The sequence below is a fragment of the Mycobacterium sp. IDUB_21 genome (assembly GCF_055419425.1).
This window is the reverse complement of sequence record NZ_JBVAXQ010000001.1, coordinates 113,507-165,933: the sequence shown is the minus strand read 5'-3', so window position 1 is coordinate 165,933 and position 52,427 is coordinate 113,507. Positions and strand designations below refer to the sequence as shown.

The following is a 52,427-nucleotide window of genomic DNA, read 5'->3' as shown; positions in this document are numbered from 1 at the left end:
CGCCCACACCACCAGCGCCACCACTGCCGGCATCACCCGAGACCGAGCCACCAGCACCGCCGGCACCACCGGCACCACCAGAACCACCGGCCTGACCGACTCCACCGACCTCACCACCAGCACCCGCGGTAACACCGTTGCTACCCACACCACCACCGACACCGGCCTTGCCATCACCACCGGCACCACCATTACCACCGTTGCCGTAGCTGCCACCGTTACCGGCCGCCCCACCATTGCCACCGTTCTGCCCGGCATTCACCGCGTCATGACCGGCACCACCGTTACCACCGTTGCCGCCGGTACCGAAGGCACCGGTGGCGCCGTCGGCCGCCTCCGTGATTCCGGTGCCGCCAGCGCCACCCTGGCCACCAGCGCCCACATCGCCGCCATTGCCGCCCGCACCGCCGTCGAGATGGGTGGCATCCCCGGCACCACCGAGGCCACCATCGCTGGCGTCGCCGCCGCGGCCGCCGGCACCGCCCTGGCCGCCGACACCCTCATCGCCGTTCGCACCCAGGAAGCTGGAGCCCTTACCGCCCGCACCGGCGTTTCCGCCAGCACCACCAACCGCCCCCAGACCCCCGCTACCGCCGTCACCGCCGGTGTCACCCGGAGTCGTCGCGTCCTCCCCGGCAGCGCCGGCACCACCGTTGCCGCCATTCCCCCCGACACCGCCGCCGCCGCCGTTGCCACCGATCCCGAGGATCGACGAGCCGTCGCCACCAAGACCGCCGTTACCCGCGCGACCGCCGACCACACCATTGCCGCCGTCGGCCCCGGGGACGCTGCCCGCACCACCATTGGTGCCGGTCCAACCCGCGCCACCGACGCCGCCGTTACCGCCGTTGCCCCATGCGCCCATCCCGAAGAAGTCCTGGGCTTGACCAGACGAGCCGCCATTACCACCGTTACCGGCGGCCAGCTGCGCGGTCCCGACGCCACCCGCGCCGCCATCCCCGCCGTTGCCCCACATCTCGCCGCCATGGCCGCCGTCACCACCGTCGGCGCCCAAGCCACCGGCACCACCGTCGCCGCCATTGCCGATCCCGCCGGCGAGGCCGCCGTTACCGCCAGCGACACCCACCTGATCTGAGCTCCAGCCGTTGCCGCCGTCACCGAACCACAGCCCACCGGTTTGGCCATCGGGGTCAAGCTCGGTGCCGTCGACACCGTTACAGATCACACCGCACGCACCCTGGGTCAGCGGCTCGAACATCTGGTTGATGAACCCGTCGACCTGTTGACCGAACGCGCTATTGATCCAAACCTGCATGCCGTCATGCAGCGGCATGTAGGAGCTGTCCTGCCACATCTGAGCAAAGTCGGCACCTGCAGCAGAGCCCAAGGCGCCCCCTGGGGAGAGTTCGAACAGTTCGACCCCCGGTGTCGCGTCATCGCCGACCGGAATCCCGAACAGGGGATTGATCAGGTCCATCACCCAGTCGAAGTCGTCGGCCTGCGCGACTGGCGCACTGGCCAAAGGCGCCATCCCGAACGCCAGGAACGCCCCGACCGACGCTGCGGCCCCGATCGCTCGGTCACGACGCGCCCCCGAACCGTTCTTGCGCCCCAGCTGCCCGCGGTTGCTCCGACGACTCATTAACTGCCCCCCATTTCTCATGACCAGACCTTGGTCGATTCCCCCGAACCTGAACTTTCCCGAAGTTAACGCCCAACGACTGCCTAGGGAAGGATTTCACCGGGATTAATACGAGGTCGCGTTGTACTTTGTTAAGTTGGGCAGATGAGGGTGGGGTAGTGGGCTGGTGTCGACCCAATGAACAAGTGCGCGTTGGAGTTCGCGTAGGGCGCCGTAGCGGCTCAGTCCTGCACACCCGCTTCGGGTTTTGTCAGCCGCAGGGTGGTGAGGAACAGGTGGGCGGCGGAGACCAGGGTGGCGTGGTGGTGCCAGCCGATCCAGGACCGGCCCTCGAAATGGTCGAGGCCCAGGCCGGCTTTCAGTTGCCGGCGGTCATGTTCGATACGCCAGTGGATCTTGGCCAGACGCACGAGGTCTTTGAGCGACGTACCGGAGTGAAGGGTGGAGATCCAGTAGTCGGTGGGCTCATCGGTACCGGCGGGCAATTCACTGAGCAACCAGGCTTCGGGGAGGTGACCGTCGTGTGCTGGGGCCACGTCGGGGTTGGCCGGGCGGATCCGCAGCGCGAGGAATCTGGAGTGCATCACCCCGACGGGGTTGTCGGGGTCGGACTTGTCGCCGTGGAGCCAGGTCACTGTTTGCAGCGCGGTGCGCCCGGCGGACATCGCCAGGTCCCTGCAGGACTGGAGCGGGGTGCGGTAGCGCGGTACCGAGGAGCGCCCACGCCCTGCGGAAGGTACGGTTTCGGCTACCGCGTCAGCCCGATAAGCGGTGGTGGCACCTCTGACGGCGACGACGTAGCCGATCTTACGGTCGGCCAGGCTTTGGCGGAATGCGGTGGTGTCACCGTATCCTGCGTCGGCGACCACGACCGGTGGGGTGCGTCCCCATGCGATCAATTCGTCGATCATCTCCAGCGCCATCTGCCATTTGGGCCGATGGCGCTCGCCATCGGGGATCGCGCACCGCTTGCGGCGGGTCGCGGCCGCAGCCACACCAGCGGGATCACCGGCGAACCGGGTGTCCCAGCGTTGCGGCAGAAACAGTCGCCAATCCAGTGGGGCGGACGCCGCGTCGGAGGCGGCGTGCACGCTGACGGCGATCTGGCAGTTGCCGACCTTACCCAGGTTGCCCGAGTACTGGCGGGCCACGCATGCCGAAGCGTCGCCATCCTTGGTGAACCCGGTGTCGTCGATCACCCACGCATCCGGTTCGATCAGAGTGCACGCTTTGCCGGACAACGTGTTACGGACCGGCTCCACATCCCACGGCGAACTGGTTACGAACTGCTGCAACCGCTGGTGATCCACCCGCAACCTCGCCGCCATCGGCTGCATCGACTTGCGCTGGCCGTCCAGCAGCAGTCCCCGTACATACAGCCCCGCCGTCGCCCGCCGATCCTTGCGTGTCAGCGCCGAGAAAACCTCACCGACAAAGGAATCCAACTGACTACCGACACGTCTAATACTGGCCGCATCCACTTGCCGAACCTTACAGAGGAATTACGAAATCCGTTGTAACACAACGGAATAAAGAATTATCACGATCCCGGGCGGGCATCCGAAACTCTTGACGACCCTCGCAGACCCCCGTAGTCAGCGACGTTGGGTTCTCCGTATTGCGGACGCCGCCGACGTGTTTGACGATGCGGCTACAGCGCTCGGCGCTGGCGTTCGATAGGACCGTCGAGTGCACCCGCCAAGGACGGCTCGGGTCGCTTGACCGGAGTGCCGGTGACGAACCGGTTCCAACCGCTGTTCGGTCGGCGGCCCGGTTTTTCGCGAGGCGGCGTGGGAGCTGGGATCGGGTCAGCCCTATGTGCGACGAGGTAGGCCGCCGGATCGCTGCCTGTGGCAGTGCAGCAACGAGCTGACCGGGGACCTGTCAGTGGTGGCCGCCGCCCCGGCTGTGCACATCCACAAGCCGGATTCGACCCGGCGCTGTACCAACGAATTTCGACAACCTGGAGATTCCCCCAGATTCAGTCGCTCGGATTACCCCCGCGCTTGCCCAGCGCCGCTTCGACGTTGGCCTTCTTATCCTCGGCCTTGCCCGCGGCGGCGGCCTTATTGCGCTTGGCGATCACCTTCTCCACCACAGCGTTCAGCCCGGAACCCCGCGGGAAGCCGACATAGTGGGTGATGAAGATGGCCATCTCGCGCAGCTCGTCCTCGGTCAGCTCCCCGTTGTGCAGCGCGGCGTTGACCTGGATCTCGGCCAGATCCTTCTCCCCCACCGCGGTGACCACCGTCAGCGTCATCAGCCGCTTGTCGCGCATGGAAAGCCCGGGGCGGCTCCAGATCCGGCCGAACAGGTGATCGGCGGTGAGCGCGAAGTACTCGCCCGGCATGTCGGGCATGTCCCACGCGTAGACCTCGTTCATCTTGGCCAGGCCGGTCCGGCGCAGTTCGTCCATCAGATTCTCCTAGTCGGTGGTGGAATGCGGCACGCCCAGACCGGCGGCCAGTTCGGCCAGCGCAACCTGGGCGAGCGGCAGGTCCGTTCCGGTGGCCTGGCCCAATCCCAGTGCGAGGCGCAGGTCCTTCTCCCCGAGCCCGCGGGTGTGCGTGAAGGCGTCCCGCAGGAAGTGGTCGGCGGCCAGTGGCGCCGTCGAGTCGAGCAGCATGATTGCCCCCGGGCCGCCGGTGAGCGCATCGGTGTGCCGCACCACCCGGCCCAGCGCCTGCAGATCCAGCCCGGCGGCCTCGGCCAATTTCATCGCCTCTCCGGCCGCGGCGTAGGCGGTGAACGTCAACATGTTGCGCGCCAGCTTCATTCGGGTGCCGGCACCGGGTTCGCCGGCATGGATGACCAGCGATGCCCACAGCTTGAATGCCGGCTTGATCTGTTCGTAGATCGCGCGTTCGGCGCCGACCATGGTGGCCAGCTGGCCCTTCTCGGCGGCACCGGCGCCACCGCTGACGGGTGCGTCGATGACGTGAATGCCCTGCGGTTTCAGCTCCTCGGCCAGCTCGGCGGCCGTGGTGTCGGCGATGGTCGAGTGGATCGCGATGACGGTGCCGGGCTTCGCGGTGGTAACCAGTTCGGCGACCACCTGGCGGACCTGGGCGTCGTCGAGCACCGTGATGCTGATGATGTCGGCGTTGGCGCCGACATCGGCGACGCTGTCGGCGATGCTGGCCCCGGCCTCGGCCAAGGGCGTCATCGCCTCGGTGCGCAGGTCGAATATCGTCACGCCGCCGGGCCATTCGACCAGTCGCTTGGCCATCGGTGCGCCCATGTTGCCCAGCCCGATGTAGCCCAGGCGGGGAGTTTCCTCGGTCGTCATGAGCGGATGATCTGTCCGCCGTCGACGTTGAAGATCTGTCCGGTGATCCACGACGCCTGGTCCGACAGCAGGAACAGACACATCGGCACCAGATCCTCGGGCGTGCCCATCCGGGCCAGCGGCAGCTGCTGCACCATCTGCTTCACGATGGCCTGCGGGGTGGTGACCCGATTGGCCTCGGTGTCGATCGGGCCGGGCGCGATCGCATTGATCCGGATGTTGCGCCAGCCCAGCTCGCGGGAGAGCTGCTGGGTCAGGCCGTTGATGCCGACCTTGGCCAGACCGTAGAAGTTCGCGTAAACCCATGCAGCGGTGGAAGACTGATTGACGATCGCACCGCCGCCCCGCTTGGCCATGTGCTCGTAGACCGCCCGGGTGCAGATCAGTGCACCGTCCAGATTCACCCGCATGAACTTCTCGTAGTAGTCCCACGGCACGGTCAGCAGGCCGTCGAGCTTCATGCCACCGAAAATCGCGGCATTGTTCACCAAGTAATCGATCCCGCCGAACTCCGCCACCGTCGCGTCTGCCATGGCCTGCGCCGACTCCGGGTCGGAGACGTCGACCCGCACCGCGATGGCCTTGCCCCCGTCGGCGACGATCTGCTTGGCCACGTTCTGCGCACCGTCGATGTTGATGTCGGCGACCACCACCGCGGCTCCGCCGGCTGCCAGCGCCGCTGCGTACGCCTGGCCGATCCCACCGCCGGAACCGGTGACGATGGCCACCTTGTCGTCGAATTGTCCCATCTGCTCCATCTCCTTGCTTGTCAGTTCGCCGCTGTCGCAATGGCTTTGGTTTCCAGGTACTCCTCGAACCCGGCAACACCCATCTCCCGGCCGTTGCCGGACTGCTTGTACCCGCCGAACGGCACATCCGCGGAGTACCAGACCCCGCCGTTGACGTTGACGGTCCCGGCCCGCATCTGGGCCGCCACCGCGGCCGCCCGCTGCGCGTCGGCGCCGTAGACGGTCGCGGACAGCCCGTAGGGCGAGTCGTTGGCGATGCGCACCGCATCGTCGTCGCCGTCGTGGGCGATCACGGTGAGCACGGGCCCGAAGATCTCCTCGCGGGCCACCCGCGCGGAGTTGGTCAGCCCGGCGATCACCGTGGGTTCGATGAAGAAGCCGGCGGGTTGATCGGCGGGCCGACCACCCCCGCAGGCGAACTCGCCGCCCTCGGTGAGCGCCAGATCCAGGTAGCTCTGCACCCGGTCGCGCTGGCGCGCCGAGATCAGCGGGCCGCAGATGGTGCCGGGCTTGGTGGGGTCGCCGGGCTTGATCGAGCCCATGGTGCCGGCCGCGATGGCGACCGCCTCGTCGTAGCGGGCCCGGGGCACCACCAGTCGGGTGGTGATCGCACAGCCCTGTCCGGCGTGGATGCAGACGGAGAACCCCGCCACCGAGCAGGCCGCCGCCAGGTCGGCGTCGTCGAGCACCACGAAGGCGGACTTGCCGCCCAGCTCCAGGAAGACCTTCTTGATGGTGGCGGCCGCGTCGACCATCACGCTGCGACCGGTGGCCGTCGATCCGGTGAACGAGACCATGTCCACCCGAGGATCTTTCGCGAGCATGGCGCCCAGCGCGTGGTCGGTGGAGGTGACGATGTTGACCACGCCCGGCGGAATGTCGGTGTGCTCGGCGATCAGCTCCCCGAGCACCGCGGCAACCCACGGGGTGTCGGGTGCGGGTTTGAGCACGATGGTGTTGCCGGCGGCCAGCGCCGGGCCCAGCTTGGCCAGGTTGATCTGGTGCGGGAAGTTCCACGGGGTGATCGCGCCGACGACGCCGACGGCCTCCCGCACCACCGAGCGCCGAGTGGGAATGCCCAGTGGGGAGGCCTGCCCGAGATCCTGCGTCCATTCGTAGCTTTCGGCGGTGTCCGCGGCGAACCCGAGGTCGGTGATCGGACCCTCCAGCTGGGCAGCGGCGGTGAGCATCCGCGGCGCCCCCACGTCGGCGATGGTCAGCTCGCGAAGCTCCTCGACGTGCTCGCGCATGGCGTCGCGAAGCTGGCGCACACAACGCACCCGCAGCTCGGTGTTGGTCGACCAGTCGGTCTCGTCGAACGCCCGCCGCGCCGCATCGATGGCGCGATCCATGTCGGCCGCGTCGGCGTTGGCCGCCTCACCGAGCACCTCCTCGGTGGCCGGGTTGACGGTGGCGAAGCCACCGGCTGCGCCGGAGGTCAGCTTTCCGTCGATGAGCAGGCGGCTCACGCCGTCGGCCAGTAGCGCCATCAGTCACTCCCACTGCTTTCGGGTGCCCCACCTGAAATTGGACACTTGTCCGTTATCGCTCGATCGAACCCTAGCGGCAGAATCGCGGGTCCCGCAACCCGGTAGGTGAAAAACCGCCGTGTCCCAGCGGACTTGCCTTACCAAACTGCCTTCGGCTACGTTGGACAGGTGTCCAGTGAATCGGTGGTAGCAGTCACATCGACGAACGGCGCTCCCGCGGTGGCCGCAGCATCTCCGGCGTCCCCGGCCACCCGCAACCGGCGCCAGGAGGAGACCTTCCGCAAGGTGCTGGCCGCCGGTGTCGAGATGTTGCGCGAAACGTCCTACGCGGACCTCACCGTGCGCGCGGTCGCCGCACGGGCCAAGGTCGCCCCGGCGACCGCCTACACCTACTTCTCGTCGAAGAACCACCTGATTGCCGAGGTTTACCTGGACCTGGTCCGTCAGGTCCCGTACTTCACCGACGTCAACGAGCCGATGCCGAGCCGGGTCAACAAGGCGCTGCGGCACCTGGCGCTGGTGTTGGCCGACGAGCCCGAGGTCGCGGCGGCCTCCACCGCGGCGTTGCTCAGTGGCAGCGGCGATCCGGCGGTCCGCTCGGTGCGCGACCGGATCGGCGGCGAGATCCACCGCCGCATCACCTCGGCGATCGGGCCCGGGGCGGATGCCCAGAAGGTTTCGGCTTTGGAGATGACGTTCTTCGGCGCCCTGGTCAACGCCGGCAGCGGCGCCTCTACCTATCACCAGATCACCGATCGGCTGGCCTATGTCGTCAGCCTGATCCTCGAATCAGGAGCACCGCGATGAGCCTGCAGACCGTTTCTTCCGCGACCTCCGGCCGCCCCGTCCTCAACCCGTACGACTACGACTTCCACGAGGACCCGTTCCCGTACTACCAGCGGCTGCGCGACGAAGCCCCGGTGTATCACAACGAGGAGCTGAACTTCTGGGCGATCTCGCGCCACCAGGACGTCCTGCACGGCTTCCGCAACAGCGACGCACTGTCCAACCGTGACGGTGTCTCACTGGACCCTGTCTCCCGCGGCCCGCATGCCCAGCTGGTGATGTCCTTCCTGGCGATGGACGATCCGCAGCACCTGCGGCTTCGCACCCTGGTGTCCAAGGGCTTCACCCCGCGCCGGATCCGAGAGCTCGAATCGCAGGTGGTGCGGTTGGCGCGTCAGCATCTGGATGCCGCGATCCAACCCGGCTCGGACGGCACCTGTTCGTTCGACTTCATCAACGACTTCGCCGGCAAACTGCCGATGGACGTCATCTCCGAGCTGATGGGTGTCCCCGAGGCCGACCGCACGCGGATCCGAGAGCTGGCCGACGGGGTGTTGCACCGCGAGGACGGGGTGACCGATGTCCCGCAGTCGGCGATCCAGGCATCGATGGATCTGATGACCTACTACAACGAAATGATCGCCGGCTTCAAGAAGAACCCGGCCGACAACCTGACCTCGGCACTGCTGGAGACCGAGGTCGACGGAGACCGGCTCGGTGACCAGGAGATCCTGGCGTTCCTGTTCCTGATGGTGATCGCCGGCAACGAGACCACCACCAAGCTGCTGGGTAGCTCGCTGTACTGGGGGCACCGCAACCGCGACGAGCTGACGTCGGTCTTCGCTGACCACTCCCGAATCCCGCTGTGGGTGGAGGAGACACTGCGCTACGACACGCCCAGCCAGATTCTGGCGCGCACCGCCGCGCAGGATTACACCCTGCACGACACCACCATCCCGGCCGATGCGGTGGTGCTGCTGCTGCCCGGCTCCGGAAACCGCGACGAGCGGGTCTTCGATGACCCCGACTCGTTCCGGATCGGCCGTGACATCGGTTCCAAGCTGCTCAGTTTCGGCAGCGGCGCCCACTTCTGCCTCGGCGCGCACCTGGCCCGGATGGAAGCCCGGGTGGCGCTCGACGAATTGTTCAACCGGATCAGCGACTACCAGGTCGACGAAGCCAACGCCGTACGGGTGCATTCATCCAACGTGCGCGGCTTCGCCGAGCTCCCGATCACCGTCAAGGAGGCGTAAGTGCCACGTTTCGACCCATCCCCGGCTCGCCGGCCCGCCATCGTCGCCGGCGCGTCCTCAGGCATCGGTGCCGCCACGGCAGAAGAGCTGGCGCGCCGCGGCTTTCCGGTAGCCTTGGGCGCGCGGCGCACCGACAAACTCACCGAGCTGGTCGGCAAGATTCGCGGCGACGGCGGTGAGGCGGTCGCGTTTCCGCTGGACGTCACCGACGTCGACTCGGTGAAATCCTTTGTGGCATCCAGTATTGATGCGCTCGGCGAGATCGAGCTGCTGGTCTCCGGCGCGGGTGACATGTTCCCGGGGCGCATCCACGAGATGAGCACCGAGGCATTCAACGACCAGATCCAGGTGCACCTGATCGGCGCCAACCGGCTGGCCACCGCGGTGGTTCCGGACATGGTTGCCCGCCGGCGCGGGGACGTCATCTTCATCGGCTCCGACGTCGCGCTGCAGCAGCGCCCGCACATGGGCGCCTACGGTGCCGCGAAAGCCGCGCTGGTCGCGATGGTGAGTAACATGCGAATGGAGTTGGAGGGCACCGGAGTTCGGGCCTCTATCGTGCATCCTGGACCGACCATGACCGAGATGGGCTGGGGGCTCACCGCCGAGCAGGTGGGTCCGATGCTCCAGGACTGGGCCAAGTGGGGCCAGGCCCGGCACAGCTACTTCCTGCGGCCGGCCGATCTTGCTCGCGCCATCGCATTCGTCGCCGAGACGCCGCGCGGGGCGCACATCGTCAACCTGGAGGTGCAACCCGAGGCGCCACTGCACGACACCGCCTCCGACCGTCAGAACCTGCAATTGGGCGAGGAAGGAATGCCGACATGACCGTCAGTACTGAGGTTCCCCGGGTCTCAGGAGGGGAGGTCGAGCACGGCCATCTCGAAGAGTTCCGCACCGACCCGATCGGGTTGATGCAACGGGTGCGCGACGAATGCGGGGATGTCGGCTGGTTCGACCTGGCTGGGCGCAAGGTGGTGCTGCTGACCGGCCCCGAGGCCAACGAGTTCTTCTTCCGGTCCACCGACGACGAACTCGACCAGGCCGCCGCCTACCCGTTCATGACCCCGATCTTCGGCAATGGCGTGGTGTTCGATGCACCGCCGGAGCGGCGCGCGGAGATGCTGCACAACACCGCGCTTCGCGGCGATCACATGAAGCGGCACGCCAGCACCATCGAACACGAGGTGCGCCAGATGATCACGGGGTGGGGCGAGAGCGGTGAAATTGATCTATTGGAGTTCTTCGCCGAGCTGACCATCTACACCTCGACAGCCTGCCTGATCGGCCGCAAGTTCCGCGAGGAACTCGACGGCCGGTTCGCCGAGCTGTACTACGAACTGGAGAACGGCACCGACCCGCTGTGCTACGTCGACCCCTACCTGCCGATCGAGAGCTTCCGCCGACGTGACGAAGCCCGGGTGAAGCTGGTCGAGCTGGTGCAGGGGATCATGAACGGCCGAATCGCCAATCCGGAGACCGACAAGCGGCGCCGGGACATGATCGACGTCATGGTCTCGATCCCCGACGAGAACGGCAATCCGCGGTTCAGTGCCGACGAGATCACCGGGATCATCATCTCGATCATGTTCGCCGGGCACCACACCAGCTCTGGAACCAGTGCGTGGACGTTGATCGAGATGCTGCGCCACCCGGACGCGTTGAGCGCCGTCATCAACGAGCTTGATCAGCTGTACGCCGACGGCAGCGAGGTGAGTTTCCATGCGCTGCGCCAGATCCCGAACCTGGAGAACGTGCTCAAGGAGACCCTGCGGCTGCACCCCCCGCTGATCATCCTGATGCGGGTGGCCAAGGATGAGTTCGAGGTCTGCGGCTACCCGATCCACGAGGGCGACATGGTGGCGGCTTCGCCGGCGGTCTCCAACCGGATACCGGAGTCCTTCCCCGATCCGAACGAGTTCGTGCCGGAGCGCTACAACGAGCCGCGGGAGGAAGACGTCATCCACCGGTGGACCTGGATTCCCTTCGGAGCCGGCCGGCACCGTTGCGTGGGGGCGGCATTCGCCGCCATGCAGATCAAGGCGATCTTCTCAGTGCTGCTGCGCGAGTACGAGTTCGAGATGTCGCAGCCGCCGGAGACCTACCGCAACGACCACTCCAAGATGGTGGTGCAGCTGGCCCGCCCGGCCAAGGTGCGCTACCGCCGGCGCAGCAGCTAGGAGGTGCCGCGATGGGTCACTACACGGTGAAGGTGGACCTGGACCTGTGCCAGGGCCACGCCATGTGCGAACTCGAGGCACCCGACTACTTCCGGGTGCCCAAACACGGCAAGGTCGAGATCCTAGATGCCGAACCTCCCGACGAAGACCGTCGCCAGATCGAAGAAGCCGTACGGGCCTGTCCCACTAGAGCTTTGTCCATCGAAGAGATAAAGGATTAGAACCATGCCCTCATTCCCCCGCGAACAACTCGACGAATGGGTCGAGCGCTGGCTGCAGGCCAATCGCGACGCCGAAGCGGCCGGCGACTGGACCAATCTGGCCGCCTTCTACACCGATGACGCCACCTACGGCTGGAACATCGGCCCCAAGGAGGACGTCATGTGCGTCGGGATCGACGAGATTCGCGACATCGCACTGGGTCTGGAGATGGCGGGCCTGGACAACTGGCAGTACCCGTACCAGAAGGTTCTCATCGACGAGAAGCAGGGCGAGATCGTCGGATTCTGGAAGCAGGTCGCCACAGACGCCGACGGCGCCGAGTCGGAGATCTACGGAATCGGCGGCAGCTGGTTTCGGCTCACCGAAAAAGACGGGCGGCCGCTCATCGAGTGGCAGCGTGACTTCTTCGACTTCGGTCACGTCCAGAAGCTCTACATGGATCTGATGACCGCCGGCAAACTCTCGAGTGGAATGCAGAAACGCATCGAGCGCAGCCTGGCCGGCGAGAAGCTCCCCGGCTACTACCCGCTGGGTACCTCGCCGGTTCCGCTCTGGTAGCCCACAACTCACGCGCAGGAGAACACGTGGCCATACGCGTCGCCCTGATCGGCACCGGCAACGCCGGGCGCATCGCCCTGCGGGGGCTGATCAGCAATCCCGCCTACGAGCTCACCGGGGTGTGGGTCTCAACGGCTGCCAAAGTGGGCCGAGACGCCGGTGAGCTGGCCGGCCTCGACATCCACACCGGTATCGCCGCCACCGATGACTTCGATGCGATCATCGGCGCCAAGCCCGACGCCGCGGTCTACTGCGCCATGGGCGACACCCGGCTGCCGGGCGCGCTGCGTGACGTCTGCCGGCTGCTCGAGGCGGGGATCAACGTCATCGGGACGGCCCCCGGGGTGCTGCAGTACCCATGGGGCGTCATCCCGGACAAGTTCATCGCACCCATCGAAGAGGCTGCCCGGCAGGGTAATTCGAGTGTCTACGTCAACGGCGTCGATCCCGGTTTCATCAACGACCTGGTGCCGTTGACCTTCGCCAGCACGTGCCAACACGTCGAGCAGATCCGCTGCCTGGAGATCGCCGACTACGCGACGTACGACGGCGCCGAGGTGATGTTCGACGTGATGGGCTTCGGCAGCTCGCTCGACGAGGTGCCGATGCTGCTGCAGCCCGGCATCTTGAGCATCGCGTGGGGCGCGGCGATCCGCGAACTGGCCGCCGGGCTGGGGGTGACCTTGGACGCCATCACCGACGCCAGCGAACGCGAACCCGCGCCGGAAGCCTTCGACATCGCGGCTGGGCACATCCCCAAAGGCGGTGTCGCCGCGCTCAAGTTCGAGATCCGCGGCATCGTCAACGGACATCCGCTGATCGTGGTGGAGCACGTCACCCGACTGCGCGCCGACCTGCGGCCGGACTGGGCGCAGCCCGCGCAACCGGGTGGCTCCTACCGGGTGGAGATCATCGGCGAACCGTCGTACACCGTCGACATCCGCCCGACCAGTAGCCACGGCGACCACAACTATGCGGCGATCGCCGCCGGCGTGGGCCGGGTGGTCAATGCCGTGCCCGCCGTCGTCGCGGCACCGCCCGGCATCGTCACCACGCTGGACCTGCCGCTGATCACCGGCGGCGCACAGATAATCACCGAACCAGCGAAAGGCTGAGGACAACTATGGGGCGTGTCGACGGGAAAGTAGCTCTGATCAGCGGGGGTGCGCGCGGCATGGGCGCGGCAGACGCCCGGATGTTGGTCGACGAGGGCGCCAAGGTGGTCATCAGCGACGTGCTGGACACCGAAGGCGCGGCGCTCGCAGCGGAACTCGGCGACGCCGCGCTGTACGTGCATCTCGACGTCCGGGACCCGGAGCAGTGGGCTGCCGCGGTGAAGGCCGCGGTCGAGACGTTCGGGAAGCTGAACGTGTTGGTCAACAATGCCGGGACCGTCGCACTGGGGTCGCTGCGCAAGTTCGATCTGGACCAGTGGCACAACGTCATCGATGTGAACCTCAACGGCACATTCCTGGGCATGCGCGCCTCCATCGATTCGATGATCGCCGCCGGCGGCGGGTCCATCATCAATGTGTCTTCGATCGAAGGCCTTCGCGGCGCACCGATGGTGCACCCCTACGTGGCCTCGAAGTGGGCGGTTCGCGGGCTGTCCAAATCGGCCGCTCTGGAACTCGCGCGCCACAACATTCGGGTCAATTCGCTGCATCCCGGGTTCATCCGCACCCCGATGACCGAGCACCTGCCGGAGGACATGGTGACAATCCCGCTGGGCCGGCCCGGCACAGCCGAGGAAGTCGCCTCCTTCGTGGTGTTCCTGGCCAGTGACGAATCGTCTTACGCCACTGGTTCGGAGTTCGTCATGGACGGCGGTCTGGTCACCGACGTTCCGCACAAGACCGGTTGACAGCAGGTCATACACATGATCAGGATGTGTATGTTCGACGCCGGCCCGGCTCCCCGCGACAACCAGAGGTGTTCGTCTTGACATCAATGCAATCAGCGTGTCCGTTCGGTCCCGGTTTCGACTTCACCGATCCGGACGTCCTACTGCACGGCATGCCGATCACCGAGTTCGCCGAACTGCGCAAGACTGCTCCGGTCTGGTGGAACGAACAGCCCGCACACAGCAACATCTTCGATGACGGCGGTTACTGGGTAGTCAGCAAACACCAACACATCAAAGAGATCTCGCGTGACAACGACGTGTGGTCGACCAACGCCAAGGGTGCGGTGATGCGACTGCCCGAGGGCATCACCGCCGACCAGTTGGAGCTGACCAAGGCGCTGCTGATCAACCACGACCCGCCCGAGCACACCCGGCTGCGCAAGCTGGTCTCCCGACTGTTCACCCCGCGCTCCGTCGGCGCGCTGGAGGAGAAGCTCGCGCAATCGGCCCGCGAGATCGTCGCGGCCGCCGCGGAGAAGAACAGCGGCAACTTCGTCGACGACATCGCAATGAAGCTGCCGCTGTTGGCGATCGCCGATCTGATCGGGGTTCCCGAGGCCGACCGGGAGAAGCTGTTTGCCTGGACCAACTCGATCATGAACACCGACGACCCGGATTTCGACTCCGATCCGGCCATGGCCAACGCCGAGTTGATGGGCTACGCCTACACCATGGCCGAGGAACGGCGACGCTGTCCGGCTGATGACATCGTCACGCGGCTGGTCCAGGCCGACATGGACGGCGAATCGCTCGGCGAAACCGAGTTCGCGTTCTTCGTGATCTTGTTGGCGGTGGCCGGCAACGAGACAACCCGCAATGCCATGACGCACGGCATCAACGCCTTTGTGGAGAACCCCGATCAGTGGGAGCTCTACAAGCGCGAGCGCCCCGAGACCGCCGTCGACGAGATCGTCCGCTGGGCCACCCCGGTGCACTGTTTCCAGCGCACCGCCAAGATCGACACCGAGCTCGGCGGGGTGGCAATCGGGCAGGGGCAGCGGGTCGGCCTGTTCTACAGTTCGGCCAACTACGACGAAGAGGTCTTCGAGCGGCCGTTCAGCTTCGACATCCTGCGTGATCCCAACCCGCATCTGGCGTTCGGCGGGCAGGGCACGCACTACTGCATCGGCGCCAACCTGGCCCGCATGGAGATTCGGCTGATGTTCGACGAAATCGCCAACCAGCTGCCCGATATCGCCAAACTGGCCGAGCCGCAACGACTGCGCTCGGGCTGGATCAACGGCGTCAAAGAACTGCAAGTCTCCTATCACTAGGGCGCCCCTGAATGTTGCAGTCAATCACCCGGTTGGTTGGGGAGGCCCTTCCCCCGGGCTGTGGCGGGCTATAGGCTGCCACGAAGGGGCTGCCCGGAGCCCCGGGCCAGGCCCGGGGCCGTTCTCTGGCCGGATATTCGAGATGAAAGCAGGTACGCGGTGAAGACAAAGGGTGCGTTGCTCTGGGAGTTCAACAAGCCGTGGTCGGTCGAGGAGATCGAGATCGGTGACCCCCAGAAAGACGAGGTCAAGATCCAGCTCGAAGCGGCCGGTATGTGCCACTCCGACCACCACCTGATGACCGGCGGCATCCCCATGGCCGGCTTCCCCGTCCTGGGCGGCCACGAGGGCGCCGGCATCATCACCGAGGTCGGCCCCGGCGTGGAAGGCCTGGAGCCGGGCGACCACGTGGTGCTGTCCTTCATTCCGTCCTGCGGCAGCTGTCCGACCTGTCAGGCCGGGATGCGCAACCTGTGCGACCTGGGCGCCGGCCTGCTCAACGGTGTGGCGGTCAGCGACGGCACCTTCCGGGTGCAGGCCCGCGGCCAGGGTGTCTACCCGATGACACTGCTGGGCACTTTCTCCCCGTGGATGGTGGTGCACAAGACCTCGGTGGTGAAGATCGACCCGTCGATCCCGTTCGAGGTGGCCTGCCTGGTGGGCTGCGGCGTCACCACCGGTTACGGCTCGGCGGTGCGCACCGCCAACATCCGCCCGGGCGAGGATGTCGCGATCGTCGGCGTCGGCGGGGTGGGCATGTCGGCCCTGCAGGGCGCGGTCGGTGCCGGCGCCCGCAATATCTTCGTCATCGACCCGGTGGATTGGAAGCGCGACCAGGCACTGAAGTTCGGTGCCACCCATGTCTATCCGGACATCTTCGCCGCGATGGGCGGCATGATGGAGGTCACCGCCGGGCTGATGGCCAAGAAGGTGATCGTCACCGTCGGCGAGGTGCACGGCGCCGACATCGACAACTACATGGTTCTGACGTCCAAGGGTGGCACTTGCGTGCTCACCGCGATGGGCAGCATGCTCGACAACCAGGTCACGCTGAACCTGGCGATGCTGACGCTGCTGCAGAAGAACCTGCAGGGCACCATCTTCGGCGGCGGTAACCCGCAGTACGACATCCCGCAACTGCTGTCGATGTACAAGGCGGGCAAGCTGAACCTCGACGACATGGTGACCCGCCAGTACAAGCTGGAGCAGATCAACGACGGCTACCAGGACATGCTGGACGGGAAGAACATTCGCGGCATCATCCGCTACACCGACGCGGATCGCTAGCGCGGCGGAGCCCTCTAACCGTTGACTCTGCGCTCACCAGGCAACCTACTCGCACTTTTGCCTGGTAGGCGCAGAGTCAACCTGCCGGAGCTACGCCTTTCGGAACACCAGGTTGGCCTTCAGCTTGGTCTTGTTGCCGACCATGCCCAGGAAGTTGCCCTCCACGGCGAACTGCTTGCGGGTGACGGTCGTCTCGGTGGTCAGCCGCACGCCCCCGTCACCGAGCGGGGTCACGTCGACCTTGAGCGGCAACGGTCCGGTGATGCCCTTGACGGTCAGTTCGGCGTTGAGCCGGGCGGCGTCACCGCCGGCCGGTTCCCCACTGCTGACCACGACGGTGATGTCGGGGTAGTGGTCGGTGTCGAAGAAGTTCGATCGTCGCAGGTCATGGTCGCGGGTGCCCAGGCCGGTGTCGACCGAGGCGGCGTTGATGTCGAGGCGGCCGGACACGGTCTTGGCGTCCTTGATCTCGCCGCTGCCAGAAAAATCGGTGAAAGCGCCACGCACCTTCAGAGCGCCCCACATCGTGCCGTTCTCAAACCGGATGCTCGACTGCCCGGTATCGAGGTTCCAAACACCGACCGCCTCGGGGCTGCTGAGAAATGTTGTGACAGCTGACATCTCATCTCCTCTACCTGTGGCGTGACCAACCCGCGCCAGTGGCACCGGCTTGTCCTCGATAATACGCAGCACCGCCCGCTAAATCCGGTACTCGGCGCATATGCTGAAGCTCATGAGCAGCGTCTTCACCAAGATCATCAACCGCGAATTGCCGGGCCGGTTCGTTTACGAAGACGACGACGTCGTCGGTTTCCTGACCATCGAGCCGATGACGCAGGGTCACACGCTGGTGGTGCCCCGCGCCGAGATCGACCAGTGGCAGGACGTCGACGGCGCTGTGTTCGCCGGCGTGATGGCCGTGGCGCAGCGAATCGGCAAGGCGGTATGCCGGGCGTTCGACACCGAGCGCGCCGGAATGATCATCGCCGGCCTGGAGGTCCCGCACCTGCACGTCCACGTCTTTCCCACCCGCAGCTTGTCCGACTTCGGCTTCGCCGGCGTGGACCGCAATCCCTCACCGGAGTCCCTGGACGAGGCGCAAGCCAAGATCAAGGCTGCGCTGGCTGAAATACACTGAGACTCAGTGAATTTCGGCAGACAACCCGGCCGGTTCGGCCGACGTGTCGGCAAGACGTGGTACCGCGACCCGAAAAGTACAGCCCTGACCGGGTGGGGAGCTCACGGTGACGGTGCCGTGATGCGCCCGGATCAGCGAGTCGACGATCGAGAGTCCCAGTCCCGTGCCCCCGCTGGTACGCGCCCGCGACGAGTCGGTGCGGAAGAAACGCTCGAAGGCCCGCTGCACGTCCTGTTCGCTCATCCCGGGCCCCTGGTCGACGACCTCGAGGATCGCGTCGTCGCCGTCGGTGCCGATCCGCACGGTGATCGCGGCCCCTTCCGGGGTGTGCTGTAACGCGTTGGACACCAGATTGCTCAGCACTTGACGCAACCGGGCCTCGTCACCGAGCACCTCGGGGGTGCCCGGGCCGTCGAAGACCTCCAGTTCGATGGTGCGATTCGGTGCGGTCGCCCGGGCGTCGTGCACCGCGTCGGTGGCCAGTACCAACAAGTCGACCCAGTGCCGTTCCAGGGGCCGCTGGGCGTCCATCCGGGCCAGGAGCAGCAAGTCCTCGACCAGCAGGCCCATCCGGCGCGCCTCGCTTTCGATGCGCGACATCAGCAACTCGACATCACGGGCCGCGCCCTGCCGGTAGAGCTCCGCGAAGCCACGGATCGTGGTCAGCGGTGTGCGTAGCTCGTGGCTGGCATCGGTGATGAACCGACGCATCCGCTCCTCCGAGACGCGCGCGTTGTCCGCCGAGGCCACCGAGGACGCCACCGCCTGCTGGATCTGCGCCAGCATGCCGTTGAGTGCCAGCGAGAGCCGTCCGACCTCGGTGCGCGGATCACGCTCGGGCACACGGCGATCCAACTGACCGGCGGCGATCGCCGCGGCGGTCCGTTCGACTTCGGTCAGCGGGCGCAGACTGCGGTTGACCACCAGATAGCCGACGGCACCGAGCACCAGCAGCACCCCGACGCCGATCGCCACCCGCGACCAGGCCAGATAGAGCAGCGTGGCCCGGGGATCGGACAGATCCCTCGCGACGGTGATCAGCCTGCCGTTCTCAGCGTGCACCGACAGGGCTCGCCACTGCACGCCCGACCCGTCGACCGAGCCGATCGTGATCGGTACTGATCCCACATCGTTGTCCGGCGGCAGGAGCGGCTCGGCGTTCTGGTCGTTGACGACGGTCCAGACGCTGCCATCCGGGTCGACGTCGCGGACGTAGAAGCTCGTGGGCGGCCGGCCGGGATTCGGGTCCTCGTCATGCCGCGATGGCGGCAGCCCACGCTGTTGCAGCGCCCAACCGTGGGCCCCGTCGATGAGCGTGGCATCGATCCTGCTGATCAGCCGGTGCCGCAGGATGGTGGTGACGGCGTATCCCTGGGCCAGCAATCCGATGGCCACCATGGCCAGGGTCGCGGCCACCAGGCTGACCCGCAATGGCAGGATGCCGCGCGGGGGTTTGACCATCCCCATATCCTTGTTCCTATACCCCGCGCCCGGCCATCACTGGCGACATCGGTTTACCGCGGCTCGCGCAGCACATAGCCCACCCCGCGCAACGTGTGCAGCAGGCGCTTCTCGCCGGTGTCGATCTTGCGGCGCAGATAGGAGACGTAGGACTCCACCACATTGACGTCGCCACCGAAGTCATAGCGCCAGACGTGGTCGAGGATCTTCGGCTTGCTCAGCACGGTGCCGGCGTTGATCACGAAGTAGCGAAGCAGGGTGAATTCGGTGGGCGACAACGACACCGGCTGACCGGCCTTCCACACCTCGTGGGTGTCCTCGTCGAGTTCGATGTCGGCGAAGGTCAGGCGCGAGTTGCGCGGCTCTCCGGCGCCCTTGCCGGCCCGGCGCAGGATGACCCGCAGCCGGGCCACCACCTCCTCCAGGCTGAACGGCTTGGTCACGTAGTCGTCACCGCCGAGGGTCAGGCCGGTGATCTTGTCCTGCAGCGAATCGCGTGCGGTCAAGAACAGCGCCGGGGCGTCGATGCCATCGGCACGCAACCGCCGCAGCACGCCGAACCCGTCCATCCCCGGCATCATCACATCCAGGATCACCGCGTCCGGCCGGACCTCCCGTGCGCGGTCCAGCGCCGCCGGCCCGCTGGAGGCGGTGTAGACCTCGAACCCCTGGAATTTCAGGCTGACCGACAGCAACTCGACGATGTTCGTCTCATCGTCGACCACCAGCACGCGGGCCTCGGGTGCGGCGTCTTGCGCAGCTGTTGCTCCCATGGAGTTAATTCCCTCCCGGTTGGATGAAAATCGCCTGGATATCAGCTGTGTGTTTGTTGTCAATCAAACTACCTGATGTCGGCCCGGGATCGCCCCTACACTGGCCGGATGAACCTGGCCAAGCAGCTGATTGCCGTGTCGACGGCTCCGGCACGGATCGGTCTGTCGATCGCCGACGCCGGACTCGGGGTCGCCACGGCGGCGCTCGGACTGGCCCGGCAGACGCTCGGGGAGTCCACAGGCCAGGGATCCACCAACTCGATGGCGCACATGTTCGGCCTGGACGACACCATCGCCCGGGCCAACCGGCTGGCCAAACTGATGGACGACGACGCCCCGCTGGGCCGGGCGCTGGCTCCCGGCGGCCCGGCTGACCGCCTGTTGGCTCCGGGTGGGCTGGTGGACCAGCTGACCGGGCCGGGCGGCGTGCTGGATCGCCTCACCGCCGAGGGCGGCGGGCTCCAGCGGGCGCTGCAGCCGGGCGGACTGGTGGATCAACTGACCGACGAGGACGGCTTGATCGAGCGACTGCTGTCCGAGGACGGGCTGGCCGACCGGCTGCTTGCCGAGGGCGGGCTGCTCGACAAGCTGACTGCGCGCAACGGCCCATTGGAGCAGCTCGCCAATGTCGCCGAGACCCTGGCCCGGCTGGCGCCGGGAATGGAGGCCCTCGAGCCGGCCATCGATACCCTCCAGGAAGCGGTCAACGCACTGACCCTGGTGGTCAACCCGCTGAGCAACATCGCCGAGCGCATTCCGCTGCTACCGCGCAGGTCTAGCCGGCGCCCGTCGTCGCGGCCGGTGCGCTCCCAGCGGGTGATCGACGCCGACCCCGCCGACATCGAGTGATGGCCCGCGGCCGCCGGGCCGACTTGCTTGCATCTCCGTTGATGTGGTCGAGGATCAGCGTCAGAGTCACGCTGTTCCACTTACCCTCGATCCCTTAGCCGACGGCCATCGAAATCGGCTCCGCACCCCAGACAGATCACTGTCATGAGGCGACGCTATCCGCCAGGGCCGACAGGCAATGGAGCCGCGTGAGAGACTCGAACTCTCGACATCCGCTTTACAAGAGCGACGCTCTACCAACTGAGCTAACGCGGCCGGGGCCGGCTCGATGAGCCATGGCGATTGTACGACGCGGCGATGCCGTCCGAGCTGCCCGCACCCGCCGACTGCAGCCGGCCAACGTCACCCCCGGCGCAGGAAGTCCAGCACCACCGAGGTGAAGGCGTCCTTGGCCTCGATCATGGTCCAGTGCCCACAGTTGGGGAACACATGAAACTCCGCATTGGGGATGGTCCGCATCGGGATCAACGCCATGTCCAGCGGGCTGACCCGATCATCACGACCCCAGGTGACCAACGTCGGGCATTGGACCCGGTGCATCATCGCCCACGGCAGCGGCCCCTTGGACGCCTGCATCATCCTGGTCATGTTCGCGAAGGCTTCCTTGCCATACATCCGCCGGGCACTGGCCAACGTCTCGGGATCGGTCGCCAACTTCCAGCGCTCCTCGATGAGCTCCTCGGTGATCACCTTCGGGTCATAGACCATCGACTCCAGCCAACGGACCAGACTCTCCCGGCTAGGGTTGTCAGTGAAATCCTGCAGCAACCGGATGCCCTCGGCCGGCCCCGCGGTAAGCAGATTGGTGCCGATACCGCCCATGGTCACCAGCTTGCGCACCTTCTCCGGGTTGGCGATCGCATAGTTGATCCCGACCGCCCCACCCATCGAATTACCGACGATGCTGAACTGATCCAGACCCAGCGCCTCAGCGAAAACCGGAACCGCGCCGAACGCCGTCACCATCGGGTGCCCACCGAAGTCATCACTGACCCCGAACCCCGGGAATTCCAGCACCAGGCAGCGGAAGCGCTCGGCGAAAGCCGGCAACACGCCACGATAGTTACGCCACCCGGTCACACCCGGCCCAGAGCCGTGCAGCAACAACAGCGTCGGACCCTCACCGGCCTCGTGGTAACGCAACACCCCCTGCTCGGTGGTGATTTCACGCAAGGTCTCATCGTGGCTCAACTGTGTCGTCATGTGTCTCACGTTAACGTCGGTAGCGGCGGGAAGACCCCCGGGGTCGACATCGGTCGGCCCACCGACCCGGCATGGCCAGCAGGCCAGTTGACCGAACAGCATGCTGGTCCCGATCGGATTGCCGCCGCCGGGATAGACGGTGCCGCTCGGCGCTGCCATAGCGTCGTTGTCGCGCTGTAGGCGCCGGGGTATTCACGATGAAACGATCGGCATCCGGCCCGCGCTGGCGCCGCCGTCCACCGCCAACTCCGCACCGGTTCAAACAGATCGGCAAGGCGTTCGGCGTCAGACGCCATGCGGTATCCGTCCGGGCGGTGGCGCAACAACTCGGCCGAACGCAGCTGACTGAGGATGCGATGGACCGACGACCGAGGCAGTCCGGTACGCGACACCACTTCATCGAGTCGCAGACATTCGCCCGGCTCGAACACATTCATGATCAGCGCCACCCGCGCAACCATCGAGATCGGCGGGTCCGAGCGTCCAGCAGCTGCCATAGCCCCACGTTAGGCGTGCGCGCCGCCGTCTATCCGGATTTCGGTGCCGGGACATATGCGCGCTCACCGCAGCGACCCCTGTCCGGCACCCGACGATGGAGTTTGTCCGCCAACCTCCTCAAACTGCTGACCTATTGGCCCACTGTGTATTTCACGGTCGGACCCGCAGACCAGCCGCCGTCGACGGCGAGCTCAGCGCCGGTGACATAGGCCGCGTCGCCTGACAGCAGGTAGGCCACCGCACCGGCGATCTCATCGGGAACGCCGACCCGCCCCATCGGGGTGTTGGGATAGTTGCCTTCACCGAGTTGGATACCGATCTCGGCGGTCATCGGGGTATAGGTCATGCCCGGATGCACCGAGTTGACTCTGATCCGGTGGGCGCCGAGTTCCACCGCCGCGATCTTCGTCAGACCCCGCACACCCCACTTGGAGGCTCCGTAGCCCGCGGTGAGCGGAAGGCCCATCAGGCCCGCCGCCGAGGAGATGTTCACGATCGAACCGCCGCCGGAAGCCCGCATCGGCCCGATAACCGCCTGAACGCCGTTGAACACCGACCAGGTTGATCTCCAGCACGGTGCGGAAATGGTCTACGGGCTCATGCTCGATGAATTGCCCGGTCGCGATGCCCGCGTTGTTCACCAGGCCGTTGATGGCTCCGAATTCGGCGACGGTGTAGGAGACTGCGTCCGCCCACTGCGCGGTGTCGGTGACATCCAGGTGGGTGTACCGCGCCGCCGGTCCGAGATCCTCGGCCAATTCGGCGCCCTCGTCGTCGAGCAGGTCGGCGATGACCACCCTGCCGCCCAACCCGATGATGCGGCGGGCGAACGCTGCGCCGAGCCCGCGGGAGCCGCCGGTGACCAGGGCAACCACTGCACCGAGTCGGTCCGAATCCGATTTCATGTCAACCATCTCCTTTTCACCGACCGGATCTGCGGTCTTTCCTAGTGCACACAACGACACCGAGTCACCACACCATCAAGTCCTGCCTATCGAGACAGCTGCTGTTCCAGGCTCCGACGGCGCAGGTAACTTGCTTCCATGGCCACCTTCGTTGATGTCGTAGTGATCGGCGCCGGCTTCGGCGGCCTCTACGCGACTCATCGCTTCCGCCGCGACGGCCTGTCGGTGCAGACTTTCGAGGCCGCCGATGGCGTGGGCGGCGTCTGGTACTGGAACCGCTATCCCGGAGCGCGCTGCGACGTGGAAAGCGTCGACTACTCGTATTCGTTCGACGAAGACCTGCAGCAGGAGTGGAGCTGGACCGAGAAGTACGCCACCCAGCCCGAGATCCTGGCGTATGTCAACCATGTCGCGGATCGCTTCGACTTGCGACGGCACATAAAGTTCGGGACCCGGGTCACCGAAATGGTTCTCGACGAGACCACGCTGCGTTGGCAGGTCCGCACCGACGCCGGCGACGTGGTGTCGGCCAAGTCCTGCGTGCTGGCGGTGGGCCCGTTGTCGAACGCGAACATCCCGGCGATCGACGGACTGGACACCTTTGGCGGGCAGATTTATCACACTGGACGCTGGCCGCACGAAGGCGTCGACTTCGCCGGCAAGCGGGTAGGCGTGATCGGGACCGGATCCTCCGGCATTCAGGTGATTCCGCCCATCGCTGAACAGGCTGCGCGGTTGTGCGTGTTCCAGCGGACCGCGAACTACAGTCTGCCGGCCGGCAACATCCCGCTCGACGACGCCACCAGAAGGGCTCAGAAGTCCGATTACGCCGAGCGCCGGCGGCTGTCGATGCAGAGCGGCGGTGGTTCACCGCACCGACCTCATCCGAAGCCGGCGGTCGAGGCCTCCGCCGCGGAACTGCGTGAGGCTTACGAGAAGCGCTGGCAGCTCGGCGGTGTGCTGTTCGCCAAGACCTTTGCCGATCAGACGACCACCATAGAGGCCAACGACACCGCGCGGCTGTTCTGGGAGGAGAAGATTCGCGCCGTGATCGACGACCCGGCCACGGCGGAACTGCTGATCCCCAACGACCACCCGATCGGGACCAAGCGGATCTGCACCGACTCGAACTACTTCCAGACCTTCAACCGCGACAACGTGTCCCTGGTCAACCTACGTGCCACGCCGATCGAACGGATCGACGCCGGTGGTGTGCACACCTCAGATGCGTACCACGAACTGGACGCCCTGGTACTCGCGACCGGATTCGACGCGATGACCGGGTCGGTCGAAAAGCTGCGGATCGTCGGCCGCGACGGTCAGACCCTGAACGAAGCCTGGCGCGACGGCCCGAACACCTATCTGGGTTTGGGGATTCCGGGATTCCCCAATCTCTTCAACCTCACCGGGCCGGGTAGCCCCTCGGTGCTGGCCAACATGGTGCTGCATTCGGAGCTGCACGTCGACTGGATCGCCGCCGCCTTCCGATACCTCGCCGACCACGATGCGATCGCACTCGAGGCGCGCCGTGATGCAGCCGCCGACTGGGGTACGGAATGCTCGCAGCGGGCGGCGGGAACCCTGATGACGCGGGCAAACTCGTGGTACCTGGGCTCCAACATCCCGGGCAGACCACGAGTCTTCATGCCCTTCATCGGTGGATTCGGCGTGTACGGCCAGATCATCGCCGCGGTCGCCGAGGCGGGCTACAAGGGATTCGACGTCTTGGACGCGTGAATCGGCCGATTCACCAGAATTCGACCGAAACCGTTCCGATACACCCAAATTCGGCACGGTATCGATCGCCGACGGCGACGTCGACGGCTTGGGTGCACGCCCCGGTCAGGATGGCCTGACCGGCCTCCAAGCGCATTCCGGATCGCGCCAGGGTGCGGGCCAGCCAGGCCACCGCTGCGGCCGGATTGCCCAGCACCCCGCCGGTGTTGCCGCGGGTCACGACTACCTCGCGCCAGGGGTAACCGGAGTAGAGCACCACGTCGATGTCTGCCAGGTTCAGCGCCGACGGTGGACAGCCATGCCGGCCCAGCACGAATCGTGCGGCACATGCGTTGTCCGCGACCGCATCGACGAGACCGATGCGCCAATCATGGATGCGGGTGTCGATCACCTCGATCGCCGCGCTGACGTAGCCGGTGGCGTCGAGCACATCGCGTTCCGTACAACCGTGTCCGGGCAGCCTGTCATCCAGCACGAATGCGACCTCGGCTTCGATACGGGGCTGGTAGCGTCCAGACAGCTTCACGGTATCGCCGTCGTCGGCCATCATGTCGGTAAGCAGGTGGCCGTAGCACGGCTCGTACACCCCCATCAGCTGCTGCATCACCGGCGAGGACAGCCCCACCTTATGCCCGCAGATCGAGGATCCGGCGTCGACTCTGCGCGCGATGTTGTGTCGCTGAATCGCATACGCGTCGTCGACATCCAAATGGGGGGACACCGTGTGCAATGGCTCGATCGGACGGCACAACCGTTCAGCCCGCCACAACGAGCTCGCGGCGGCAGCGCGCCCGGGTACCTCGGCCATACTCGTCACTGGCGACACGCTTGTTCTCCCCTGGACGTCGGTGAGTCAAGTGTGCGAAGCGGGGTGGCGCCGTTCAACTGACAGTCTCGCTGAGCGGTACAACGGGTGTCTGCCGCTTTACCGTCCGTTCCGTTCCGTCGATTCACCGCGGAACCCCCTGAACCGCAACAGATAGCGCGGCACCCGCAACAGCCCAACGCTGCGCGGCCAGTCATCTGCGCGGAAGTAGGCGTCCGAACCGCCGTCGACGAAGATCACGCTGCCGCAGAGGAAGTCGGCGGCATCGGAGAGCATGAACAACATCCAGTCGGCCAGCTGCGCGGGATCCCCGAAGCCGCCGACCGGCACCGGAAAGCTTCGGACGGCCGTCGCCTGCCCCGGGGAGGCGAGCTGTTTTTCCAACAGCGGCGTCATGATCGCGCCCGGAGCCAGGGCGTTGAGCCGGATACCCGCCCCCGCCCACGACGGCTCGACCGCCTTGCGGCGCACCCAGTGCGACACCCCGATCTTGGACGCCGCGTAGGCAAACGATGGCGCGCCCGGGCCGAACAGCCGTAGCCTGCGCATCGCTTTGGCCGCCTTCCCTGCGAGCAGTGCCCGTACCGCCGACCGCGGCACCGCAGGCACCGTGGTGGTGGAATTGCTGGCGACGACCACCACTTTGGCGGCACCGGATGCGGCCAGCGCCGGACGCCATGCCTCCAGTAGCTCGACGACCCCGAAATAGTTGACCTGCAGGATCAGCCGCGTCGCCCGCGGGGTCGGCCCGATGCCGGCGGCCAGCACCGCCCCGTCCAAGCGGCCCCCGCACAAAGCGAGCACCTGCTCCCCCGCCGCCGCTCGTCCCTCGGAGCCGGACAGATCCGCGACGACTTCTGCGTCGCGCAGGTCGACTCCGATCACGGTGTGGCCGTCGGCCCGCAGCTTGGCCGCCGCCTGCTGTCCCATACCGGACGCCGACCCGGTGACCGCGTACACGCCCACAGCTATTCCTCGACCACTCCGCGCAGTCCGTCCGCGCCGAACGCCGGCTCCAGCATCGCCGAGAAGTCCGGGCCGCGGCGCAGCATCTGCCCGCCGTCGACATTGATCACCTGCCCGGTGATGTAGCTCGCGGCGTCGGACAGCAGGAACAGCGCCAGGTCGGCGACGTCGTCGACTTCGCCGGGCCGGGGCAACGGCGTGGAGATGCGGTAATCCTCGGAGAGCTCCGGCGAGTCCAGGATCGGGGCCACCAACTCGGTGCGGGTAAGGCCCGGGCGGATGCTGTTGACCCGCACCCAGGACGCACCCAGTTCGTCGGCGGCCAGCTGCATCAAGTGGTCCAGTGCCGACTTGGTCGGGCCGTAGGCACCGAACCAGCGGTGGGTGTTGCTGGCCGCGATCGAGGAGATCCCGACGAACGAGCCGCCGCCACCGCGCACCAGCGCCCGCCCGGCGTGCTTGAGCACGTACATCGAACCGTTGACGTTGAGGTCGACAGTGCGTCGCCACGCCGCCGAGTCGATCTGGGTGATCGGTCCGATGGTCTCCGAGCCGCCGGCGCAGTGCACCACCCCGTGCAGCCGGCCGCGCTCGCCGACCGCCGCGTCGACGGCGGCGATCACACTGTCCTCGTCGGTGATGTCTGCGGCCACGTGGCGTACCCCGACCCCGGCGGCCACCGCCGCCAGCCGCTCGGCGTTGCGGCCGACGATCAGAACATCGGCCCCGGCGGCGGCCAGTTCGGCGGCCACCGCTTTGCCGATGCCGCTGCCACCCCCGGTGACCAGGTAGCTGCGGTCTGCAAACGAAATTCTCGACGAAAGCGTCACACCGACCCCTCGGATCAAAACTGAAACGTGTTCTACCTATGGAACCACGTCCCGGTTGACGCCCAACGTGCAATCCCTGCGAAAGCCGAACCGAATCTTCGCGCTGAGTACACGCTCGGCGCTAAGGCTGGTCGCGGCGGGCCAAGTCGGTGGCTTTGGCGGTGCGCCAGTCGGGCACCTCCGGCGGCAGCGCCACCGGGAACTTGTTGTCGTTATGAGCCGACCAGTGCGCGTGGCCCAGCTGGTGGATGTGGAAGCCGTGCCGCAGCGCCTCGGAGAAACCCATCGCGTCGGCGGCGGCGTTCACCGAATCCTTGATCAGCAGCGCGGCCATGGTCGGCAGCTGCGCGATGCGGCGGGCGAAGTCCAGGGTCTTGTCCGCCAGCTCATCGGCGCCGAACACCTTGGAGACCATGCCCAGCCGGTAGGCCTCGTCGGCGTCCAGCGAATCCCCGGTCAGCAGCAGCTCCTTGGCCTTACGCGGCCCGAATTCCCAAGGATGGGCATAGTATTCGACGCCCGGCATCCCGAGGCGCACCCCGACCACATCGGAGAACCGGGCATTGTCGGCGGCGACGATCAGATCGCACGCCCAGATCAGCATCAACCCGGCGGAGATGACGTTGCCCTGTACCTGCGCGATGGTGATCTTGCGCAGATCCCGCCATCGGCAGGTGTTCGAGAAGTAGTAGTGCCACTCTTGCAGGTAGGTCTTCTCGACAACCGGTTCGCGGGTGCCGCCGTGACTGCGGAAACTCGGGTGCTGGGCGGGCCCGGGCCGGCGCTCGGCCAGTGCCGCCTCCGAGCCCAGGTCATGGCCGGCGGAGAAGTTCTCACCGCGCGCCCCCAGGATCACCACCCGCACGGTGTCGTCGGCCTCGGCACGGCCGAACGCTTCATCGAGCTGCACCAGCAGGGTGCGATTCTGCGCGTTGTGGGTCTCCGGGCGGTTCAGCCAGATCCGGGCGATGCGCCCGTCGTCCAGGGTCTCGTAGTCGACGAGCTCGCTCATAGCCTCCACCTCGTTGTCGTCCGCCCCACAGGTTACGGCGCACTTCGCTAGAGTCGACTCATGCCTGCTAAATCCGAACACGCCGACATCGACGCCGTAGAGCCACTGGCCGACAGCACCGCACGTCAAGCCCGGCGAGTCGTGGCCGCCTACGCCGAGGACGCCGACGAGTGTCGGGTGTTTCTGTCCATGCTGGGGATCAGTCCGCCCAACGCCGAGAAGCACGGGGCGTAAATGCCGGTGTCGGGGGGCCACGCTGCGGATGAAACCGGAGATTCCGATTTCGTCGTGGTGGCCAACCGGCTGCCCATCGACATCGAGATGCTGCCCGACGGGACGACGGCGTGGAAGCGCAGCCCGGGCGGGTTGGTCACCGCGCTGGAGCCGCTGCTGCGTAAACGCCGCGGCGCCTGGGTGGGCTGGTCGGGCAACCTGGACGGCCCCGAGGAGCCGATCGACATCGAGGACCTGCGACTGCATCCGGTCGCCCTGAGCGCCACCGACATCGCCGACTACTACGAAGGCTTCTCCAACGCGACGCTGTGGCCGTTGTATCACGACGTGATCGTCAAACCGATCTACCACCGGCAGTGGTGGGACCGCTACGTCGACGTCAACCGCCGGTTCGCCGAGGCGACGTCCCAGGCCGCCGGGCCGGGGGCGACGGTGTGGGTCCAGGACTATCAGCTGCAGCTGGTGCCCAAGATGCTGCGGACCCTGCGCCCCGACCTGACCATCGGATTCTTCCTGCACATCCCGTTCCCGCCGGTGGAGCTGTTCATGCAGCTGCCGTGGCGCAAGGAGATCGTCGACGGCCTGCTCGGCGCCGACCTGGTCGGCTTCCACCTGGCCGGCGGCGCACAGAATTTCCTGTTCCTGGCGCGCAACCTGACCGGCGCGGCCACCTCGCGGGGCGCGGTCGGGGTGCGCAGCCGGTTCGGCGAGGTGAGAGTGGCGGACCGCACCGTGCGGGTCGGCGCCTTTCCGATCTCGATCGACTCCGGCGAACTCGACCGCAAGGCACGTGAGCGGGGAATCCGGCGGCGCGCCAAGGAGATCCGGGCCGAGCTCGGCCACCCCCGCAAGATCCTGCTCGGGGTGGACCGGCTGGACTACACCAAGGGCATCGACGTCCGGCTCAAGGCGTTCAACGAGTTGCTGGCCGAGGGGCGCGCCAAGCGGGACGACACGGTGCTGGTGCAGCTGGCGACGCCCAGCCGGGAACGGGTGGAGAGCTACCAGATCCTGCGCGACGACATCGAACGGCAGGTCGGCCACATCAACGGCGAGTACAGCGAAGTCGGCCACCCGGTGGTGCACTACCTGCACCGCCCGGTCCCCCGCGACGAGCTGATCGCATTCTTCGTGGCCAGTGACGTCATGCTGGTCACTCCGCTGCGCGACGGGATGAACCTGGTCGCCAAGGAGTATGTGGCCTGCCGCAACGACTTGGGCGGCGCGCTGGTGTTGAGTGAATTCACCGGCGCCGCAGCGGAATTACGGCAGGCCTACCTGGTCAACCCGCACGACCTGGAGGGCGTCAAGGACGTCATCGAGGCGGCGGTCAACCAGACCGCCGAAGAGGGCCGCCGGCGGATGCGCGCGCTGCGCCGCCAGGTGCTGGCCCACGACGTGGACCGCTGGGCCCGAACCTTCCTGGACGTGCTCGCCGACACCGCGACCTAGCGCGGCCGACGGCTCAGCTGCACAGGTGCTGCGGATTGTCCTGACAGGTCAGCGGGTAGTGGATGACCGGGTTGGGCAGCGGCGAGACGAACGTCAGCGTGAACGGGTGCTTGTCCAGCCCGGGCTGCTGGCCGCAGACGGCATTGTGCGACTGGGTGTAGGTGCCGTGCAGGGAGGTGTCGAACTGGTACATCTCTTCGCTGCCGGCGGTGCGGCCGTCCGGGCATTTCTTGCCGGCCAGCAGCGGCGTGTGGTAGGACCATAGGCCGTTGGACAGCCGGTAGGCGCCGGCCTGCCCCGGAATACCGTCGCTTTCGACCTGCAGCTTGCAACCGACCGCCAGGTGCAGCGGCACCCGCCCGTCGCCCACTGTCGGGACGCACAGCGGGTAGATCTTCCACGTCGCCGTGGTACCGGCCCCGTTGTAGGTGTAGACGCCCTCCAGCGTGCCTTCCGGCGCCGCGTCGTCATCCGCGCCGGCTTCCACAGCCAGCCCGGCACCGGCCGCCATCGCAATGGCGAACGCCACCAGACCGCGAACGAGTCTCCTCATGGCGCCCATCCTCTCAACTAGATCGGCCTCTCAGCTAGATCGGCGCGATATTGCTGATCAGCCACTTGCTGTCGACCTTGCGGTAATCGACCCGCAGGCGACTGCCCTCGTAGTACTTCTCCTTGGACTTGCCCGTGACGGTGCGGTTGACGAAGACCAGCACGGAACCGGTGGTCCGCTTTGCGTCCAGGGCGCCGACGCCGACGACGTCGACCTGGTTCACCAGCTGCTTCTCGCGGGCCTGCGGGATGATGTCGTTGACGGCCCGGGCTTCGAACTCGCGCCGGTACTCGCCGGTGAACATCGGGTAGGTCTCGGTCAGGCTGCGTTCCACGGTCTTGTATTCGTAGCCGAGCACTTTGGGAATCTCGTCGACGGTCAGCGCGGCCAGCTCGGTGCGGGCCAGCTGTTCCCCGCGCGACTCGACCCGGCTCCAGTACAGCGATCCGGCCGTGACGCCCAGACCGACGAACACGCCGAGAAGGACCACCAGGGCCGCAAGCCCAGACCACCGACGGTTCATCGGCTGCCGTCCGGCCACTTGAGGTCGTAAGCGGTCATATTGCCGGCGTCGTCCTCGTGCACGATGATCCGCAGTGCGTAGGGCTGCGACGGCTTGTTGACCCCGTCGACGTCGGTGGCGGTCGCGCGCATCGCCACCAGCACCGAGGCGTTGCCGGCGACCTCGTCCAGGTTCTCCAGGGCCGCGGCGTTCACCACGGCCTCGGAGCTGTGCTTGGTCTCGCGCAGCAGCGCCTTGAGGTTCTCCGCGTTGCCGGCCATGGTGTCGCGCAGCGGGCCGCTGGTGCCCGCCACGAAGAGGTCCACCTGGTCGTTGACGGTATCGGGTGTGTAGGTGTACATGTTCAGCACGGTCTGCACCGCGGTGTCGACGAAGCGCTGGTCACGACCATCGGCCGCGGTCGCGTGCCGGTGCTGCACCAGCAGTGCGGCGACCAGCGCGCCCAACAGCATGCTCGCCGCCAGGGCGGCGGCGCCCGCCACCACGGCGGCCTGCCGCGCATTGGCACGACGACGCGGCGGTGGGCCGGTCGGCCGGGCCGCCCGCACGGCGGCCCGACTGGGCACCGGCACCGCCGTCGTAGCAGCGTCGGCGACATCACCGGCCGGGCCGGCCGCCCGCGAAGCCCGGCGACGAGCCCGGGTCTCCTCCGGATCGGTCACGTCTGCCTCGGCTCGAGCATCAGGTCGGCCCAGTTCTCTGCGGGCAGCCAATTATCGGCCCCGGAGACGAACACTCCGGTGCTGCCCGCCGGGTCGACGAACTTCCCGGTGCGTTTGTCATAACTGCTGTAGGCGACCCCGTTGGCCTGCGCCCCCGCAGGCAGCGGTCCCGGTGCCGGTCCCGGCGCCGGTTCCCGGTTATAGGGCGGCAGGCCGCCGTTGCCGCCGGGGTTGGTCGGCAGGTTCTGGTCCGGCGGGGCGTAGAACGGCCACGGTGCCGGGGCCGGCCCGAGATCGCTCGGCGGGAACGGCAGCGGGTACGGCGGGACGGGCGCCGGGCCAGGGCCCGCGGGCACCCCCGGCGGCAGCGCCACCACCGGTGGGCCAGGGTCATAGTCCTGCCCCGGCGGGATGTAGGGGAACTTGTTCATCGGCTGGTTCATCCGCGGGTCGGTGATCGGGGTGTCGTACGGAACCGGCGGGCCACGCCAGGCGTTGCTGCCGACCGGGACGAAGCCCTTCGGATCCCGGCAGAGCTGAATCGTCGGCGCCCGTTTACCCGGGTACTCCATACAGGGGTAGTTGCGGGCGCCCCGGACCGCGGTCGCATCATTTTGCGCCGCTTTGCAGTACAGGCCCTTGGGTAGTTCACGCACCGTCTCATCGGCCGGCGAGCGCATCTCGGTGAACGGCAGAAAGCCGACCGTGCACGGCGGCGGGTCGTGCATGTCGATCTTGAAATCGAGCTTGACGCCCTCTTCCATCGGCACTCCACCGGCGACGGTCACCAGCGCAGCCATCAGCGCGGGGAACACCACCAGCGCCTGTTCGATCGAGTTGCGGTAGATCACCCCGACCCGTCCGAAATTGGCGATGCTGGCCGCCAGTGTCGGAAACGATGCCCGGATCCCGCTGAACGTGGTGTTGGCCTCGTCGGCGACACTGGGCAGGATCTGCAGCACCTCGCGCAGTTGCGGGTCGGCGTTGCGCACCTCGGTGGTGACCGCCGCCAACGACCGGGAGAGCTTTTTGATGTCGTCGCCGCTGCGGATCTGGGCGTTCAGGAACGGCTCGAACTGGTCGATCAACCCCGCGGTCGCCTCGAAGTTGGCGTTGGCCTCGTCGACCAACTGCCGCGACGACGCGATCATCCGGGCCAGCTCCTGGCCCGAACCGTTGAACCCGTCGAACGCGCTGCGCAGCAGATCCCGCAGGCGGCTGTTGGCGACGCTGTTGACCAGCGACTGCGCCTGGTCGAGCATCCCGGCGATGTCCTGGCCGATCGCGGTGCGGTCCTGGCCGATGTGCGCGCCGTTGCGCAGCGTCCCGGCGGCGGCGACGCCGGCGGGAGGAACAAGGTCGATGTACTGCTCACCGATCGCGGACATGCTCTTGACGGTGGCGGTGACGTTGCCCGGGACCTTGGTGCCGCTGTTGAGCCGCATCTGCGCGTCGACCCCGTGGTCGGTGAGTTGCACGTCTTGGACCCGGCCCACCGTCACGCCGCGGTAGGTGACGTTGGCGCTCTTGTAGATTCCGCCGCCGCCGATGAAATCGGCGCTCACCTGATAGGTGCCGATACCCAGCCGGCTCGGCGCATGCAGGTACAGGATCGAGATCGCACCGACAGCCAGCACGGTGACCACGGCGAAGATCCCGAGCTGGATTCGGACGAGGCGGGTCAGCATCGCAGGTCATTCCTCATAGTGGACAGCCGTACCGGGCGGGATCTTGAACGGGTCGGCCGCCTGCCCGGACAGGTTGGCCATCTGTCCGATCAAGAAGTCGGGTGGGTTGAGCACATCATGCATGTGCGGCATGTTCGGGTCGAAGGCTCCGGTGGTGAACACCGACTCGCCGAACCGCCGCAGCGTCATGTCGAACGTGACGTAGACGTTGAGGAAGTCGCCGCGCACCGCGTTGCGCAGGTACATCGACGGGAACGGGAAGGTGGGGATGAACGGGAACGCCGTCACCAGCTCGTTGGCGTTGTCGGCGAAGGCCTTGATGACCGGATACAGGTCCTTGATGTCGGCGGCGAAGTCCTCTTTGGTCTCGGTCATGATCCGCGACCCGACCGTCGCCAACTTCTGCAGTGCCCCGAATGCGTCGACGATGTTGGCGCGGTTGTCGTTGAGCACCTGCAGCGCGGCCGGCATGGTCTCCAGCGCCCGCGACAGGCTGGGGGCGCTGCGGGCCAGTGTCACCCCGATCCGGTTCAGGCCGTCGGCAGCGGCGATGATGTCGTGAGCCTGGCGGTCCAGCGACGCGGTGAGCTCGGCCAGCCGGGGCAGTAGCCCGGCGAAGGTGCCGGCCCGCCCGGCGACCGCCGCGTACGCCTCGTCGGTGATGTCCTGCAGCGCACCGAGATTGCCCTGGTTCACCACCACACCCAGCGACGACAGCACTTCTTCGGTACTGGGGTAGCGCCCGGTCCGGCTGAGCGGGATCTGATCGCCGGGCGCGAGTCTGCCGACCGCGGGTTCGTCATGCGGTTCGGAGAGCTCGATGTGTTGGGAACCCAGCAGCGAGGTCTGGGCGACCTTCGCGGTGGCGTTGGCCGGCAGTGCGACGTTGCCGTCCAGCGACAGTTGGACGGCCGCGTAGAAGCTCCCGTCCGGTTGCTGCACGGCCCGGAGGCCGGAGACGCTGCCCACGGTGACGTCGTCGACCATCACCGGCGAGTTCTGCGGCAGCGTCGTCACGTCCGGCAGTTGCACGGTGATGTTGTAGGACCCCCGGCCGTGGCCCGCGGTGCCCGGCATGTTCAGCGAGTTCAGCCCACCGAACTGGCAGCCGGACAGCACCAGCGCTCCGGCTCCCAGAGCCGCGCTGCGCCGCCCGGCCCGCCGGAGGACGCGGGCAACAGACTTCACGCTCATCCGCCCTCCCGTGGTGCGCCGGCCCCGGGTTGCTGCGGCCCGGTCGGGCCGGGCGCCTGGCCCAGCTGCCCCGGCGCCGGCGGCGGCAGGAACAGCTTGGCGACGTCGTCGGTGCTCGGCGGCGTCACACCCGGTGCCGGCATCCACTTCAGGTAGGGCACCGGCGTCTGCGCCTTGGCCTCGGTCGCCGGGGTGTCGTAAATGATCTGTCCCTTGTACGCGGTGATCGAGTTGATCGGGTGGAACAGGAACGGCAGGAAGTTCATCGACCAGCGGCGCATGACCGGTCCCATCCGCTCCTTGCAGATCTCGGCCCGCTTGAAGTTGTCCGGCACCGAACCGATGTCGAAGACGCCGCCGCAGATGAACTGCACCGGGTTGGCGAAGTCGGGCAGCGAGAGCAGGCCGCTCAAGGTGCCCTGCGCGGGGTTGTAGATCTGGTAGAAGTTGACCAGGCCGTGCGGGGTGATGTGCAGCACCTGCTCGAAGTTCTCGCTCTGGTCGCTGAGCACCTTGGTGAACTCCGACAGCTTGTTGACCTGGGCTATCAACGCATCGTTGTTGTCGTGCAGGAAGCCGCGCACGTCGCGCAGCGCCTGGTTCAGGGTGCCCAGCGTGACGTCCAGATCGGCCGAACTGTCGGCCAATACCGCCGACACCGCCGCGACATGGTCGGTGAACTGCACCATCTGTTCGTTGCTTCCCGACAGCGCGTCGACCAGTACCTGCAGGTTCTTGACCGTGCCGAACAGGTCGGTGCGCGAGTCGCCGAGCCGGCCCGCCGTCGCCGACAGCTCCCGCAGTGCACTGCGGAACGAGTCGCCGTTGCCGTCGAAGGTGTCCGCGGCCTGATTGACGAATGCGCTCACCGCGCCGTTGAGCTTGCCCGGCCCGGGGGCCAGTTGTGCACTGAGCTGGGTGAGCTCCTGCTTGACCTCGTCCCACTCGACCGGCACCGCGGTGCGGTCTTCGTCGAGCACCGCGCCGGCCGCCAGCCGTTCGCCGCCGGTGTAGGCCGGAGCCAGCTGAATAACCCGCGCCGACACGATATTCGGCGCCATCATCACCGCGTGCACATCGGCCGGCAACGGCACGTCGTTGTTCACCGTCATGGTGATCTTGACGTTCTCTGCGCGCGGTTCGATGGACTCGATCCGGCCGACCGGAACCCCGACCACCCGGACGTCATCACCCGGGTACAGGCCCACCGCCGAGGCGAAGTAACCGGTGATCCGGTAGCCGCGCTGCGCCGGCAGCACCACGTACACGCCGGCGACCAGTAGCGCGACCAGCGCCCCGGCGAGGACAATGCGTGAAAGGCGGTGCGTCATGGCGACTTCGGCTTAATCACAGTGCGCTCCGAGATCATTCCACGCAGATAGTCGGCCAGGCTGTCCGGGATCTTGCCGGGCTGGAAGTAGATGTCGAGCAGCACCTCGGACAGGGTGGGCGGCGGCAGGCCGTAGAGGTTGATCTGGAAGCCCGGACCAGAGGCCACCACCTCGCCGAGCGTGGTGGCGTATCCGGGCAACCGGTCAAGCGCACCGGAGATCCGGTCCTTGCGCTCGATCATATTGTCCAGCACCAGGTTGAGCTTCTTGAGGGTCGGACCGATCTCATTCTGGTTGTCGCCGACGAAACCCGAAAGCTGCTGCGACACATCATCGATGCCCGCGATCAGCGCACCGAGCGCCTGCCGGCGCTCGTCCAGCGCACCGAAGAGCTGGTTACCGTCGAGCACCAACCGGTTGACCTGCTCGGCGCGCTGGCTGAGTACACCGGTGACCGACTTGGCGTGGGTCAGCAACTGATCCAGTGCCTCGTCGCGGCGGTTGATACTGCGGGACAGCGCGGCCACCCCGTCCAGCGCCCCGCGCAACTGCGGCGTGGCATCGCGCATCGAATCGGTGAGCACGCCCAGCGCCTCCTCGAACCGTGGCTTGTCCAGGTCGCGGACGTTGCCGCCGAGGTCCTGCAGCGCGTTGTTGAGGGTGTACGGCGCCCGGGTGCGTTCCAACGGAATCACGGTGACCGAACCGGAGCCACCGGGCGTGACCGACAGGGCTTTCTCGCCCAGCACGGTGTCGGTGCGGATCGCGGCTAGCGACTGATCGCCCACCCGGACCTTGCGGTCGACGGTGAAACTCACCTTCGCACTGGCCCCGGCGAGCGCCACCTTGGTCACCTTGCCCACCCGGATACCGGAAACCGTCACGTCGTTGCCCGGCATGACCCCGCCGGCGTCGGCGAAGTAGCCCTGATAGGTCTTGCCCTGCGGCCAGAACGGCAGGCTGGTGTAGCCGAATGACACCAAGATCAGGCAGGCGATCAGTGCGATGCCCAACGTTCCGGTGCGAACCGGATTTACGCCATCAATTCTTGACAGGAGAGCACCTCCCCTTGCTGGTGTCGGTCTGGCCACCCATCGGCAGGATGATGTCGCTACCGGCGGGTCCGTTGAACTTCATCGAGACCGTGCAGTAGTTGATATTGAAGAACGAGCCGTAGGCGCCGAGCGCGTTGAGCCGCAGGTAGTTCTCTTCCAGCGGGTCGATGACCGCGTTGAGTTCGTCTTTGCGCTTGTCCAGCACGGTGGCCAGCGGCCGGGCGTTCTCGATGATGCCCTGCAGCGGGCGGCGGGTGCGGCGCAGCGTGTCGGTGAGGTCGTCCTCGACGGTGGCCAGCGGGCCGATCGCACCGGCGATGGCGTCCTTGCCCTGAGCCAGGCCGGTGATCAGCTGCTGGAGCCGGTCGACGGTCGCGTCGAACTGCTCGCTCTTGTCGTCGACGGTGGTCAGCACCGTGTTGAGGTTGTTGATCACGTCACCGATCAGCTGGTCGCGGGAGGCCAAGGTGGTGGTGAACGAGCTGGTGCTGGCCAGCATCTGGGTCAGTGCGCCGCCCTGGCCCTGCAACAGCTCGATGATCGCGTTGCTGATCTCGTTGATCTTGGTGCCGTCCAAGCCCTTGAGCACCGGGCGCATCCCGCCCAGCAGGGCGTCCAGGTCCAGTGCCGGCTGGGTGTGCTCCCGGGAGATGGTGCCGCCGGGCGGCAGCTTGCGCAAATCGCCGGCCCCGGAGGCGATCTCCAGATACCGGTCGCCGACCAGGTTCTCGTACCGGATCAGCGCGCGGGTCGAGTCGTAGAGCTGGTAGCGCTTGTTGACGTCGAAGGTGACGGCGACGTGGTTGTCCGGCGTCAGCTCGACGCGCTTGACGGTGCCCACCGGGATTCCGGCGATCCGCACGTCCTCGCCGCCCTTGAGCCGCGATGCACTGGCGAAATCGGCGTGGTAGGTGTGGTTGGAGGCGAACCGGAACTCGCCGAACACCACCACCAGGCCGGCCGACACCAGCAGCATGGCGACGGTGAAGATGGCGACCTTGATCAGGGTTCCGCGGGTGTTCATCAGTACTCGTCCCGTTCCGCGTAGGCGCCGTTGAACAGGAACTGCGCGGTGGAGGGGGCGTCGAACTGCACCTCGGTGTTGGGCTGGAACGGGATGTAGGCGCTGTCGGTCACCAGGTACGGAGACCGGAACCAGGAGCCGCCGTACTGCTTGCTGGGGATGTCCGGCAGGCCGCGGCAGTTCGGCCCGCCGGTCGCATTGGCCACCGGCAGGCTCTCCGGATAGGTGTAGGCGGGTGCGCCCGGAAGGAAGTTGGAGTGCACGTACAGGGCAGGTTTGGTGCCGCCCAGCGACGGACCGAACTTCTCCAGCGCCTGCTTGATCCCCTTGAACAGGCAGCCGAACTCCGGAGAGTACTCGGCCAGCAGGTCACCCAGTGCCCGGAACCGCTGGATGCCGGCGATGAAGTCGTCGGCGGCCGGAGCGAAGGTGTCATAGCCGTTGTTGGCCAGCCCGGTGGTCGCCAGCAGCGCCTTGCTCAGGTTGTCGCGCTGATCGACCAGCGTCTTGCTGATGGTCGGGACGTTGTCGAAGATCGTCGCCAGGTCGGGCGCGGCGTCGCCGTAGATATTGCCGACGACCGCGGTCTTGGCGAAGCCCGTCTGGAGTTGCGAGAGCTTGGGATTGAACTTCTCCAGGTAGCCGTTCAGCCCGGACAGCAACCCGCCCAGGTTGTCGCCGTTGCCCCGCAGCCCTTCGGCCAGCGCGCTGATCGTCCCGTTGAGCTGCACCGGGTCGATCTTGTCCAGCAGGTCGGTGAGCTTCTGGAACAGCGTGTTGACCTCAAGCTGCACGTCGGACGCCTGCACGGTCGTCCCGTCGTGCAATGCCTTGCCCGACGGCACCGGCGGCGGGATGAACTCCACCGACTTGGCCCCGAAGACGGTGTTGCTGGCGATGTGTACGGCCGCGTTGGACGGGATGTAGTGCATCGCGGAGCTGTCCATGGCCAGGACGAGTTTGGCCTGATCGCCCTGATACTTGATCGCCTTGACCTTGCCGACCTGGATGCCGCGGTATTTGACCTTGGCGTCCTGCTCCATCACCAGACCGGCGCGCGGCGAGGTGACGGTGACCTTGTCGGTGGAGGTGAAGACAGATATATAGGAAAGGTAGGTGAACAAGGTGGCGGCAAGCAGAATCCCAGCCAAGACTGCCGCGGCAATCCGCACCTGGGTACGACTCGATCCCGTTTGCACCTGTATTCCCTTGCTATCCCGAGAGGTTGAAGTTACCGGACCCGCCGTAAACGGCAAGTGAAACGAACAACGTGATGACCACCACCACGACCAGTGACGTCCGCACCGCCTGACCCACCGCGATACCGACGCCGACCGGACCGCCGGCCGCGTTGTATCCATAGTTGGTGTGCACCAGCATCACCGCGATCGACATGATGATCGCCTGCAGGAACGACCACAGCAGATCGGTCGGGATCAAGAAGGTATCGAAGTAGTGGTCGTAGAGGCCCGGCGACTGCGAGTTGACGAACACCGTGGTGGAGCGGGCCGCGAAGAACGCCGCCAGCACCGACAGGGAGTACAGCGGAATGATCGCGATCAGGCCGGCCACCAACCGGGTGGACACCAGATAGGACACCGCGTGCACCGCCATCGCCTCGACGGCGTCGATCTCTTCGGCGACCCGCATCGCACCGAGCTGGGCGGTGGTGCCGGCGCCGATGGTGGCGGCCAGTGCGATCCCGGCGACCACGGGGGCCACGATCCGCACGTTGAGGAAAGCCGACAGGAAGCCGGTCAAGGCCTCGATGCCGATGTTTCCCAGCGAGGAGAAGCCCTGCACCGCGATCACACCGCCGGAGGCCAAGGTCAAGAAGGTGGCCACCCCGACGGTGCCGCCGATGATCGCCAACGCGCCGGTACCCATGGTGATCTCGGCGATCAGCCGGATCGTCTCCTTGCGGTATTTGGTCACCGCGTTGGGGACATGGCGAATCGAGTCGGCGTAGAACAGTGCCTGCTCGCCGAAGTCGTCGACGGCCTTGGGCACCCAGCGGAACAACCGCCGGAAGCGCAGCGTGGCGTCGTAGCTCATGAGGCGCTCACTTGACCAGCACCCGCACGCTGATCGCGGTCATGACGACGTTGATGACGAACAGGCAGATGAAGGCGTAGACGACGGTCTCGTTGACGGCGTTGCCGACGCCTTGCGGACCGCCCTTGGCGGTCAGCCCGCGGTAACACCCGATGAGCCCGGCGGCCGTGCCGAACAGCAGCGCCTTGACCTCGGCCATCACCAGTTCCCCGAGCCCGGTCAGCACGGTGAGCCCGTTGATGAACGCGCCCGGGTTGACGCCCTGCAGGAAGACGGAGAATACGTAGCCCCCGACCAAGCCGATCGCGCACACCAGCCCGTTGAGCATCAGCGCGACGAACGTCGACGCCAGCGCCCGGGGCACCACCAGCCGCTGGATCGGATCGATGCCGAGCACCCGCATCGCGTCGATCTCTTCGCGGATGGTTCGTGCGCCGAGGTCGGCGCAGATGGCGGTGGCACCGGCACCGGCCACCACCAGCACGGTGACGACCGGTCCGAGCTGGGTGATGGTGCCGAACGCGGTCCCGGCGCCGGACAGGTCGGCAGCGCCGATCTCACGCAGCAGGATGTTGATGGTGAAGGCCACCAGCACGGTGAACGGGATGGCGACCAGCAGGGTCGGCACCAGCGACACGCGGGCGATCATCCAGGTCTGGTCGAGGAACTCCCGGTACTGGAACGGCCGGCGGAACATTGCCCGGAAGGTGTCCAACGACATCTCGACGAAGCCGCCCACGGCCCGGGCCGGAACCGTGAGCTGTTCGATCAAGGCTCGTCCTTCCCTTAAGGTCGGGCAGCCGGGCCGCCGGTGGTCGCAGAACTGTATCCGGCCACGTCATGCGGTCGACGTCATTCGCACGATTCAAACGCAGACCCGCGTGAGCCGGATCATACTAACTAGAACACGTTCGCACTGTCAAAGGGCACTTTTAGCGGAGCAAAATTGGTTATTCATCCTGGTCAGGACGATTGTGACCCACGCCTCGCTGAAACGCGTTCTAATTGTGCCGTAAGCGCGTCCTAGTCCGAGTCCATCAACTCCGAGGCCGAAAAGGTCCGGCCCGGATCGCGGTCGGCGAAGTAATTCGCCAGCGTGTCCGATAGCCCGGCCGGCTCCCAGGCTTTCCCGTCGGCGCTGAACTTGTACTCCACCGTCGGCGCGGCCATCAGCATTACCTCAGGTCCGTAGACCACGAAAACCTGGCCGTTGACTGACGCCGACGCCGGGGACGCCAGGAACCGGACCAAGGTCACCACGTGCTCGGGTGACAGCGGATCGATCTCACCGGTGGCGACTTCCGGGGCCTCGCCGAAGACATCGGCGGTCATGGCGGTGCGGGCTCGCGGGCAGATCGCGTTGGCGCGTACCCCGTAGCGGCTCAGTGCCCGGCTCGCCGAGAGCGTCAGCGCAGTGATCCCCGCCTTGGCCGCGCCGTAGTTGGCTTGGCCGACCGGGCCCATCAGGCCGGCCTCCGAAGAGGTGTTGATGATGCGGCCATAGACGGTTCCGGCTGCGTCATCCTTGGCCTTCTGGCGCCAGTAGGCGGCCGCGTTACGGGTCAGCAGGAAGTGCCCGCGCAGGTGCACCGCGATCACGGCGTCGAAGTCGTCGTCGGACATGTTGAACAACATCCGATCCCGGGTGATCCCGGCGTTGTTGACAACGATGCTCAGTCCGCCGAGACCGTCGGCGGTGCTGACGAGATCGTCGGCGGTGGAACGCTGGCTGATGTCACCGGCGACCGGCACACCCTTGCCGCCGGCCGCGGCGATCGCCTCGATCACGTCGGAGGATTCCAGTGCCGGCGCGATGTCGTTGACCACGACGGTCGCCCCGGAACGGGCCAGCCCGATCGCTTCGGCCCGGCCCAACCCGGCGGCCGCGCCGGTCACGATGGCGACCTTTCCGGACAGATCGATCGCGTTGTCGCTCGCAGTCATGTGTACGCCGCTCCTGTTCAGCGCCGGCGCACCCGTCGTCGCCCGCGGTTATGAATACCTCTAGTCGCCCGTCGGGCCGACGCTAGTCCTCGACCCGGCGCAGTGCGGCCCGCGGGCACTCGGCGATCGCCTGCATGGCGTGGGCTTCGCGATCTGCCGGGATCGGTGCGACCTTGACCTCAGCCTGCTCGTCGTCGTTCAGTTCGAACAGGTCGGGATCGATTCCGACGCAAATCGCGTTGCCCTCGCAACGATCCAGATCCACCTCAACTCGCATGACATCTCCTCGAAAACCCTGCGCCGGCCGGACATTTCCGACCGTCATTGTCGGCTACTGCCACCATACGATCCAACAGCGCCGCCACACGACGAGGCAGGGCCGTTGGACCCCGAGACTAGAACGTGTTACAACGGGCTGTCGAACAGAATCCTATCGTGACACCGATCACCAGCGAAGGACGCACCCGATGCAGATCAGTTACACGCCCGCCCAAGAAGAACTGCGTCGCGAACTGCGGTCCTACTTCACCACCCTGATGACCCCGGAGCGTCGTGAGGCGCTGAGTTCGACACAGGGTGAGTACGGCACCGGCAACGTCTACCGCGAGACGGTCGCCCAGATGGGCCACGACGGCTGGCTGACGCTGAGCTGGCCCAAGGAGTACGGCGGCCAGGCGCGGTCGCCGATGGATCAGCTGATCTTCACCGACGAGGCCTCGATCGCCGGCGCCCCGGTGCCGTTCCTGACCATCAACAGCGTCGCCCCGACGATCATGGCCTTCGGCACCGAAGACCAGAAGCAGTTCTTCCTGCCCAAGATCGCCGCCGGTGAACTGCACTTCGCGATCGGGTACTCCGAGCCGGGCGCCGGCACCGACCTGGCGTCGCTGCGCACCACCGCGATCCGCGACGGCGACGACTACGTGATCAACGGCCAGAAGATGTGGACGTCGCTGATCGCCTACGCCGACTACGTGTGGCTGGCGGCCCGGACGAACCCGGAAGCCAAGAAGCACCGCGGGATCTCAATGCTGATCGTTCCCACCAGCGCCGAGGGTTTCTCCTGGACGCCGGTGCACACCATGGCGGGCCCGGATACCAGCGCCACCTATTACCAGGACGTGCGGGTGCCGGTATCCAGCCTGGTCGGCGAGGAGAACGCGGGGTGGAAGCTGGTGACCAACCAGCTCAACCACGAGCGGGTGGCGTTGGTGTCCGCGCAGCCGATCCTCGTCGCACTGGACGAGGTCCGCGACTGGGCGCAGAACACCAAAGATATCCACGGCAACCGGGTCATCGACTCGCAGTGGGTGCAGCTCAACCTGGCCCGGGTGCTCGCCAAGGCCGAGGTGCTCAAGCTGATCAACTGGGAACTGGCGTCCGCATCCGACGCCGCCCCGTCCCCGGCGGACGCTTCGGCGGCCAAGGTGTTCGGCACCGAACTGGCCACCGAGGCCTACCGGCTGCTGATGGAGGTGCTCGGCACCGCCGCCACCGTGCGCCAGGACTCCCCCGGTGCACTGCTGCGCGGCCGGGTGGAGCGCATGCACCGGGCGTGTTTGATCCTGACGTTCGGCGGCGGCACCAACGAGGTGCAGCGCGACATCATCGGCATGGTGGCCCTGGGCCTCCCCCGCAACCGGTAAAGGATTCGTTATGGACTTCTCCACAACCGAGGCAGCACAAGATCTCTCAGGCTTGGTCGGGACCATCGTCGATGCGGTGTGCACCCCCGAGCACCAGCGCGAGCTGGACGCGTTGGAGCAGCGCTTCGACACCGGGCTGTGGCGCAAGCTCGTCGACGCCGATGTCGTGTCCAGCGCGGCGAGCGAGTCACTGGGTGGCGGCGGGTACGGCGTGCTGGAGCAGGCGGCGATCCTGACCGCGTTGGGACGCCAGCTGGCCGCGGTGCCTTATCTGGCATCGGTGGTGCTGGCGGCCGGGACGCTGGCCAAGTTCGGCTCCGCGGAGCTTCAGCAGGCATGGGGTGCACCGGCTGTGGCCGGCGAGAAGATCCTCACCGCCGCGCTCGACGGCGACATGGGCGAGGGCCCGGTCCGGGCTGCCGGCACCGACTCCGGTTTCCGGCTCACCGGCACCCGCACCCAAGTCGGCTTCGCGCCGGTGGCCGACGCCTTCCTGGTGCCGGCCGAAACCGATTCCGGCACCGGTGTCTTCCTGGTGGCCGCCACCGACCCGGGCGTGACAGTGACCCCGCTGGCCACCACCGGCCTGGGCAGTGTCGGACACCTTGAGCTGTCCGGGACCGAGTTGGAGACCGGCCGCCTCGTCGGCGGTACCGAGGCGCTCGACTACCTGACCAGCCTGACGGCGCTGGGCCACAGCGCCTACCAGTTGGGCGTGCTGGAGCGCGGTCTGGCCCTGACCGCTGAATACGCCCGCGAGCGGGAGCAGTTCGACAAGCCGATCGGCAGCTTCCAGGCTGTGTCGCAACGGCTGGCCGACGGATACATCGATGTCAAGGGCCTGCGACTCACGCTGACCCAGGCGGCCTGGCGGGTCGGCGAAGGGCTGCCCGCGGCCAGTGAGGTGGCCACGGCCGCGTTCTGGGCGGCCGAAGCCGGACATCGGGTGGCGCACAGCATCGTCCACATCCACGGCGGGGTCGGCATCGACACCGACCATCCGATCCACCGTTACTTCCTGGCCGCCAAGCAGACCGAGTTCGCGCTCGGGGGTGCCACCGGGCAGCTGCTGGCGATCGGCCGCGAACTGGCGGAAACGCCGGCGTAGTTGGTTCGGTCGGAGGTTTTAGCGGTTCAGCGCCTCACCGAACGTCACGTTGAACCCGGGCAGGTCCGTCAGGGCGATGGTCGCGTCATAGGTGCGGGCGTAGCCGGTGTGGCTGAGCTTCCAGCCATCGTCGGTCCGGCGGTAGGTGTCGTGATAGAAACCTGCGCCGATCAGCATCAGGTTGACGTCGGGCACGATCACCCGGTCCTGCAGGTACCAGATTCCGGTAGCGGTGTCCGGACCGGTGAGGGTGATCTCGGGGTGGTTCACCCGGTGCTCGGTGATGATGTTGCCGGGCAGCGAGTTCCGCATGAACTCCACCAGCGAGTCGCGGTCGGCGAAGGTCTGCTTTTTGCCCATCGATTGGCCGTAGGCGGCGGTGACGTCGTCGGCCAGGGTGGCGGCGAAGTCGTCCCAGTGCTTGGTGTCCAGGGCGCGCAGGTAGCGGTATTTGACCTGCTTGATGGCCTCGATATCGGCGATGTTTTTCAAGGCTGCTGTGGCGTCGAAGGCCTGGGTATCAGTCACCGCTCTATTGCAGCACTAATCTGATCTCCATGTCAGCACCGGCCCGAATTGACGAACAGTCCACCTTCACAGCACTGCTGGCCGCACTGGCCGAGGTGGACGACCGTGGCGTGTTCTACGAGGACTCCTTCGTCAGCTGGCGAGACCACATCGCGGCGGGCGCCCGGCTGGGCGCCGTGCTGCGCGCCCGTCTCGACCCCGACAAGCCGCCGCACGTCGGTGTGCTGCTGGGCAACACCCCGTTCTTCTCCACCTTGCTGGTGGCAGCCGCACTGACCGGAATCGTGCCGGTGGGTCTGAACCCCACCCGACGCGGGGCAGCGCTGGAGCGCGACGTGGCCCACGCGGACTGCCAGCTGGTATTGGCCGACAACACCGCCGACGCCGGCGTTCCCGGTGCGATCGATGTCGAGTCATCCTCGTGGGCCTCGGAGTTGGCCGGCTACGACGGTGCTGCGGTGAGGTTCCGCGACACCGATCCCGACGATCTGTTCATGCTGATCTTCACCTCGGGCACCAGCGGTGATCCGAAGGCGGTGCGCTGCACGCAGTGGAAGGCGGCCTTCCCCGGGCTGATGCTCTCGCAGCGGTTCGGCCTGGGGCGCTCGGACGTGTGCTACCTGTCGATGCCGCTGTTCCACTCCAACGCGGTGATGGCGGGCTGGTCGGTGGCAGTGGCTGCGGGTGCGTCGATCGCGTTGCGGCGCAAGTTCTCCGCGTCCGGCTTCATTCCCGACGTACGCCGCTTCGGTGCCACCTATGCGAATTACGTCGGCAAGCCGCTGTCGTATGTGCTGGCGACCCCGCCGCAGGCCGACGACGCCGACAACCCGCTTCGGCTGCTGTATGGCAACGAGGGGGCGCCGCGGGACCTGGAGCGGTTCGCGGCTCGGTTCGGCTGCACGGTGGTCGACGCCTTCGGCTCCACCGAGGGCGGGGTCGCTATCAGCCGCACTCCGGATACCCCGGCCGGAGCCCTGGGCCCGCTGGTCGACGGGAACGCGATCGTCGACGTCGACACCGGCGAACAGTGCCCGCCGGGCGTGGTCGGCGAGCTGGTGAATCTGAAGGGGCGTGGCCAATTCCGCGGCTATTACCGCGATCCCGACGCCGAGACGCAGCGGATGGCCGGCGGGATTTACCACTCCGGCGATCTGGCCTACCGCGACGAAGCCGGCTACGCGTACTTTGCCGGTCGGTTGGGGGATTGGATGCGGGTGGACGGCGAGAACCTGGGTACCGCGCCGATCGAGCGGATCCTGCTGCGCCACAATGCTGTTGCAGAGGTGGCGGTGTATCCGATCCCAGACCCGGCGGTGGGCGATCAGGTGATGGCGGCGCTGGTGTTGGCCCGCGGGGCTTCGTTCGACGCGGATGCCTTTCACGCGTTCCTGTCCGAGCAGCCCGACCTCGGGCCTAAGCAGTGGCCGTCCTATGTGCGGGTGGCCGATGAGCTGCCGCGCACTGAGACCTTCAAGGTGCTCAAACGGGTGCTGTCCGCCGAGGGCACCGAATGCGCCGATCCGGTGTTCCGGATCGTTATTCGGTGAGGCCTTCGCGGATCTGCGGGTCGGGAGAAGCTCCTGGTGACGCGGCCCATCTACGAAACCAGAGTTTGGAAGTGTTACGCAATCATCGGGTCGATCGCCGCCCGGGGCACCAACACCTGTATCCCCCCGGCTGAGGCGGGTAACACCACACCCTGGTCGAAGAAGAAGATCACCCCGTCGTTGACCACCGCGAAATTCTGATAGTTGGCCGGGTCGTACAGCGCGGTTTGCGCGAACGGCAACGGCGGCGGCGTGGTCGTAACCGGCTGTCCCGGTTGCGCGGGAGGCGCGACTGGCGCCGGTGCCAGTTGCTGCTGCAGTTCGGCCTGGACAATCGGTGCGACGGTCTTCAGCGGATCATCCACCCGCCACAACGGCGCATGTTCCTTGTCGTCCGGTGCGGCCGTGTAGGTGATTGCCTTGCGATAGGTCTGGTCCCAGTTGAACGCCTTGTACGTCGTCTGTGGCTGGGCCTCGCCGACGTTTTGGCCCACTTTGAACACTACGGCCTGCGTGCCGCGCGGGGGAATCGACGAGGTGTATTCCGTCGGCTTGATGCTCAACTCGTACGGTGTGGTGCGGGGCGCGCCGGACTTGGCCGCGTTGAGGAACGCATCGCGCGTCTGGGCGATGTAGTCGGCGATCGACTTCTGGTCGGGGTAGTCCAGCGGAATGCTGATGTCGACGGTGTACCCGGGATCGGAGAGTTGGATCTCACACGCGCTGCCGGTATTGCCGCCCTTGAGGTCTGCGCAGTAATCCTTCGGGGCCGCCACCGCCACGCCAGAAGAACCGAACATGCCGGCAGCCACGACGACCACTGCCACGCTGAAAGAGCGCATGGGTAATACCTCCAAGCAAACGCGGCAACGCGCCGCGACGACAGATTAACGTGCGTGGACCGAACCCATGGTTGAGGACCCTACTGGCCGGCACCGACGGTTCGCGAGGTATCGACGTCGGCTCGGATGTCTTTGATCCGGCGAACCAGCCGCATCGACGGCTCGGCGGGCGAGCGGGTGAAGCCATAGTGTTGATAAAAGGCGACCGCCGCATCGTCGATGGCGTCAACCACCAGGTATCGAGCCGCTACCGTCTGCGTTGCAGACAGCACGCGCCGGTAGACATCGAAGAGCAACTGCCCGCCCAAGCCGCGACCGTGAAGACTGCTGTCCAACGCCAACCTGGCGAGCAACACGGCCGGAATCCGCTCCGGCATTCCCCTCGCAAGGCGGCGCGGCAGGTCGACGGCCACGATCTCGTGCGCGGATAGGGTGAAGTAGGCGAGCACCACGGTCTCGCCTTCGTCGGTCCACACGAACACGAACCGTGCCGCCGCGCCACCACCGTTTCAGCCGCCCGGCGCGCAATACTGAGGCAATGCCTGCTGTCCGCCGAGTATTCGTCGCGGCCCTGGCCGCCGTCCTGGCCCTGATCTTGAGCTCCCCCGCCTCCGCAGAGCCCCTGCAAGCCAGCTTCGCGAGGCTGGCCGGCACCATCCCGGCCACCATCGGCGTCGCCTACGCGCCGGTCGGCCAGAACGGCGCCGGCACGCTCGGCACCCTGCAGAACGGGGTGGCCTGGTCGACCATCAAGGTGCCGCTGGCGATCGCGGCGATCCAATCCAACCGCCCGAACGCACAAGATCTGGCAGCCAAGGCCGTCACCGCCTCCGACAACGACGCCGCCGAGAAGTTGTGGTCCGAGCTCGGGCCGGCGCCGCAGGCAGCCCAGCAGGTGCAGGCCGTGCTGCGAGCCGGTGGCGACCCCGGCACCGCGGTCGAATCCCGGCGGCTGCGACCGGAATTCAGTGCGTTCGGCCAGACCCAGTGGCCGCTGGCCCGCCAGGCCGTGTTCGCCGCCCACCTGCCGTGTATGGCCGTTGCCGCGCCCGTCTACAGCCTGATGAACAACACCGTCCCCGATCAGCGCTGGGGGCTGGCCAGCATCGACGCCCCGACCAAGGGCGGCTGGGGTCCCGGCCCGGGCGGGGGCTATCTCGTGCGGCAGTTCGGTGTCGTGGGCACACCGCACGGCCAGCTGGCAGTGGCACTGGCCGCCCAACCCAACAACGGCAGCTTCGACTCCGGCGTGGCCGCACTGAACCAGATGACCGAGTGGCTCAAAGCCAATGCCGCCGCGCTACCGGGCGGCCGCTGCGGGGGGTAAGTTGGCGGCTAACCACTTGTTACCCGCGAGTAGGAGACCGCCATGCCTGCCCCGTCCGCCGCAGACTTCGACCGGCTACGTGCACTGGCCGCCATCGACGACGTCGACGCCCGCCAATCGAGGACCATTGACGAAGTCTTCACCGGTAAAGCGCTGACCACGATTCCGATCGGCACCGCCGAAGACGTGACAGCAGCCTTCGCCAAGGCCCGCGCCGCACAGGCGCGGTGGGCGGCACGCCGCGTCAAAGAGCGCTGCGCGATCATCGAGCGCTACCGAGACCTGGTGATCGCCAACCGGGATTTCCTGATGGACGTCGCCCAGGCCGAGACCGGCAAGGCCCGCTCGGCGGCCCAGGAGGAGATCGTCGACATCATGCTCAACGCGCGGTACTACGCGCGCCAGGCCGCCAAGTTGTTGGCCCCCAAGCGGGTGCAGGGCTTGCTGCCCGGCATCGTCAAGACCGTCGTCAACCACCACCCCAAGGGCGTCGTCGGGGTCATCTCGCCGTGGAATTACCCGATGACACTGTCGATTTCGGATGCCATCCCCGCCTTGCTGGCCGGCAATGCGGTGGTGGTCAAACCTGACAGCCAGACCCCGTACTGCACGCTGGCCAACGCCGAACTGCTGTATCAGGCCGGTCTGCCGCGTGAGCTGTTCGCAGTCGTGCCCGGTCCGGGGTCCGTGGTCGGCACCGCGATCGTGCAGCAGTGCGACTACCTGATGTTCACCGGCTCCAGCGCCACCGGCCGTTCGTTGGCCGAGCAGTGTGGTGCCCGGCTGATCGGGTTCTCCGCGGAACTGGGCGGCAAGAATCCGATGATCGTCACCAAGGGCGCGAACCTGTCCGAGGTCGCCAAGGCCGCAACCCGCGCCTGCTTCTCCAACGCCGGGCAGCTGTGCATCTCAATCGAGCGGATCTACGTCGAGCGGGAGATTGCCGACGAGTTCGCCGCCAAGTTCGCCGAGCAGGTTCGCGCCATGAAGCTCTCGAGCGCCTATGACTTCTCCGCCGACATGGGCAGCCTGATCTCCGAAGATCAGATCAAGACCGTCTCGAACCATGTCGACGACGCAAAAGCCAAGGGCGCCAAGGTTGTCGCCGGAGGAAACGCCCGCGCCGACATCGGCCCGTTGTTCTTCGAGCCCACCGTACTGACCGATGTCACCGACGAGATGGAGTGCGGGCGCAACGAGACGTTCGGACCGGTCGTCTCCATCTACCCGGTTGACAGCGTCGACGAGGCCATCGCACGCGCCAACGACACCGAATACGGTCTGAACGCCAGCGTGTGGGCCGCGAGCAAGGCCCAGGGTGAGGCGATCGCCGCCCGGATCAAGTCCGGCACCGTCAACGTCGACGAAGGCTACGCACTGGCCTTCGGGTCCACGGCGGCACCGATGGGCGGGATGAAGGCCTCCGGGGTGGGCCGGCGCCACGGCGCCGACGGCATCCTCAAGTACACCGAGTCGCAGACGGTCTCCACCGCCCGCATCCTGAATCTGGACCCGCCACTGGGGATCTCGGGTCCGTTATGGCAGAAGCTGCTGACCCCGATGATCCGGGTGGTGCAGGCGCTGCCGGGCCGGTGATGCTCAGCGCCGCCCGGTCCGGCTTTTGCCCCGGCCGGCGGCCCGCTCCAACTCGGCAAGCGCCGGGCCGATCGCATCGGCCATCTCGTCGATGTCGTCGGCGACCTCCGGTGTGGTCACGAACCCGAAGTCGAGGTGTTCGCGGTAGGAGAAGCAGGTGATGTTCAGCGCCACGTCGAGCACCGGCGGGCCAAGCGGCACCAGCGATTCCACTTCCGCTCCGGCCATGTAGAGCGGGAACGACGGGCCCGGAACGTTGGAGACGACGAGGTTGATCGGGGCCAACCGGTTCGACAGTCCGGTCGCGGTGTAGGCGCGCGCGGCGAGCTGTAGCAGTCCCGGCGGGGTGGTGTCGGTCAGTCCCATGATCTGATGTGCCGACAGCGCCTTGGCCATCTGCTTGGCGCTCTGGGTGTTCTCGTGAATCATCTTGAGCCGGTGGCCCGCTCCTTCGATATCGGTGGCCAACGACACAGTCATCGAACTGACTTTGTTACCGACCTCGCCCTGACTGTCGTCGGTGCGGGTCGAAACCGGGATCTGGGCGACCAGCGGCTTGTCGGGCAACTCGCCGCGCTTGCTCAGGTAATCCCTTGCGGCACCGGCGACCATGGCGAGCACCACGTCGTTGAGCTTCACCCCGTAGGCGTCCTTGACGGCCTTGATCCTGGCGAGTTCGACTCGGGTGGCGGTGATCCGCCGGTGCGGCGACACGCTCGCGTTGAACCGGGTCACCGGGGCGTCGAAGTAGCGCGGTGGCTTGCGAGCCAGTCCCAGCCCTATCGTGGCGATCTGCTGGCGGACTGTCTGCTGCAGCAGCCGGCCGATCCGGAACGGCGTCATGACCGCAACGTTGACCAGGGCACCGATCACCTGGCGCTCGAAGCCGGGGACGCGGTCCCCGGTCAGCGAACCGACCGACTCCGGTTGCGGCGGACGCGGTTCGCGGGTGACGTCCAGCATGATCTCGGACAGGCCCGCCCCGGAGACGCCGTCGACAATCGCGTGGTGCATCTTCGTCAGCGTCGCGACCCGGCCGCCCTTGACACCCTCGATCACCCACACTTCCCACAGCGGCCGGGAACGGTCCAGCTTGTAGGACATCAGCCGGCCCACCAGCTCTTCGACCTCGCGCCGCCCACCCGGGGCGGGTACGCCGATGCGCCGCACATGAAAGTCGATGTCGAGTTCGTCGTCCTCAACGAACCATGGCCGGTCCAGCCCGAGCGGTGCGCCGCTGACCCGCCAGCGCAGCTGCGGCAGTTGCGGTAGTCGCTCGATCAGCAGTTGGCGGACCAGATCGAAGCTGTAATTCGGCGC

Annotated in this window: 52 protein-coding genes, 1 tRNA gene and 1 pseudogene (1 of these 54 cut by a window edge); 20 read left to right on the top strand and 34 right to left on the bottom strand. The window is 66.7% G+C overall.

Translation table 11 applies throughout. The annotated features are described in order from the left end of the window. From ACZYY4_RS00800 to ACZYY4_RS00775, 6 genes are all read right to left on the bottom strand, one after another. On the bottom strand, positions 1-1,603 hold a 1,603-nt coding region (locus tag ACZYY4_RS00800), incomplete at its 3' end, for a PGRS repeat-containing protein (protein ID WP_463807512.1). Positions 1,604-1,824: 221 nt separating this feature from the next. After that, complete coding sequence (locus ACZYY4_RS00795) at positions 1,825-3,084, bottom strand: IS701 family transposase (protein ID WP_463807511.1); 1,260 nt, start codon at positions 3,082-3,084, stop codon at positions 1,825-1,827. Positions 3,085-3,584: 500 nt separating this feature from the next. Continuing rightward, on the bottom strand, positions 3,585-4,019 hold the full coding sequence (locus ACZYY4_RS00790) for a carboxymuconolactone decarboxylase family protein (protein ID WP_463807510.1): 435 nt from the start codon (positions 4,017-4,019) through the stop codon (positions 3,585-3,587). A gap of 9 nt (positions 4,020-4,028) precedes the next feature. Beyond that, a complete protein-coding gene (locus tag ACZYY4_RS00785) occupies positions 4,029-4,892 on the bottom strand; it encodes an NAD(P)-dependent oxidoreductase (RefSeq protein WP_463807509.1) in 864 nt (287 codons plus the stop codon). After that, entirely contained in the window at positions 4,889-5,641 is a 753-nt protein-coding gene (locus tag ACZYY4_RS00780; RefSeq protein WP_463807508.1) for an SDR family oxidoreductase, read from the bottom strand. Before ACZYY4_RS00780 ends, ACZYY4_RS00785 begins: the two co-directional genes overlap by 4 nt. A 20-nt stretch (positions 5,642-5,661) precedes the next feature. Further along, on the bottom strand, positions 5,662-7,131 hold the full coding sequence (locus ACZYY4_RS00775; RefSeq protein ID WP_463807507.1) for an aldehyde dehydrogenase: 1,470 nt from the start codon (positions 7,129-7,131) through the stop codon (positions 5,662-5,664). Positions 7,132-7,299: 168 nt separating this feature from the next. Between ACZYY4_RS00775 and ACZYY4_RS00770 the strand changes: the two genes are divergently transcribed. From ACZYY4_RS00770 to ACZYY4_RS00725, 10 genes are all read left to right on the top strand, one after another. After that, positions 7,300-7,938: a TetR family transcriptional regulator gene (locus ACZYY4_RS00770; RefSeq protein WP_463807505.1), complete on the top strand. Its 639-nt coding sequence runs from the start codon at positions 7,300-7,302 to the stop codon at positions 7,936-7,938. Next, complete coding sequence (locus ACZYY4_RS00765) at positions 7,935-9,170, top strand: cytochrome P450 (RefSeq protein WP_463807504.1); 1,236 nt, start codon at positions 7,935-7,937, stop codon at positions 9,168-9,170. Before ACZYY4_RS00770 ends, ACZYY4_RS00765 begins: the two co-directional genes overlap by 4 nt. Continuing rightward, on the top strand, positions 9,171-9,998 hold the full coding sequence (locus ACZYY4_RS00760; RefSeq protein ID WP_463807502.1) for an SDR family oxidoreductase: 828 nt from the start codon (positions 9,171-9,173) through the stop codon (positions 9,996-9,998). After that, the gene (locus ACZYY4_RS00755) at positions 9,995-11,350 is read left to right on the top strand and encodes a cytochrome P450 (protein WP_463807501.1); all 1,356 of its coding nucleotides are present in this window, start codon (positions 9,995-9,997) and stop codon (positions 11,348-11,350) included. The genes ACZYY4_RS00760 and ACZYY4_RS00755 overlap by 4 nt, the downstream gene beginning before the upstream one ends. Positions 11,351-11,361: 11 nt before the next feature. Then, complete coding sequence (locus ACZYY4_RS00750; protein ID WP_463807500.1) at positions 11,362-11,571, top strand: ferredoxin; 210 nt, start codon at positions 11,362-11,364, stop codon at positions 11,569-11,571. 4 nt (positions 11,572-11,575) lie between these two features. Further along, positions 11,576-12,130, top strand: coding sequence for a Cif family virulence factor (locus ACZYY4_RS00745; protein WP_463807499.1), 555 nt, complete (start codon positions 11,576-11,578; stop codon positions 12,128-12,130). A gap of 26 nt (positions 12,131-12,156) precedes the next feature. Further along, positions 12,157-13,245, top strand: coding sequence for an NAD(P)H-dependent amine dehydrogenase family protein (locus ACZYY4_RS00740; RefSeq protein ID WP_463807497.1), 1,089 nt, complete (start codon positions 12,157-12,159; stop codon positions 13,243-13,245). 8 nt (positions 13,246-13,253) lie between these two features. Continuing rightward, entirely contained in the window at positions 13,254-13,994 is a 741-nt protein-coding gene (locus ACZYY4_RS00735; RefSeq protein WP_463807496.1) for a glucose 1-dehydrogenase, read from the top strand. 86 nt (positions 13,995-14,080) lie between these two features. Further along, the gene (locus tag ACZYY4_RS00730; RefSeq protein ID WP_463807940.1) at positions 14,081-15,310 is read left to right on the top strand and encodes a cytochrome P450; all 1,230 of its coding nucleotides are present in this window, start codon (positions 14,081-14,083) and stop codon (positions 15,308-15,310) included. Positions 15,311-15,469: 159 nt separating this feature from the next. Further along, positions 15,470-16,597: an NDMA-dependent alcohol dehydrogenase gene (locus tag ACZYY4_RS00725; RefSeq protein WP_463807494.1), complete on the top strand. Its 1,128-nt coding sequence runs from the start codon at positions 15,470-15,472 to the stop codon at positions 16,595-16,597. 90 nt (positions 16,598-16,687) lie between these two features. On the opposite strand, the gene ACZYY4_RS00720 is transcribed toward ACZYY4_RS00725, so the two are convergent. After that, a complete protein-coding gene (locus tag ACZYY4_RS00720) occupies positions 16,688-17,218 on the bottom strand; it encodes a YceI family protein (RefSeq protein WP_463807493.1) in 531 nt (176 codons plus the stop codon). A gap of 112 nt (positions 17,219-17,330) precedes the next feature. On the opposite strand from ACZYY4_RS00720, the gene ACZYY4_RS00715 reads away from it, so the two are divergent. Continuing rightward, positions 17,331-17,735, top strand: coding sequence for an HIT family protein (locus ACZYY4_RS00715; protein ID WP_463807492.1), 405 nt, complete (start codon positions 17,331-17,333; stop codon positions 17,733-17,735). Between the two features lie 3 nt (positions 17,736-17,738). Here ACZYY4_RS00715 and ACZYY4_RS00710 read toward each other — a convergent pair whose 3' ends face one another. After that, positions 17,739-19,196, bottom strand: coding sequence for a sensor histidine kinase (locus ACZYY4_RS00710; protein ID WP_463807491.1), 1,458 nt, complete (start codon positions 19,194-19,196; stop codon positions 17,739-17,741). 53 nt (positions 19,197-19,249) lie between these two features. Continuing rightward, entirely contained in the window at positions 19,250-19,969 is a 720-nt protein-coding gene (locus tag ACZYY4_RS00705) for a response regulator transcription factor (protein ID WP_064854227.1), read from the bottom strand. Between the two features lie 108 nt (positions 19,970-20,077). Between ACZYY4_RS00705 and ACZYY4_RS00700 the strand changes: the two genes are divergently transcribed. Continuing rightward, complete coding sequence (locus tag ACZYY4_RS00700; RefSeq protein WP_463807490.1) at positions 20,078-20,818, top strand: MlaD family protein; 741 nt, start codon at positions 20,078-20,080, stop codon at positions 20,816-20,818. A 179-nt stretch (positions 20,819-20,997) separates the two neighbouring features. Here ACZYY4_RS00700 and ACZYY4_RS00695 read toward each other — a convergent pair. From ACZYY4_RS00695 to ACZYY4_RS00680, 4 genes and pseudogenes are all read right to left on the bottom strand, one after another. Further along, positions 20,998-21,073 (bottom strand) — tRNA-Thr (locus tag ACZYY4_RS00695). 87 nt (positions 21,074-21,160) lie between these two features. Next, positions 21,161-22,021 carry an alpha/beta fold hydrolase gene (locus ACZYY4_RS00690; protein WP_463807488.1) on the bottom strand — a complete coding sequence of 287 codons (861 nt, stop codon included), beginning with the start codon at positions 22,019-22,021 and terminating at the stop codon, positions 21,161-21,163. A gap of 5 nt (positions 22,022-22,026) precedes the next feature. Then, positions 22,027-22,482 (bottom strand): helix-turn-helix domain-containing protein, encoded by a 456-nt coding sequence (locus ACZYY4_RS00685; protein WP_463807939.1) that lies wholly within the window; start codon positions 22,480-22,482, stop codon positions 22,027-22,029. 167 nt (positions 22,483-22,649) lie between these two features. Beyond that, a pseudogene (locus tag ACZYY4_RS00680) lies at positions 22,650-23,424 on the bottom strand (SDR family oxidoreductase). A gap of 138 nt (positions 23,425-23,562) precedes the next feature. On the opposite strand from ACZYY4_RS00680, the gene ACZYY4_RS00675 reads away from it, so the two are divergent. Further along, the gene (locus tag ACZYY4_RS00675) at positions 23,563-25,161 is read left to right on the top strand and encodes a flavin-containing monooxygenase (protein WP_463807487.1); all 1,599 of its coding nucleotides are present in this window, start codon (positions 23,563-23,565) and stop codon (positions 25,159-25,161) included. A gap of 10 nt (positions 25,162-25,171) precedes the next feature. Here ACZYY4_RS00675 and ACZYY4_RS00670 read toward each other — a convergent pair whose 3' ends face one another. From ACZYY4_RS00670 to ACZYY4_RS00655, 4 genes are all read right to left on the bottom strand, one after another. Continuing rightward, the gene (locus tag ACZYY4_RS00670; RefSeq protein ID WP_463807938.1) at positions 25,172-25,969 is read right to left on the bottom strand and encodes a 2-keto-4-pentenoate hydratase; all 798 of its coding nucleotides are present in this window, start codon (positions 25,967-25,969) and stop codon (positions 25,172-25,174) included. 117 nt (positions 25,970-26,086) lie between these two features. Continuing rightward, positions 26,087-26,953, bottom strand: a complete 867-nt coding sequence (locus tag ACZYY4_RS00665) for an SDR family oxidoreductase (protein ID WP_463807486.1) — start codon at positions 26,951-26,953, stop codon at positions 26,087-26,089. A 2-nt stretch (positions 26,954-26,955) separates the two neighbouring features. Then, the gene (locus ACZYY4_RS00660; protein ID WP_463807485.1) at positions 26,956-27,783 is read right to left on the bottom strand and encodes an SDR family oxidoreductase; all 828 of its coding nucleotides are present in this window, start codon (positions 27,781-27,783) and stop codon (positions 26,956-26,958) included. Between the two features lie 121 nt (positions 27,784-27,904). Next, on the bottom strand, positions 27,905-28,795 hold the full coding sequence (locus ACZYY4_RS00655; RefSeq protein WP_463807484.1) for an enoyl-CoA hydratase: 891 nt from the start codon (positions 28,793-28,795) through the stop codon (positions 27,905-27,907). 60 nt (positions 28,796-28,855) lie between these two features. Here ACZYY4_RS00655 and ACZYY4_RS00650 point away from each other — a divergent pair, with 60 nt between their 5' ends. Then, positions 28,856-29,029, top strand: coding sequence for a hypothetical protein (locus tag ACZYY4_RS00650; RefSeq protein ID WP_463807483.1), 174 nt, complete (start codon positions 28,856-28,858; stop codon positions 29,027-29,029). Next, the gene (locus ACZYY4_RS00645) at positions 29,030-30,481 is read left to right on the top strand and encodes an alpha,alpha-trehalose-phosphate synthase (UDP-forming) (protein WP_463807482.1); all 1,452 of its coding nucleotides are present in this window, start codon (positions 29,030-29,032) and stop codon (positions 30,479-30,481) included. Positions 30,482-30,494: 13 nt separating this feature from the next. Here ACZYY4_RS00645 and ACZYY4_RS00640 read toward each other — a convergent pair whose 3' ends face one another. From ACZYY4_RS00640 to ACZYY4_RS00580, 13 genes are all read right to left on the bottom strand, one after another. Next, complete coding sequence (locus tag ACZYY4_RS00640; RefSeq protein WP_463807481.1) at positions 30,495-31,034, bottom strand: hypothetical protein; 540 nt, start codon at positions 31,032-31,034, stop codon at positions 30,495-30,497. Positions 31,035-31,068: 34 nt separating this feature from the next. Then, positions 31,069-31,557, bottom strand: a complete 489-nt coding sequence (locus tag ACZYY4_RS00635) for a mammalian cell entry protein (protein ID WP_463807480.1) — start codon at positions 31,555-31,557, stop codon at positions 31,069-31,071. Beyond that, complete coding sequence (locus ACZYY4_RS00630; protein WP_463807479.1) at positions 31,554-32,219, bottom strand: mammalian cell entry protein; 666 nt, start codon at positions 32,217-32,219, stop codon at positions 31,554-31,556. Before ACZYY4_RS00630 ends, ACZYY4_RS00635 begins: the two co-directional genes overlap by 4 nt. Continuing rightward, entirely contained in the window at positions 32,216-33,907 is a 1,692-nt protein-coding gene (locus ACZYY4_RS00625; protein WP_463807478.1) for an MCE family protein, read from the bottom strand. Before ACZYY4_RS00625 ends, ACZYY4_RS00630 begins: the two co-directional genes overlap by 4 nt. Before the next feature lie 6 nt (positions 33,908-33,913). Further along, positions 33,914-35,101 carry an MCE family protein gene (locus tag ACZYY4_RS00620; RefSeq protein ID WP_463807477.1) on the bottom strand — a complete coding sequence of 396 codons (1,188 nt, stop codon included), beginning with the start codon at positions 35,099-35,101 and terminating at the stop codon, positions 33,914-33,916. Next, positions 35,098-36,432 (bottom strand): MCE family protein, encoded by a 1,335-nt coding sequence (locus ACZYY4_RS00615; protein WP_463807476.1) that lies wholly within the window; start codon positions 36,430-36,432, stop codon positions 35,098-35,100. The genes ACZYY4_RS00620 and ACZYY4_RS00615 overlap by 4 nt, the downstream gene beginning before the upstream one ends. Further along, a complete protein-coding gene (locus ACZYY4_RS00610) occupies positions 36,429-37,487 on the bottom strand; it encodes an MCE family protein (protein ID WP_463807937.1) in 1,059 nt (352 codons plus the stop codon). Before ACZYY4_RS00610 ends, ACZYY4_RS00615 begins: the two co-directional genes overlap by 4 nt. Then, on the bottom strand, positions 37,474-38,511 hold the full coding sequence (locus ACZYY4_RS00605) for an MCE family protein (protein WP_463807475.1): 1,038 nt from the start codon (positions 38,509-38,511) through the stop codon (positions 37,474-37,476). The genes ACZYY4_RS00610 and ACZYY4_RS00605 overlap by 14 nt, the downstream gene beginning before the upstream one ends. Next, on the bottom strand, positions 38,511-39,683 hold the full coding sequence (locus tag ACZYY4_RS00600; RefSeq protein ID WP_463807936.1) for an MCE family protein: 1,173 nt from the start codon (positions 39,681-39,683) through the stop codon (positions 38,511-38,513). Before ACZYY4_RS00600 ends, ACZYY4_RS00605 begins: the two co-directional genes overlap by 1 nt. A 40-nt stretch (positions 39,684-39,723) precedes the next feature. Next, entirely contained in the window at positions 39,724-40,566 is an 843-nt protein-coding gene (locus ACZYY4_RS00595; protein ID WP_463807474.1) for an MlaE family ABC transporter permease, read from the bottom strand. A 7-nt stretch (positions 40,567-40,573) separates the two neighbouring features. Then, the gene (locus ACZYY4_RS00590; protein ID WP_463807473.1) at positions 40,574-41,338 is read right to left on the bottom strand and encodes an MlaE family ABC transporter permease; all 765 of its coding nucleotides are present in this window, start codon (positions 41,336-41,338) and stop codon (positions 40,574-40,576) included. A 251-nt stretch (positions 41,339-41,589) separates the two neighbouring features. Continuing rightward, on the bottom strand, positions 41,590-42,510 hold the full coding sequence (locus tag ACZYY4_RS00585) for a 3-oxoacyl-ACP reductase (RefSeq protein WP_463807472.1): 921 nt from the start codon (positions 42,508-42,510) through the stop codon (positions 41,590-41,592). Positions 42,511-42,592: 82 nt separating this feature from the next. Next, entirely contained in the window at positions 42,593-42,787 is a 195-nt protein-coding gene (locus ACZYY4_RS00580) for a ferredoxin (RefSeq protein ID WP_463807471.1), read from the bottom strand. Positions 42,788-42,977: 190 nt separating this feature from the next. Here ACZYY4_RS00580 and ACZYY4_RS00575 point away from each other — a divergent pair, with 190 nt between their 5' ends. Together ACZYY4_RS00575 and ACZYY4_RS00570 are read left to right on the top strand one after the other, a co-directional pair. Then, complete coding sequence (locus ACZYY4_RS00575) at positions 42,978-44,156, top strand: acyl-CoA dehydrogenase family protein (RefSeq protein WP_463807469.1); 1,179 nt, start codon at positions 42,978-42,980, stop codon at positions 44,154-44,156. A gap of 10 nt (positions 44,157-44,166) precedes the next feature. Further along, positions 44,167-45,264: an acyl-CoA dehydrogenase family protein gene (locus tag ACZYY4_RS00570; protein ID WP_463807468.1), complete on the top strand. Its 1,098-nt coding sequence runs from the start codon at positions 44,167-44,169 to the stop codon at positions 45,262-45,264. Between the two features lie 18 nt (positions 45,265-45,282). Here ACZYY4_RS00570 and ACZYY4_RS00565 read toward each other — a convergent pair whose 3' ends face one another. Next, entirely contained in the window at positions 45,283-45,792 is a 510-nt protein-coding gene (locus ACZYY4_RS00565) for a nuclear transport factor 2 family protein (protein ID WP_463807466.1), read from the bottom strand. Positions 45,793-45,821: 29 nt separating this feature from the next. Here ACZYY4_RS00565 and fadD17 point away from each other — a divergent pair, with 29 nt between their 5' ends. Beyond that, positions 45,822-47,342, top strand: coding sequence for a long-chain-fatty-acid--CoA ligase FadD17 (fadD17, locus tag ACZYY4_RS00560; RefSeq protein ID WP_463807465.1), 1,521 nt, complete (start codon positions 45,822-45,824; stop codon positions 47,340-47,342). Between the two features lie 74 nt (positions 47,343-47,416). Here fadD17 and ACZYY4_RS00555 read toward each other — a convergent pair whose 3' ends face one another. After that, complete coding sequence (locus ACZYY4_RS00555) at positions 47,417-48,184, bottom strand: esterase (protein WP_463807464.1); 768 nt, start codon at positions 48,182-48,184, stop codon at positions 47,417-47,419. 80 nt (positions 48,185-48,264) lie between these two features. Next, complete coding sequence (locus ACZYY4_RS00550) at positions 48,265-48,660, bottom strand: GNAT family N-acetyltransferase (protein ID WP_463807463.1); 396 nt, start codon at positions 48,658-48,660, stop codon at positions 48,265-48,267. A gap of 62 nt (positions 48,661-48,722) precedes the next feature. On the opposite strand from ACZYY4_RS00550, the gene ACZYY4_RS00545 reads away from it, so the two are divergent. Both ACZYY4_RS00545 and ACZYY4_RS00540 read left to right on the top strand, forming a co-directional pair. Continuing rightward, a complete protein-coding gene (locus ACZYY4_RS00545) occupies positions 48,723-49,511 on the top strand; it encodes a serine hydrolase (RefSeq protein WP_463807462.1) in 789 nt (262 codons plus the stop codon). A 42-nt stretch (positions 49,512-49,553) separates the two neighbouring features. After that, positions 49,554-51,107, top strand: coding sequence for a succinic semialdehyde dehydrogenase (locus ACZYY4_RS00540; RefSeq protein WP_463807461.1), 1,554 nt, complete (start codon positions 49,554-49,556; stop codon positions 51,105-51,107). A gap of 3 nt (positions 51,108-51,110) precedes the next feature. On the opposite strand, the gene ACZYY4_RS00535 is transcribed toward ACZYY4_RS00540, so the two are convergent. Beyond that, a protein-coding gene (locus ACZYY4_RS00535) for a WS/DGAT/MGAT family O-acyltransferase (RefSeq protein ID WP_085261555.1) crosses the window boundary here: on the bottom strand, positions 51,111-52,427 show its 3' portion. Its footprint extends 99 nt past the window's final position; only the last 1,317 of its 1,416 coding nucleotides appear in the window; its start codon lies off the right edge, out of view — the gene reads right to left on this strand; the stop codon is at positions 51,111-51,113.

What these genes read in the sequence shown, in the direction of transcription:
- ACZYY4_RS00790 (WP_463807510.1), bottom strand. Translation starts at nt 4,019, where the DNA reads ATGGACGAACTGCGCCGGACCGGCCTGGCCAAGATGAACGAGGTCTAC.
- ACZYY4_RS00785 (WP_463807509.1), bottom strand. Translation starts at nt 4,892, where the DNA reads ATGACGACCGAGGAAACTCCCCGCCTGGGCTACATCGGGCTGGGCAAC.
- ACZYY4_RS00780 (WP_463807508.1), bottom strand. Translation starts at nt 5,641, where the DNA reads ATGGGACAATTCGACGACAAGGTGGCCATCGTCACCGGTTCCGGCGGT.
- ACZYY4_RS00775 (WP_463807507.1), bottom strand. Translation starts at nt 7,131, where the DNA reads ATGGCGCTACTGGCCGACGGCGTGAGCCGCCTGCTCATCGACGGAAAG.
- ACZYY4_RS00765 (WP_463807504.1), top strand. Translation starts at nt 7,935, where the DNA reads ATGAGCCTGCAGACCGTTTCTTCCGCGACCTCCGGCCGCCCCGTCCTC.
- ACZYY4_RS00755 (WP_463807501.1), top strand. Translation starts at nt 9,995, where the DNA reads ATGACCGTCAGTACTGAGGTTCCCCGGGTCTCAGGAGGGGAGGTCGAG.
- ACZYY4_RS00750 (WP_463807500.1), top strand. Translation starts at nt 11,362, where the DNA reads ATGGGTCACTACACGGTGAAGGTGGACCTGGACCTGTGCCAGGGCCAC.
- ACZYY4_RS00745 (WP_463807499.1), top strand. Translation starts at nt 11,576, where the DNA reads ATGCCCTCATTCCCCCGCGAACAACTCGACGAATGGGTCGAGCGCTGG.
- ACZYY4_RS00735 (WP_463807496.1), top strand. Translation starts at nt 13,254, where the DNA reads ATGGGGCGTGTCGACGGGAAAGTAGCTCTGATCAGCGGGGGTGCGCGC.
- ACZYY4_RS00730 (WP_463807940.1), top strand. Translation starts at nt 14,081, where the DNA reads ATGCAATCAGCGTGTCCGTTCGGTCCCGGTTTCGACTTCACCGATCCG.
- ACZYY4_RS00720 (WP_463807493.1), bottom strand. Translation starts at nt 17,218, where the DNA reads ATGTCAGCTGTCACAACATTTCTCAGCAGCCCCGAGGCGGTCGGTGTT.
- ACZYY4_RS00715 (WP_463807492.1), top strand. Translation starts at nt 17,331, where the DNA reads ATGAGCAGCGTCTTCACCAAGATCATCAACCGCGAATTGCCGGGCCGG.
- ACZYY4_RS00710 (WP_463807491.1), bottom strand. Translation starts at nt 19,196, where the DNA reads ATGGTCAAACCCCCGCGCGGCATCCTGCCATTGCGGGTCAGCCTGGTG.
- ACZYY4_RS00705 (WP_064854227.1), bottom strand. Translation starts at nt 19,969, where the DNA reads ATGGGAGCAACAGCTGCGCAAGACGCCGCACCCGAGGCCCGCGTGCTG.
- ACZYY4_RS00700 (WP_463807490.1), top strand. Translation starts at nt 20,078, where the DNA reads ATGAACCTGGCCAAGCAGCTGATTGCCGTGTCGACGGCTCCGGCACGG.
- ACZYY4_RS00690 (WP_463807488.1), bottom strand. Translation starts at nt 22,021, where the DNA reads ATGACGACACAGTTGAGCCACGATGAGACCTTGCGTGAAATCACCACC.
- ACZYY4_RS00685 (WP_463807939.1), bottom strand. Translation starts at nt 22,482, where the DNA reads ATGGTTGCGCGGGTGGCGCTGATCATGAATGTGTTCGAGCCGGGCGAA.
- ACZYY4_RS00675 (WP_463807487.1), top strand. Translation starts at nt 23,563, where the DNA reads ATGGCCACCTTCGTTGATGTCGTAGTGATCGGCGCCGGCTTCGGCGGC.
- ACZYY4_RS00670 (WP_463807938.1), bottom strand. Translation starts at nt 25,969, where the DNA reads ATGGCCGAGGTACCCGGGCGCGCTGCCGCCGCGAGCTCGTTGTGGCGG.
- ACZYY4_RS00655 (WP_463807484.1), bottom strand. Translation starts at nt 28,795, where the DNA reads ATGAGCGAGCTCGTCGACTACGAGACCCTGGACGACGGGCGCATCGCC.
- ACZYY4_RS00650 (WP_463807483.1), top strand. Translation starts at nt 28,856, where the DNA reads ATGCCTGCTAAATCCGAACACGCCGACATCGACGCCGTAGAGCCACTG.
- ACZYY4_RS00645 (WP_463807482.1), top strand. Translation starts at nt 29,030, where the DNA reads ATGCCGGTGTCGGGGGGCCACGCTGCGGATGAAACCGGAGATTCCGAT.
- ACZYY4_RS00640 (WP_463807481.1), bottom strand. Translation starts at nt 31,034, where the DNA reads ATGAGGAGACTCGTTCGCGGTCTGGTGGCGTTCGCCATTGCGATGGCG.
- ACZYY4_RS00635 (WP_463807480.1), bottom strand. Translation starts at nt 31,557, where the DNA reads ATGAACCGTCGGTGGTCTGGGCTTGCGGCCCTGGTGGTCCTTCTCGGC.
- ACZYY4_RS00625 (WP_463807478.1), bottom strand. Translation starts at nt 33,907, where the DNA reads ATGCTGACCCGCCTCGTCCGAATCCAGCTCGGGATCTTCGCCGTGGTC.
- ACZYY4_RS00620 (WP_463807477.1), bottom strand. Translation starts at nt 35,101, where the DNA reads ATGAGCGTGAAGTCTGTTGCCCGCGTCCTCCGGCGGGCCGGGCGGCGC.
- ACZYY4_RS00615 (WP_463807476.1), bottom strand. Translation starts at nt 36,432, where the DNA reads ATGACGCACCGCCTTTCACGCATTGTCCTCGCCGGGGCGCTGGTCGCG.
- ACZYY4_RS00605 (WP_463807475.1), bottom strand. Translation starts at nt 38,511, where the DNA reads ATGAACACCCGCGGAACCCTGATCAAGGTCGCCATCTTCACCGTCGCC.
- ACZYY4_RS00595 (WP_463807474.1), bottom strand. Translation starts at nt 40,566, where the DNA reads ATGAGCTACGACGCCACGCTGCGCTTCCGGCGGTTGTTCCGCTGGGTG.
- ACZYY4_RS00585 (WP_463807472.1), bottom strand. Translation starts at nt 42,510, where the DNA reads ATGACTGCGAGCGACAACGCGATCGATCTGTCCGGAAAGGTCGCCATC.
- ACZYY4_RS00580 (WP_463807471.1), bottom strand. Translation starts at nt 42,787, where the DNA reads ATGCGAGTTGAGGTGGATCTGGATCGTTGCGAGGGCAACGCGATTTGC.
- ACZYY4_RS00575 (WP_463807469.1), top strand. Translation starts at nt 42,978, where the DNA reads ATGCAGATCAGTTACACGCCCGCCCAAGAAGAACTGCGTCGCGAACTG.
- ACZYY4_RS00570 (WP_463807468.1), top strand. Translation starts at nt 44,167, where the DNA reads ATGGACTTCTCCACAACCGAGGCAGCACAAGATCTCTCAGGCTTGGTC.
- fadD17 (WP_463807465.1), top strand. Translation starts at nt 45,822, where the DNA reads ATGTCAGCACCGGCCCGAATTGACGAACAGTCCACCTTCACAGCACTG.
- ACZYY4_RS00555 (WP_463807464.1), bottom strand. Translation starts at nt 48,184, where the DNA reads ATGCGCTCTTTCAGCGTGGCAGTGGTCGTCGTGGCTGCCGGCATGTTC.
- ACZYY4_RS00545 (WP_463807462.1), top strand. Translation starts at nt 48,723, where the DNA reads ATGCCTGCTGTCCGCCGAGTATTCGTCGCGGCCCTGGCCGCCGTCCTG.
- ACZYY4_RS00540 (WP_463807461.1), top strand. Translation starts at nt 49,554, where the DNA reads ATGCCTGCCCCGTCCGCCGCAGACTTCGACCGGCTACGTGCACTGGCC.